The organism is Methylobacterium sp. SD274, assembly GCF_017355285.1.
Classification (GTDB): Bacteria; Pseudomonadota; Alphaproteobacteria; order Rhizobiales; family Beijerinckiaceae; genus Methylobacterium.
Genome location: NZ_JADIJP010000025.1, coordinates 1 through 57,671 on the forward strand (window position 1 = coordinate 1; position 57,671 = coordinate 57,671).

The following is a 57,671-nucleotide window of genomic DNA, read 5'->3' on the forward strand; positions in this document are numbered from 1 at the left end:
AAAGGGGGCCTCCTCGCGGGGGGGCGTGCCATGTAGGCGACCGCCTTGCGCCCTCCCACCATGAAGCTGTCGGCCTTGTAGACGGACCAACGGTAGGCGGCCGTCTTCTTGGCCCTCTGCCCCTGGATCTCGCGATTGAGGCGCGCCACGACCCCGCCCGCGAGGTTGCCGTAGGCGTTCGGGCGGATGCCCTGGGTGAGCGCCAGGTTCTCCCAGTTGGGCACGAGGATGTGCTCGCCGGCGAGCCCGACGTCGCCGGGCAAGCGAACGTTCTCGCCTTCGCCAACGTGGTACTTCAGGACCGCGGACTGCTTCTCGGCGACGTAGACCTCGGCCTGGATGACCCCCGCCTTTCGGTTCTTCGCCAGGCTGCGGCGGTACTGATAGGCCTTGCGCATCCACGGCGTGGGATCGTCGAGGACGCGATCCAGGCCGGCGGTGGCGCACTTGGACAACGTCTTGACCGTCTCGTCCGTGACCCACGCGCAGGCTCGCCGGTAGCGGTCGAGCGAGGTCTCGGAGAGGAACACATCCATGTACGATCCCAGGACGTCGCCGAGGTCGGACTGGATGCGGACGAGGTCGAAGGGGCTGGGCATGGCCCGAGGCTACGGGAGGCCGGGCCGCCCGTTCCAGGGACCTGAAACGAAGAACCCCCCGCCAATCGGTGGCGAGGGGTTCCCTAGACGTGGTGCATCTAGACCCGTGGAGCGAGTGCCGGGACTATACCGGACGGGGCAGACACCCACAAGGACAGAGGCAAGAAAGCGTCGGTCCGAGAGCAGGATAGCTGCGACCAAACCTTGAAGGGAGGCGGGACACCCTACCCCCTGAGACCCATCCTGAGAGGGCGGCGGGACACCCTACCCCCTGAGACCCATCCTGAGAGGGCGGCGGGACACCCGACCCCCTGAGACCCATCCTGAGAGGGCGGCGGGAGAGAGAAGGAGAGAGGAGAGGCGGGCCCGCCGGGCACGAAAAGGCCCATATGTGGAACCAACTACCCGATTATTGAGGCGGGAGAACGGGTTACAGCGCCGAGAACGCCCGTCAGGATTTCCTCCATCTTAGCCTCCATCCACGAGCCCTTGGAAGCCGGTACGATGAAGCTGTCGTGGACTGGCAGACAGGGTACGGACGCCTTCCCGCAGGCCTTGAGGACGTCCACTGCCATTGCGCTGTCCACGGCCATGCAGCGGATCCCACGGTCGGCTCCGATGTCTGCGGCGATGGGAGCGTTCCGCGCTACGACGGCCTTGAGCAGGCCGCGGGTGTAGTCCCAGCCGTGCCCCCAGGTGTCCTTGTCCATGAGGGCCGCCGCGGCCGCGTTCATGGTCTTGGCGTTCAGGGCGACGTTCAAGGCGAGCTTGCCCTCGGCACGGGGGAACGTCCCTGTCTCGTAGGGATCGTGACGCAGGACGTGCCCCCGTGCCGCGTAGAGGATCCTTGGGTGGAGCGTGGCGAAGTCCGGCTCGACGCAGACCTCACCGTTGATGAGGAGGTCCTTGCGGGCGCCCTTGGGGAGGCTCTGCCACCAGCCGTAGAGCCGGCCGTGGCGATCCCAGCGCCCCCGCCCGAACACGCGGTAGGCCTCGGGCAATGGGGTCGGCACCACGCAGGCCCAGGTCCCCCGCTTGTCGTTGCGGGCGCGGACGACGCGCGTGGCGTGTTCCCATCCGTCGCCCGTCGGCATCGTTACCGAGACGGTGCCGAGGTAGGCGTTGATGCGGTCGAGCTCCGCTTCGAGGCGCCGGGTCTGACGGGTCGGATCGTAGCCGATGACGTCGCCGGCCTCGTCCTTCAGGATGAGGCGGGAGCGTTTCGTCTCGTACTCGAAGGGCGCGTCGCGGTAGGCGTGGATCAAGTCCGGCGTCGCGCGGATCCTGGACTGACGCGCGTTGGGGAGCAGATGGGCGCCGGGGGAGGCGCGCATCTCCTCAATGAGACCAAGGTCGAGGAGCTCGTCGACGACGCGCAGGACCCGGTCGTAGCTGTAGGCGAGACCCTGGTAGCGGCTTTGGTTCGCGTAGAACGCGCGGCGGCGCGAGTAGCTGATCCAGGCCCCCTCCCCGGGCGCAGTGTCAGCCGCGATGCAGACGGCGGCCAGGATCGAGCGCCGGGCGGCGTCATGCTTTCGGTCGGGGCAGGCGGGGACGCCAGCGGAGGCGAGGATGCCTTCAGGCACTCGCCAGTGGAAATCGAGGGCGCGATCCCGCTCCCCAGTCCAGTCGTTACTCATGTCTGCCAGCTCACTCACAGGGGGTCGAGCCGGGCACCACACCGACACGAATACCAAAGGGTGCTTGCGAGTCTGGCCTACGTCTAGGGCAATATACGGTGCGCCACCGCGTCAACTCTGAGAACTACTTGGAAGAATACATCACCGCTGGGGAAGCTGTGCTGATGGGGCTAGGGGGCATAATTTCGGGGGCTACGCCGGCCGAATGGAGGTCACTGGAAGAATCCCCCAACTCCATCTCAAAAAGGGCCACAGGGCATTGTCTGGCCTCGGAAGTGAAATGCGGATTGACAAAATGCCGCAGGGGGTATGGAGGCTTAGGGGCGCGGCGGGCCCGGACCCGGGAACCGGGGGGCCGCTCTGCGGAGGTTCCCGACCCGAACGGAACGACCTTTCGCCCTCTTCGCCAAATCGGCAGGCCGCTCTGAACTGACTGCTCCCTTTTTCCGGTCGCAGTGACGGGCTAGGCCTTACGGCACGCTGCCCCTGGTCACCGGCGACGCATCCCTCCGGCCCTTTGTTGCAGTTGGCCAACGCAACAGATTACGGGGGGGGACTCGAAGGCAGTCCAGCTGTGTCAATATCGGAGTACAAACCAACGACTGGGTATCATCCTCCAGTATGGGGTTTCAATAATACAGTCTAACAAAATGATCTTAGACAGGCTCTCAAACCTTGGAAGGAGTCGCGCGGCGGCCCTGCACGCGGAACAGCACGATGACGTGCTCCGAGGTACCCCATCGCGGCACAAGGTGATGCACGGAGACGCGTTCCGATACGACGGGCTGCCCGCCGCCGATCTCGCGTAGATCCAGGACCATCAGGATGCCGTAGCGGACGTTCGTGACGTCGTACGATGCTTTCTGAAGGCCGAAGCGACGGACAACACCGTCGTTGGTGAGCTTCTGACGGGTGCGCTTGATCTCCGCCACCATCTTCGTGCGCATGAACGAGAACAGGATGTCGACGCGCCCGCCGCCTATGTCCCTCGCCTCGGCTTGGCAAACCGAAGCGAGGGACGAGCCCATCAGGAATTCGAAGTAATCTGCGTGGAGTTCCGCCTCCAAGGGGGTTTTCGCCAAGTCGCGCTCGAACATGTACCGGGTCCGCCCGAGGGAGCTCACGCCGACGTTGCTGCGCATCACGACGAACAGCACGGTCGTCCAGAGGACGATGTCGAAGAGGGTTCGGCCGTCGGGGTCCCGTAGGTAATCCGCGTTCCGTTGCAGATCCCGGATCACAGTGTCGAAGAGGTCTCCGATCACGGTCGCCGTGGTCGCGTCGGTGAGATACGCCATGGCCGCGGCGATGCGTCCAAGGGCCGATCCGCGGAGATCCTCGGGGATTAGCTCAATGAGGGCGGCGGTCGGAGAGCACCCGGCCGCCGCCGACGTAGGGCGGTGGAGGACCGCGTCCTCCCTTGCCTCCGCGACGCGCGCCCTGAGATCGGTGGCGGTCGGAAGCTGGCCCGAGGAGGCGTTTTCCACGATCCATTCGTCGAGGAGCGCCAGTGAATGGGTTTCCCGCTGGAGGGCGCCCACAATGCGCGGGCGGAGGACGACCTCCAGCCCGCCGTCGGCCGCCCGGCCGACGAGGCTTCGGCTCGCCGCGTAGACGGTCAGCAATTCCTCCTGGATCACCGCGGCGGCGTTCAGCCATGCCTGCTTCGACAGGCTCAGGTCGAGGGACGCAAGCCGGTGTCCTAGAAGCGACCAATGCACCCGCTCCTCGTTCCTCAGGCCAAGCCAGGAAACGATCTCCTCCGGCCGGTCCGAAACGGTGAGGTATGCTGTATAGGCGAAGGCCGACGCCTTGATGCCGTCGATGCGGGCTGCGAGATCCGCCGGCGTCCGACCGGATTGAAACGCCACGAGCGTATCGACGCATTGGCCGTAAAGCCGGGCGTCCTCGCGGTCCCCGCCGACCTCCTCGGCCCTCGCGAACCATGAACGGGCCCGTTCGAAGGCACCCAGGGCCGCTTCCGGTCCCGACGCGTCCAATCCATTCCGCAGGGCATCGAGCCCTAGCTCCATGGACGCCTCGTCCTCGGCTTCCCCGACCTGCAGCAACCGTTCGAGCGCAGCCCGAAGGTCGTCGTCGGGTTCCTGTGCGAGTATCGCCCCCGCGACCCGCGCGGCATGGCGAAGGAAATCGCCGTCGTCCTCGACGTCGAGGTCGATGAGTTCGGCCTGGAGGCGCTTGAGCAGGGCACGGTCGGACTGACCGAGGACCATGGCCCCCTTGAGGGCATGCGAACGGACGCCGTAGTCCTGACCTGCCTCAACCGCGCGCGCCAGGAAGGCGCGTCCGAGCAGCGAACGCGCCGTTGCTTGCAGGCGACCGCCTCGGCCGAGCCATGCGGAGATCTCGATCATCGCGGTGACGTCGGCCGAACGGCGGACGATTTCCTCGGCAGCGCGCTGGGTCAGGTCGACCCGTGGATGTGTGACGAGCGCGACGAAAAGGTCCGCGCCCTCCACCTCGGTCGACCTGTCCCGGACGGCGTCGCGTAGCGCATCGGCCGTCGTCCCCGACAGGTCGACGTCCGCGGGATCGGCGGCGTCCAGCAGGCATTGCACCACGTCCAGGGCCACGGATTGTCCCGTTAGAAAAGGAATCGATCGTCCCCAGGGTGCAAGGTTCTGCTGCCTTCCACAACGTCGAGGAGCTCGGGTCGGGCGACGGCGCCGATGATGACCTGCACGTCGTCGGCCTGGGACACCACCTCCCGCACACTCAGCATCAGGGCCGCGAAATGTTCGGGTGACATTTCCTGGGCGGCCGGGCTGTCGAGCACAAGCAAGCCCGGGTGCCTGCCGAAATGCCGGCGCCTGGCGACCTCGATCACCGCGAGCGCCGCCGCGATGCGAACCCGAAGCTTCTCGCCGGCGGCGAGGCTTGAGAAGTTCGTGTCGGCGTCGCCCTGACGGATCCTGAGGACGTTATTCGCGGACCACTCCATCCGCTCCACGTTCTTCATGCCGAAGCGGCGGCAAAGGTCCGTCAGCTCCTGGGACACCTCCCCGAGGAGGTCACGCTGCAGGTCGTCGTAAAGCTCCTTCGTCGCCTTGACGACGCGGCGCAGGATCTCCGCATCCCCGATACCCGTCGCAACCGGTGCCGCCACCGGGGCCTCGGCTAGGATCTCCCTCAACTGCGAGACCTGCGCTTCCAATGTCCGGACCTTGATCTCTGCATCGGCCACCTCGGTGGATGCGAGCTCTTCGGAGATCTCGTCGATCTCGTTACGAACACCGTCCCGCGCTGTCTCCGTCGACCTCTGATGCTGGGACGCGGCCTCGGCTTGGGCTCGCAGGCTGGCGAGCGTGGCCTCCGCATCGGCCACGTCGGCCTTGAGGTCCTCGATGCGGATGTCCTCGTCGGATCCGTCGACGTGCTCCGTCCCGCAAAGGGCGCAGCTGCCGCTCAACTCCGCGGCCACGAAGGCCCGGGCATCAAGGCCGGCGTCGCAGGACGGGCAGCACACGGGACGGAGCGTGCGAAAGACGAGGCCCGCCGCCTTCTCGTCGAGGAGCTGCTGGAGCATCCCGCGCGAAGACCCCAGCGACGAGCTGGCCATGGAGACCTGGCGCGTCAGCGCGGCCTCGGCGTCGCGCCCGTCGGATACCCGGGTTTGCAAGGTGACGAGTCTTACGTCCGCATCGACGAGCCTCCGCCGGAGCTCGACCCGGTCGATCCGCCGGTCGTTCGTCTTCCTCGCCTCGACCAGCTCGGCTTCCAATCTGGCCAGGCGCGCCGAAAGGCGGTCCGCGCCGGGAGCCGCGGCCTTTTCGGGCGCGCGGTCCGCCGTCACCTTTTTCAAGGCCGTCGTCGCAGCCGTGTAGGTGGTGACCCACGGAAGGCCCATGAACAGCTGCAGCAGGCGCAGGCTGACGCCGTCGTGGTGGACTTCCGCGAAGACCGCCTTGCCGGGGCCGTTCACGAACATGGAGGCCGCGATGGAATTCCAGCCATGGGTGTGGGAACCCTGATCCTTGTTGAAGGCATGGAACTTCGCGAAACCGAACTCCTCCATCATGTTGTCGGCGACGGCATCCTCGAAGCCCTTGTCGGCCGGTCCCGTCCGGATCCGGAACCATTCGTCGCCGTCGAGACGCGCGAGCGTCGCCTGGGCGAGCCGTGGGTCCTTCTCTCCCGCGGCTTTCTCAAGCGTTATGCGGTAGGACGAGGCGTCCACCCGGAAGTCGAGCTGAACGAGACTGAGCCAGCCCCAGACGTCCGGCTTGACCTCGGTCGAGAAACTGCCGCGCAACGCCGCCTGGGCGATGTTGAGCAAACTCGACTTTCCCCTGAAGTTGTCCTCGGACAGGACCGCCCACAGGCCGGAGGACAAGGGTCCCCAATGGAAATCGATGGGCCGATCGTCGTCGGTCCCGCGCTTCATGCCCTTAAGGTGCAGGTTGGTCAGGCAGAGCCGGCGCCGGCGTGGAAGCGACGCCTGCGGCTCGATGCCGTGCCGCTCCAGGACCTCGCGTACCTCGTCCGTTGAGACGCCGGCGCGGCCCGCGATGGTCGCAACCCAATCCCCGACGGTCGCCGCAGTGTCGGTCATGGCGTTCCCCTCAGCCGTTTCAGCCGATCCAGCACCCGATCGCGGATCGACGGGATCTCGGTTCCAAGCGGGGCGTCCCGGTACTCCTCGTGGAGGTACTGGTCGTCCTTCAGGCTCGACCCGCTGCGGAAGCCGGCGAGGCTCATGACGAGGGCGGCCCGGTCCCGATACCAGGCCAGGGCGGGCTGCCTCCGGATGGCGTCGTCCATGAACGCGAAGGCAGCGGGCTCGACGACGAAATCATGCCGGCGCTGCCCGCCGGACTTACGCAGGGCCCTGACCAAGCCATGGAAGCGCAGGATGGCAAGGGGCGTCTCGATGTTCTGGAAGGCCCCGCGATGCCACCTGATCATCTTCACTAAGCGAACGTCCGGCTCGTCGGCGGCAAAGATGGTCTCGACCTCCGCCAGCTGCTCGGGCCGACGCTCGTGCTCGTAACGGTTCAGGAGTTCGTGCGCGAGGTAGTCGGGGTATCGAACGAGGAAGTCGATCGCCATCGCGCGCTTCTCGCCCCTGAATATCCGTACGGGTCCGGCGTCTCCAACGGTCTCGTCCGCCTCGCTGCCCAGCGCCAGTATGAAGAGGAGCCGCACGGCGTCCCGGTGATGGAGGCCCGTGTCTGCGGAGGACCGCTTGGCCCGCAAAATGGCTGGGGCCTCATCGGCCGCAATGCCAGACGTCATATGGTCCGCCCGTTCGTGCCTGAAACGCGCATGTGGACGATCGGATAAACCGCCTGCATCCCGTTAAGGTTCTTTGTTCGGTTCGAACCTTATCCGCCCTGCCGGAAAGCGCCTACAAGTCTTAGCCAAGCCCCGCGCGGAGACGCGGAACGCCGTCTTTCCCAGGTGCAACGGTTCCTCATGAGTCAGCTCGCCTGACAGGGCCGGACTACCGGGATAATTTGCATTATGATGTAAGAAGAATTTGGATAACTTGTAAATGCGCAGCTGCTAAAATTAGGTAAGTTATCACTATGTAGCGGATAGGCCATGGATTTATAAATATATTTTAGTAATTCGTAATCTACTTAATACTACTCTCCCTCTGAAGATGAGCAACAAGTGATCTTATGTCAAGATTGCTATCCGACATATTTGCATCAAACCAGCGAGTTTGTATTTCATCAACTCGATGCAACAAATGTTCTACAGCATTGCGTGCGATGACGTTTAAAACGGGAACCAGAGCAATCGGCACTGGCCTTTCGCCACTTTGCCACTGAGCAACTTGAGACACCGAGATACGGCGACCAGTTTTTTCAGACAAGGCAGCAGCCATTGGTGAGAGCCAACGCTCTCCAAAAGCTTGCTTCCCAAGATTGAGTACGTGCTCTCGAAGTACGCACTGCTCGTCGCTAAGATTTGATGTATTAACTTTAGGAGTTCGGCGGGTCTTTGCTTCGGCACTGCCGGGTAAAGGGCGATTTGATTTCATTTATATTAGTATCCAATTCATGCAGCTAGCTTTTGAGCTTTTATATCGCATACCTAGTGTATAAACTGTTAAATGTTATCTAATGATATAATATTCTACGGGTAATCTGATCGGTTATATACAGTAAGACGTTTTTCAGTGGCAGGCCTATTTAGGATGCTTTGGGTGAGTGTTGTAGCTTCTCCAAGGTCTTAATCGCATGCGACTGGCATGGACAGGCAGACACGCAAGCCTGTGGATATATTTTTTTGGCCCCTATCGCGAGCCGGCATTTGTGCTAAAAACTTTTTTAGCATCAGCTTTGACTCAGCCTCCCACGGACCCAATGGCCAATAAGATCGAAGATTTCACCTTAGACATGATAGAAAAGGCTCGTGAGAACGAGGTAGCTTTGTCTGCTTTGGGTCCTGCTCAGCAAGTTAAGTTTATCAATAGTAAGATTAGACACAACGATGCTGTTTTTGCGATCGTTCCTTCTGATGATGCACCACATCAAGGCGCTCTGTATGTCATTACAGGAGCTCCTGTCCTTGATGGATCGGGGTTTGATTTGAAGGTTGTGGAGACGGATGGCAGCTCCAAAAATGAGAAGCCGGTGGTACTGCAGAGAACACTAAGATTAACTGCTTTCTTCGTTGCTTCATACATGGATGCGCGCTTCTTAGATATCGCTTTCGGGGACTCGGCCGCATCCCGACATCACAGGAGGGAACAGCAGAATGATGGTGGGAAACAAGCTGTCGAAAACATGCGGCAGGCAGCAACTCCTTATGGACGAGCGTACATTGCCGCGAATCCGCAGCATGTTCGTTCCGTAGTGCACTGAATGATGCGATATTCATGATTAAACGCGCGCCTGCACTTCGACCTATTAATTATAGAAAATACAGAGTTGAGCAGACAGACCTGGAAGACCCTGATCAAATCACTGGTATCCCACTCCCAAAAGTCTGCATTGAGTCTGGCCATCTGATCTACAACGTTGAACCCAGGCTAGGCGGTAGATTGTCGTATTGGCAGCACGGGGTCGAGCGAGTCGAGCGCCATCCGCTCTTTATCAATTCTAGATTTTCGATCGATTCAAAGCGATTCATATTGAAAAAAATCGAAATGGCATGGGATTGTCGAATTCCCGGAGTGACGCCCGAGGGAGAGAGCGTTGGCTTAGTTTTGACGGTCGGCGGTGTTTATTTGCCAACGTTAAAGTGGCGAGGTGGTGACTGGGCTTGTGCTCAACAAGTTTCAATCCTAGCTGGAAATAAAGGCTGCTTTTTTGAGAAAAAGCCGTCTCTATTTAAGGCTCTTCGAGAAATGGTTGTGGGCGTCGGTTTTCGCGTCGAACCAGTGCGTGACGACGATGCTGAGGCCCTGCAATCGCTCATGTTCTAGATCTTAAGCCGTACTTTTGTATTCTATGCGAGATGTCGCCCTCGAACGAGACCCACGCCGGGCCCAGGGGCATGCCCACGCACCACTCGGTTCAAATAGAGTTCGTCAAAATGGTTCGGTGCCTGACATGCTCATTCGTCATCCAGTTGGCCTCTCGCAATGGCTCTCCTTCCTCAACTGTAAGTTGACCATACGGCCGTAAGTTCGCCTTCTCCTAGTTCCGGGCGTCCTCTCGGGCAAAGCGATCAAGAATTTACTACGACTGCCGAGCCTGCTTTGCTTGTCTCACCAATCGAACGCCTCACAAAGCCGCGGACTGCTTGAGGACGCCTGTTCGCCTGAAGCCACTTGAATCCTCGAAAGCATGGCTCTGCTTAGGACCCCACCGTCTGGCTTCGTTAAGAACCTCCACGCTGTTGAGGACGACCTTGTGTCCATGCCCTGCAGGACGGGCTCGATCGCCCCGCCGCTATGTTCTCGATGCGCGCTCGATGTCGAGCATTCTGCGCGGCTTAGCCATCTGGACAGCGTACGGCATTCCGACGCTCGCAAGCGTCGTCCCCACCGTCGCTCTGTCCCAACCCAAGGCCCGAGGCTGCTATGGCACGCAGGCGCATCAACAGTGACGAGGCAATCGAGATCTTCGAGTACGGGTGGACGAAGATCGAGCCCCGCCTGACGTCGCCGTTTCTAATCGAACTCGACGTGCGCGAGATCTTCGGAGGCCAAGGACGCCGGCAGGGGCAGATGGACATCCCCGAATTTATAGACGGGTGGATGTCCTGGCGGGCCTTGCGGAGCGTGGGCTACAGCGTCCGAGACGCCAGCAAGGCTCTCCAGGCAGCCTGTCATGCGCGCGGTGCTCTTTTGTACGGATGTCTCGGCACGGCCGGCAGGGGAAAAGATCGGCGCTTCTGGATCCCCACGACAGACAGGATCTACGAGGAGCACAACAATGGCCGCCTGATGCTGCCGATCCCGGCAAAGGGCGCGCGGCGCCGGCTCGTGCTTGAACAGCACGCTGAAGCTGCCCGGCCTGTAATCCAGGGTATCCTGCGGGCGATTTGTAAGCACCCCGGCTGCCCCGATCGCATCCCGCCCATGTGGATGCGCTCGGGCTGCATCCCGGAATCCCTGAGGGACCGGACGATCCAGGAGTCGTTCGACATCATCGCCTCGGGGCACGAGCGCATGCCCGTTATCGAGGGGCACATCATGTGGATGGTTCTGCTGCGAGATACCCTTTTGAGCCTTGGCAATCCTGTCTTAGAGGCAGTGCCCCTCGACAACGATGAAGCCATCCTTGTGAGCTTAGCCCCGTAAGTGTGCAGGATTTGTCCCCGGTAGTGGACGCGCTGGGCACCTCAAAGGTTGTTAGTAGGCGATGGATATGTGGCAGCACAGAAGGTGATATATGGTAACTCCCCGTCGCTCCGGGGGGGCTGTTCCCACGGTCCGTTACCCGGTTCGACCTTTTGGGTTCGGTCCCTACGAGCCAGCATAGCTCGAAGCAATTTACAAGAAAAACCCCTTGTGGCATCTAAACCATAGTCTCATTCTGGCGCTGCCATCACGAGGTTACGCAATGAAGCTTCGTTATTCTGTCCTTGGGTGTCTCATCGCAATTGGCTTCATGGGTCCCGCCCTTTCCAGCGAGTTTGGAAGGACTGATTTCCGAACGCACGGAGCAGGAAATCAGAAGCAAATGATGCCGGGATTGACTCTGATCCAGCATCATCACCATCACGTTCATCGAAGGTACCTCGGATGTGTTCGGTCCGACGCCGAATGCGACCACATCGCGCACGAGGACAATCACCTCGACCATCACTCGATCCGCCACAGCCATGATTGCGAGCACCATGGTCACGGCCGAGGGCACTTCGCTTGCTACGGTTGGAACGACTGATATCCGCATCGGCCGACCAGCCTTCCCGGGGGGCGGAGCAGAGCGCGCCTTCCCGGCGAGGCCAAGACCGCGAAGTTTTATCGAGGCTCGCTATGTCCTCCGGCAGATCCTGCGCCTAAGCAGGCTCCGCCGGACGACCGAGAGTACGGGCCTTAGTAATGGCCACCGCGGTGACCGCCATGGCCACCACCGTGCCCGTAGCCGCCGTGACCACGACGGTGCCCCCCACCGTGGCCGTAGCCATGCCCGCCGCCGTGGCTTCTCCGGTAACCACCGCCGTGGCCGTAGCCATGCCCGCCGCCATGGCCCTCACGGTAGCCGCCGCCATGGCCATACCCTCCGCGGCTGCCACCGTGGCCGCCGTCGTGATGCTGGGCGATAGCAGAACCCGCGCCTAGGATGAGGCTGGCGGCAAGTGCGACGGCCCCGAGGGCCGCCTTGATCCCGGTCGAATTGATCATTGTCGGTATCCTTTGTGACATGGCGGTTTGGTCCCGCCGGTTACGGCCCCCTAGAGGAGGCCGACAGCCTGGGCTCGGCCGGACCGCATCAAGGTCCGACCCCCGGCTATTTCTCGAACCGTGCCTGGATGTTGTGACCGTGCATCTTTGTGGACAGGACCACCTTCGCACCGGCGGCGAGCGGAGCCGGCAGCGTTCCCGAGAGCTTGTTCGGCGCGGCGCCTTTCAGCGCCACCGTCTCGGTCTTGCCGCCCACCTGCACGAAGGCCTTGGCCGTCATGCCCGCGGTGTCCACGGGCTTGCCGTCCTCGCCGATGACGAAGAACGTCAGGTCCTTATCGGTGCTGACCAGCTCAATGGGATGACCGTCCGCGACGGTGGTCAAGCCCCCGTTCGGCCCGGCGGCCTGCGCGGGATGGGAGACGGCCAGGAACGCGGCGAGGACTATGGCGGGAATCGTACGCATCGGAAAAATCCTTTCCTTCGGGTTGAGGGTTCGGGCTCAGAAAGCTTCCACCGGGGTGGTGCGGCGGATGCCTTCGGAGGGAGGAGCTGCGATGGCCTCGGCGCGCAGGCGCTCCAGGGGCTTGTGGCCGAAGGTCAGGAACAGGATCGGCGTAAGGACCGTATCGAGCAGGGTGGCGCTGATCAGGCCGCCGAAGATCGTCACCGCGACCGGGTGCAGGATCTCCTTGCCCGGCGCGTCCGCGCCGATCAGCAGCGGTGCGAGCGCGACCCCGGCTGAAAGTGCGGTCATCAGGACCGGTGTCAGCCGCTCAAGGCTGCCGCGGATGACAAGTTCGGGTCCGAAGGGCAGCCCTTCCTGGATGGCGAGGTTGAGCCAGTGGCTGATCTTTAGGATGCCGTTGCGCGTCGCGATGCCGGTCAGGGTGATGAACCCGATCATCGAGGCGACCGAAAGGGGCTGCCCGGCGATCCAGAGCGCCGCCACGGAGCCGATCAGGGCGAGCGGGATGCTGCCCAGGATGATCAGGGTGAGGACCACCGAGCGGTAGCGGCTGAACAGGAGCGTGAACACCAGCGCCAGCGACAGCAGCGAGAGCAACCCGATGGTGCGGCCGGCCTCGGCCTGGGCCTGGAACGAGCCTTCCAGGCTCGCGACGTAGCCGTTTGGCAGGTTGGCGGCAGCGAGTTGCTCCCTGATGCCGGCCACGACCTTGCCCATGTCGGCGCCCGCCGCGGTGTTGGCCTGCACAACGATCCGGCGCCGCGCGTTCTCGCGCAGGATTTGGTTCGGTCCGTCCGTCTCCCGGATGTCGGCGATCTGCCGCGCCGGAACCCAGCCGGACGGTGTCTCGATGAGAAGGTCGCCAAGGCGCTGGGTGGTTCGCTGCGCATCGGACAGTCGCATGACGACGTCGAAGCGACGATAGCCGTCGACGACCCGAGAGACGACCTGGCCGTTCGAGAGGCGGCTCAGCTGCTCCACCAAGGCCGCGGGCTGCACCCCGTAAAGGGCGGCCCGGGCGTAGTCGACCCGGATCTCCAGCTGCGGGATCAGCACCTGCTTCTCGACCTGCAGGTCGGCGATCCCGGGGATGCCGGCCATGCGCCGGCGCAGGTCCTCGGCAATGGTGCGCAGGGTGTCGAGGTCCTCCCCGAAGACCTTGAGGGCGATCTCGGCCCGAACGCCCGAGAGCATGTGGTCGAGGCGGTGCGAGATCGGCTGGCCCACGTTGACGTTGACAGGCAGCACCGCCAGCCGGCTCCGGATATCGGCGACGAGCTCAGCCTTCGAACGAGCACCCGCCTTCAGGTCGATCTCCAGGTCCGAGGAATGGACGCCCTCGGCATGCTCGTCGAGCTCGGCCCGGCCGGTGCGGCGTCCGATGGAGAGCACGTCGGGGATGTCCAGCAGCATCCGCTCCGCCGCCAGCCCGACCCGGTTGCTTTCGCTGAGCGAGATGCCCGGATTGAAGGTCATGTTGACCGTGAACGAGCCCTCGTTGAACGGGGGCAGGAACGCCCGCGGGAGGAACGTCGCCGCCAGGCCGGCGCAGGCCACTGCCAGGGCGGCCAGAAACATGATCGGGCGACCGTGGCGTAGGGCCGGGCGCAGCATCGCGGCCACGCCCCGCTTGAGCACCCGGATCAGGCCGCTCTCGTGCTCGTCGAGGCGCTTGAGGCCCGGGAGGAGATAGTAGGCCATCACGGGGGTCAGGGTGATCGAGACGACGAGGCTCGCCAGGATCGAGATGATGTAGGCTTGGCCGAGCGGCGCGAAGAGGCGCCCCTCGATGCCCGACAGGGCGAACAGCGGCACGAACACCAGAACGATGACCATGGTCGCGTAGACGATGCCCGAGCGCACCTCCTGGGAGGCCGCGACCACCACGTCGAAGACCGAGCGCGGGTTGCCCTCGGCCCGGTTCTCCCGAAGCCGCCGGAAGATGTTCTCGACGTCGACCACGGCATCGTCGACGAGCTCGCCGATGGCGATGGCGAGGCCGCCCAGGGTCATCGTGTTGATTGACAGCCCGGCGAAGTGGAAGATTACGGCGGTGGCAAGGATCGAGACGGGGATCGCGGTGAGCGATATGGCGGTGGTCCGGACGTTGAGCAGGAAGGCGAACAGCACCACCGCCACCACGACGATAGCCTCCATCAGGACCGTCTCCACGTTGCGGATCGAGGTCTCGATGAAGTTCGCCTGCCGGAAGATCAGCCGGTCGGCCCGTACGCCCTTCGGCAGGGAGGCGGTGATGTCCTTGAGCGCGCTCTCCACCGCGGCGGTGAGCTGCACGGTGTCGACGCCCGGCTGCTTCTCGACCGAGACCACGACGGCGGGCGCGCCCATGTAACCGGCGTCGCCGCGCTTGACCTTGGCCGCGAACGACACCTCGGCGACCTGGCGGAGGAAGACCGGCTTCTTCTCGACCGTCGCCACGACCATGTTGCGTAAATCGTCGAGGTTCATCGTCCGGCTGAGGTTCCGGATGAGGTACTCCCGGGCGTACTGGTCCGTGAAGCCGCCGCCGGTGTTGACGCCGAACTGCGCCAACGCCGTCTCCAGCTGGCCATGGGTGACCCCAAGTGCACGCAGGGCCGTCGGCTGGGGCGCCACCCGGAACTGGCGCACCTCGCCGCCCATGGGGATGACCTGGGCGACGCCGGGGATGGAGAGGATGCGCGGCCGGATCGTGAAGTCCGCGATCTCGCGCAGTTGCATGGCCGACACGGTGTCGCCAGTCACCGCCACCATCACGATCTGCCCCATGATTGAGGAGATCGGGCCCATCATCGGGCTGACCGTGGGGGGCAGCTGCGAGCGGGCCATCGCGAGGCGTTCGGAGACCTGCTGGCGGTTGCGGTAGATCTCCGTGTTCCAATCGAACTCGACGTAGATGACCGACAAGCCGACCCCGGAGACGGAGCGGACACGGGCCACGCCCGGCAGCCCGTTCATCTGCGTCTCCAGCGGGAAGGTGACGAGCTGCTCGACTTCCTGCGGGGCGAGGCCTTCCGCCTCGGTCATGATGGTGACGGTGGGCCGGTTTAGGTCCGGGAAGACGTCGACAGGTAGCCGGACCGCGGTGAACGCTCCGTAGACGACAAGCACGGCGGCGATGGCGAGGACGACGAGGCGGTTCCGCAGGGATTGCGTGACGAGGAAGGTGAACATGGCGCCGGTTCCCTCAGCGGACCTGGTTGAGGAGTTCGGCGCCCTGGGTCACGATGCGCTTGCCTGGGCCAACCCCCGACACGACCAGCACGCGGGCGGCATCGAGGGGCTCGACCTGCACCTCGCGCGGTTCGAAGCGCTCGGGCTGCGTGTGCTCGTAGACGATGTTCTGCCCGTTCGAGCCGCGGACCACGCTGACGCGCGGCAGGGCCAAGCCCTTCTGCTGGGTGTCGGTCGCCGCCAGCACCGTGACGAACTGACCCGTGCGCAGTTCGGCCGGTGCGTTCTGCACGGCGAAGTGCATCGGAACCGCCTGGCTTCGGTCGGCGAGGCCCGCACCCATGTACTTCAGCGTCAGCATCCGGCCGTCGGCGAGGCGGGCCGTGGCGTCCTGGGTGCTCGCGAGTGCGTCGAAGCTCAGCGCCTCGATCCAGAGCCGGGCGGGGTCGACGATGTGGAAGACCATCGCACCCGGGTTCGCCATCTGCCCGGCCACCGCGTTGGCCTCGGCGACGACGCCGGAGACGGGCGCGACCAGGGCCTCGGGCTGCTGGCGGACGCCATCCAGGGCGGCACGACGGTCCATCAGACCCTTCAGCTCGGCCTGCGCGTCGTCCAGCTGGACCTGCGAGACCGAGCCGCCCGGCGCCAGCTTCCGGAAGCGTTCGACGCGGCGTTCCATGATGGTGATCTGCTGGTCCAGCTCCCCCTGGCGCTGTCGCATGTCGGAGACGTCCACCGCCTGGACGGGCGGGGTTACGGTCGCTAGCACCTCACCCTTCTTCACCCGCGTCCCAAGACGCGGAAATGCGTTGGACGGCGGCGGCGAGAGGCGCCCGCCGACGGAGGACTGGACCACTCCGCTTCCGTTGGGGTCGGCGATGATCCGGCCCGGCAACTCCGTGGTGCGGGCCAGCACGTCGGACGCCGTGACGATGGTCCGGACGGTCAGAATGCGTTGGGTCGGCTTAGGCACGAACACCGAGCCATCCGGCATGCGCTGGGCCAAATCCTGGGCGCCCATTGTCGCCATCGGCGTGCCCGCTCCCTTCTGTGAGCCCTCGCCGCCGTGGTCGTGCCCTTCATGGGCGAAGGCGGGCGGCCCGAACAGCAGCGCGGCGGCGAGGACCAGGATTCCGAGGGCGGGAACGAGCCGCCGACCTCGGATCAGCAGCGTCACCGCCACTCCCAGCAGGAAGCCGACGCCGCCGATGATCATCGGGAGCGGGTCGGCCTGTCCGAGGTGCTGCCGGAAGTCATGGGCGACGGCCAGCCCGGTCGCCCATGCCGAGGCCCCTCCGCTGGCCTCGGGCGCGGGCAGGTCGGGAACGTTCAGTGTGACTGGGAAAACGTCGGAGGTTCCGCCCGTCTTGACGGTGAACAGGACGTCGTACTCGCCCGGCTTCTCGCTCCAATGGGCGTCGAGACGGTAGCTGCCGTCGGGCGCCACCGCGACCTCCGTGGTCCCCTCTGGCGTTTCCGCGGTCACGGCCGCGTCCGTCACCGGTTCATTGGTGCCAACCCGGTCGACGAACACCGACACGGTGCCGTTGCGGGCGACGGCGACCAATTCGAGCGTATCCGTCGACGACGTGCCTCTTGGGGCGTTGGCGGCGGGGGCGGACTTGGCCTCGTCGCCATGGTCGTGGCCTTCGTGCGCCCGGGGCGCCACCGACCACAAACCGAACGTAAGGACCGCCGCCGCAAGGGCAGCCGGAAGCCGGGTCTTCATCGCGATGCAAGCCTTCTCGTATGGGACATTCGCCGCATCCGAGTGGGAGGCGGCGTCAGGCGCGTCGGCGCGCGCGTCTCATGCGAAGGATCGAGGAGGCTCGGGTAGCGTCTCCGGGACCACGCTCGGAAGGGCCAGATCCGGTCCCGACGCCACGCACCCGGCTTTTCCCCAGACGCCGCGCGCAGTGTCGGAGGCTTGCGTCACGAAGGCTTGGCAGGAGCCGCAGCCCGAACATGCATCCGTAGCGGCGGCTTGGTCGTCGTGCGCCTTACCGGCCGGCATCTCGGTCGCAGCGTGGTCCGGAACCGCGGCGTATTCCGCGGGAGCGCTTCGCTCGGTTGAGTGGTCGTGCCCGGAGTGCCCGAGGCCCACGACCGGCGCCAAGGCGACGAGAACCATGATCCGGAGGATCATGGTGAGCAGCCGCGAAGGAAGCGAGGTGAAGGCCATGGCTTGAAGTCGATACCACATCTTGGGTTCGGGCGCAGCGTGTCATCGCCTCCTCGGGATCCGGCCGGCATCCGAAGGTTGGCGGTGCCCGCCCCGACGGTTCCATCGGGACGGGCGCTTCACGGTACGAGAGGGGGCACTATCGCACCGCGAAGGTTGTGGGCGGGAACGGATCGGCCGTTCGCCGCAAGGGCACAGCCGATACCGGTGGCCAACAACGCGAACACGACCAGGAGGGGTAACATTCGCATTGGCGCGTCCTCACGGTCGCTCTGGCTTGCCGCCGTTGTTATTTCTTGTCGTGGGAATGACCGTGGGCGTGCCCGTCCTTGTCGGAGTGGACCGGCTTGCCGTCCTTGCCGATCTCGCGGGCCTCGCTCACGCGCGGATCGTCCCGATGGGCGGGCCCTCCTGAGACGCCGCCGGTGTTCGGAACGGCGCGTTCGGGATTGGACGCATTCCCATGTCCGTCCTCGGCGGCAAAGGCGGGAGCCGAGAGGCCTGCCAGCAGGCCAGCGGTGAGAATGGCGACGACGGTACGCTTCATGGTGCTTGTCTCCGGGGTCCGACGGCCGAACGGGCCGCTTCGAGACTTGAGATAGCGACCCCGTTTGTCTGCCGGTCGCCTGGTTCGTGACGAAGTGTGTCAGCGATTGCTGCGCGGTAGGGAGATCTGCACCCGTAGCCCGCCCTCCGCCCGGTTACCCAGAACGATGCGACCTCCCTCCGCCTCGACGATCCGGCGGGCGATGGTGAGGCCGAGCCCCGTGCCGCCGGTATTGCGGTTCCTGGACGCCTCAAGCCGTGTGAACGGCTCGAAGGCTTTCGCAACCTCGTCGGGCGCGATGCCAGGACCGTCGTCCTCGACGGTCAGCAGGAGTTCCCCCACGTCCACCGCGAGCGAGACGCAGGCACGGGTACCGTAACGCACCGCGTTGTCGACGACGTTGTCGAGTGCGCGCCGCAAGGCGACTGGGCGCACGGTCGCGAGGGCGCGACCAGGCCCGGTATAGGAAACGTCGCGTCCGGCATCCGAGGACGCGTCGGCGATGCTCATCAGGATGCTCGCGACGTTGGTGACCTGGCGCGGCTCGGGATCTGCGTCGCCCCGGAGGTACGCCAAGGTCGAATCGACCATGGCCTGCATCTCGTCGAGGTCCGAGCCCATCCCCCGGAATTCCTGTCCCTCAGGCAGTCCGTCGAGGCGCAGGCGAAGCCGAGCGATCGGCGTGCGAAGGTCATGGGAGACGGCCGCCAGGGCCTGGGTCCGTTCCGTCACCAAGCGATGGATGCGCTCCTGCATCGCGTTGAGGGCCCGGGCGATCTCGCGGGTCTCGTCGGGGCCGGCCTCCCGGACGGGGACGACTTTGCCATGTCCGATCTCCCCCGTGGCGCGGGTTAGGTCGCGCAGTGGTCCTGCGATCCGGTGGATCAGGACGACGGCGGCGACGCCGACGAGGATGGCCATCGCCGTCGCGAGATAGGCCCACGATCCAAGCCTGGCGAGGCTCGGTGCATGGGCCGAGTGGAAGGTCAGGAAGCTTCCGTCAACGAGCGCCAGCGCACCAGCGAGATCCTCCTCGTGGATGGCCTCGCCGCCGCCGCCCATGGCCAGGGCGAGCCCGGGTCCGAGGCTCGGCTCCGATGCGACCATCCGGGATCTCAGCGACCACATCGCCGGGTCTCCGGCTTGGTCCTGGCGCAGCGGCGAGGTTTTGGACCAGCCCAGCTCGAAATGTGGGGACGAGAGAGCCTTCGCTTCGGCGTCACGTTCGGACGAAGGACGCCTCAGCACCGCCTCGCGCGCCAGGGTGAGTTGGTTGGCGACCTGGCGCGCGAACGCATCGTCCGCCGCGGCCGCCGCGGACTGGCGGTAGAGCAGCAAGGCCCCGCCGTGGACGGTGAGTATGGCCAGGAGCAGGACGGCGACCGTTCGGGCTTCGAGGCTACGGGCCAGCAGAGCGAGGCGGCTCACGCGCGCTCTACCTTGGAGGCGAGCATGTAGCCGGCACCGCGGATGGTCTTGATGACCGCGGGCAGCCCCTCGGGCGGTTCGAGCTTGCGTCGCAGGCGGCTGACAAGGGTATCGACGCTGCGGTCCGAGGGCGATCCGAGCCGGGCGCGGGAGAGTTCGAGGATCATCTCGCGGCCCAGCACACGTCCCGGGTGCTCCAGGAAGACCAAGAGGAGGTCGTACTCCGCGCCGGACAGGTCGACGGCCGCCCCCTCGGGATCCAGGAGCGATCGGCTGCGCAGGTCGAGCCTCCAGCCAGCGAAGGCGAGGGTCTCCGATGTCGGGGCCGAGGGCGATGTCGCCGCGATTGCCGCGCGGCGAAGCACGGCCCGGACACGGGCCAACAGTTCCGGGCGGCCGAAGGGTTTGGCCACGTAGTCGTCGGCGCCGAGTTCCAGTCCGAGCACCCGGTCGGCCTCCTCGTTTCGGGCGCTGACCATGATCACCGGAACCGTGTTTTTGGCCCGCAACGCCCGGAGCAGGTCGAGGCCGGAGGCGCCCGGAAGCATCACGTCGAGCAGGACAAGGTCGATGCCACCGGCTGGAAGGACGCGCCAGAACTCAATGGCGCTCCTGCAGCCGGTGACGCGATAGCCGGCCTCCCGGAGAAGGCGGGTCACGAGCATGCGCAGGCCGTCATCGTCCTCGACGAGCACGATGTGGCCGGTATCACCGCCAAGCGGGCTTTCGCCGGGTTGGAGAACCATCGATTCCTCAGGTCAGCCCATGGTCTGGTCGAGCAGGAGCAGGAGCAGGAAGCCCGCGAAGAACATCGCCGTGACCCAGGGGCGATCCTCGACCTCATGTGCCTCGACCAGGAGTTCCTCGGTGACAAGGTAGAGCAGTGCGATCAGCCCGAAGGCGAGGAAGCCGGCCTGGACAGTGGCCGACAGGGTGGCGACGGGGCCACCGAGCAAGGCCCCCAGCGGAAGCAGGACCACCATGCCCGCGGTCAAGCCGACCACCTTGCCCTTCGAGGAGCCGGAGGCGCCGAGCTCGTTGGCGACAGTCAGGCCGAGGAAGAGCACCTCGATGGTCAACGCCACCGTAAGGAGGAGGCCCGCCTTGGCTCCCGCCGCGAAGGCGATGCCGAGGACGAGGCCGTCCACCAGGATGTCGATGGCCATGACGGACATCAACCCGACGGGCCCCTTCGCGCGTCTGCCCAGGCTCTTGACGAGCAGCATGGCGGCGACGCCCAGGGCCCCGCCGGCCAGGGTCGCCCATGGCGCGCCGGCGTGCTTGAGGTCCGGCAGGATCTCGCCGGCGGCGGCCGCGAAGACGACGCCCGCCGCGAAGTGCTGGATGGCGCTGACCAGGACGGGGCCGGGCCGGAAGTTGACCGCGACGGCGGCGCCGACGATGGCCGCCGCAGCCGGGATCAGGGTGTAGGTCCATGCCTGCATGGCCGGCCTAGACGACCGCGTCGGAGGCGAGCGCGCAGGCGGTGTCCGTGCTGGTCTCGACCTGGAGCGTGGTGTGCCCGATCCCGAATTCGTCCTTCATTTCACTGGCGGCCTGCATCAGGAACCCGTCGCCGGGATGTCCCGCGGGGATGACGAGGTGGGAGGTCAGCGCGGTCTCTGTGGTGCTCATCGGCCAGATATGAAGGTCGTGCAGGGCGACGACGCCGGGCAGGGACAGGAGATGGCGGCGCACCGCTTCGGGGTCGATGCCCGGCGGCACCGCGGCGAGGGACATGACGAGGCTGTCTTTCAGGAGCCCCCAGGTGCTCCAGACGATGACGGCCACGATGCACAGGCTCACCACCGGGTCGATCCATGTCCACCCCGTATAAAGGATCACCAAGCCGGCGATGACCACGCCGGCGGAGACGGCGGCGTCCGCGGCCATGTGAAGGAAGGCGCCCTTGATGTTGATGTCTCCCTTTGCACCGGAGGCGAATAGCCAGGCGGTGATGCCGTTCACGGCGATGCCGATGGTCGCAACGACCATCACAGTCGTTCCGGCGACCGGCACGGGCTGCCCGAAGCGCTGGACCGCCTCCCAGGCGATGGCCCCGGCCGCGACGAGCAGGAAGACGCCGTTGAACAACGCCGCCAGGATCGACGAGCCCTTCATCCCGTAAGTGTAGCGGGAGGTCGGCGCACGCTTGGCCAGGACCGTGGCGGCCCAGGCGACCAGAAGGCCGAGCACGTCGGACAGGTTGTGTCCCGCATCGGCGAGTAGGGCCACGGAGTTGGCAAGGACGCCATAGGTCGCCTCGATGGCGACGAAGCCGACGTTGAGGGCGATGCCGATGGCGAAGGCTCGTCCGAAGCTTGCCGGGGCGTGCGCATGGCCGGGGCCATGCCGGTGTCCCGCATGGGAATGCCCGCCCTGGTGCCCGTCGCCGTGGTCATGTCCGTCGTGGTCGTGCTCGCTTGCCATGTGGTCGGATCCGGTACGGGGGTTCGGTTGTATGTCGGCCGTCGGGAAAAAAACCTCCGGCCCACGTCGCGGGAGAGGTCGGCTCGTGCGTCCGCCAAGTCAGGTCATGAGGTCACCCGTCCAAGGCCTGCGTCCGCTCGGCGGGACGAAATTGGAAAGGTTCGGCAACCACGGAACGTCTTCCTTATCGACCGGCGATGCCGTAAATCCTCTAGTGGCTGGAGGAGCAAGCGGAAAATATGAAACCCCTGCCGATTGGCGCCCTTTCCGAACTGGCCGGCGTGAAGATCCCGACCATCCGCTATTATGAGGGCATCGGGTTGCTTCCGGTCGCGGAACGCACGGGCACCAACCGCCGGACCTACGACGATGCGACTGTGCGACGTCTCAGGTTCATCCGTCATGCGAGGGAGTTGGGCTTCGAGGTGGACGCCATACGGACGCTCCTCGATCTGGCGGACCAGCCGGACCGCCCCTGCGGCGATGCCGATGTCATCGCCCGGCGGCACCTCGCCGACATCGATAACCGCCTATCCCGCCTGACCGCCCTCCGCACCGAGGTGCAGGCCATGGTCGACCAATGCGCGAGAGGCAGCATCGCCCAATGCCGGGTCATCGAGGTCCTCGCCGACCACGAGGAATGCCTTCACGAGGCTCACTGAGCACGCAAACGGATTGGGGTGGGCATCTGCCTTGAACAAGCCGGGGACGCTTGACGCCGCCCGGAGGCGTGTCGGACTGTCCCGCTCGGAAGCTTCGCCCAGGACACGCGGCCGGAGTAGCGCTCCCGGGCAATGACCAAGCAAGTGACGCTAGATCCCGCCGGCGAACGGCTTCACGGCCTGCTGGGCTACGTCGAGCAGGTTGTCAGGCTCGACGAACGGGCGACCATGCGACTCGGCGAGCATCGTCTCCCGACCGGCCAGGCTTTCACCCTCCATCAGCATGAGCTCCACGCCTTGCCGGGCGTCAGGCACGACCTCGTCGACGAGGAGGGTCCGATCTGGCTGGCGGTCGAGCGGCTGCGGCGGAGCGGGCCGCCGGCACCGCCCGAGACGGCCGCGGAATGGCTTGAACTGGCTCCCGATCCGGAGAGACGGCCGCAGCTTCGCCCGTTCCTGATCCGGACGGTCCCGGCCGGCGAGAAGGATGCCCTCGTCTCCGATGGGTTGGCACGAGCCGAGGATTGCGCCGAGGCACTCGCCCAACCCGACAAGGACGTCCGCCTCTGGGACGTGCGGCTCCGGCTCGAAGACAGGGATGACCTGAGGACGGCCGCGGAGGCCTGGATCACCGAGCGGTGGTTACCCTGGTCGCTGGCGGAGGGGCCCGTCCGTCGCTCCCTTGCCTTGTACCAACGCCTGTTCGAGGTGGCGCAGCTGTCCGAACTCGGCGGCGGGGAGCGCCCGTTCGAGCTCGTCTGGGGCATCGGCCTCGCGCGCTGGCGAAAGGACGCGCAGGAGATCGACCTGCCCCTGGTGGAACGCCTGGTCGAGATCGAGGTCGACGATGCCGGCGGCGCCGAGATCCGGGTTCGTCCCCGTGCCGCCGCGGCCGCCGTGAACCTCCGGGCCTACGAGGAGCTGGGCGTCGAGGGCGTGACGCTGGCCCACGACGCGGCCCGGCGCGCCATCGCCATCCTCGATCCGGACGAAGGCATCTCGCCCTACCGGCGCGACAGCTTCGAGCCGATCCTCCGGTCCTGCCAGGCCAGGCTGGACGTCGAGGGTGGATACCTGCCCGACCGTCTGACGCTCGCACCCGGCGAACCCGTTCCGGCTGCAGGGGAGAACCTGTCGGTGTCCGACCGCTGGGTGCTTTTCGCCCGCCGCAGGTCGGACAGCTTCCTGCTCGCGGACATCGAGAACCTGAAGCGCTCCGTCGAACGTGCTGCGCAGGAGCACGGTCTGCCGGGTCCGGCGCGGACGCTGGTCATGGGGCCGGCCGACGAGCCGTCGCGGGACTTCTGGAGACCCTTGAGCGACCGGGTAGGCGGGACGGCCGAGCGCGCGCCCGAGCCGGAAGGCGCATCCGAGGCAGGCGACCTCTTCTTCCCCAAGCCGTTCAACGACGAGCAGATGGAAATCGTGCGGCGGCTCGAAGCCACCGACGGAATCGTGGTTCAGGGCCCGCCCGGAACGGGCAAGACCCACACCATCTCGAACATCATCTGCCACTACATGGCGACCGGTCGGCGCATCCTGGTCGTCTCCCATGGGGAGCCGGCCCTGGCCGTTCTACGGGACCAACTACCCGACGGGGTCCGCGACCTGGCGATCAGCATTACCGCGACCGAGCGCGAGGGCTTTCGGCAACTAGAAACTGCGGTTCGCCTCCTGCAGTCGGTGGTCGAGAGCATCAAGCCGTCGGAGCAGGCACGGCTGATCCGTGACCTGGAAGCGTCGGTCGTGGGGCTCCGGGGCCGGCTGGAAGCTGTCGACGCCGAGATCGAGCGGTTCGCACTCCGCCAACTCTCCCCCGCCTTTGGTGACGAGCGTCCCGCCGAGCTCGCGCGGCGGGTTGCGCACTCGGCCACGCGGCATGGCTGGTTCGAGGACCGTCCGGGCGACGCCTCCTCCGAGGCGACACCGCGGGACGAAGACGTCGCCGCCCTGCGCACGGCCCGCCTCGCCTTGGGAACCCGCCTCGAACACATCGACTGCGTCCTTCCCTCCGTCCACGACCTGCCGGACGGCGATGTCCTCGCGAGGCTCCACGACGATCTGGTCCGGTCCGTCCACCTTGCCGAGGCTGCGGCGAGCGAACCCTCGATCCGAGTGCGGATCGCGTCCCTGCAGGACGTGGCCCGAGCGCTTGAGGCAGCTTTCGAGCTGGGGGCCCTGCGCCGCGCCAAGCACCTCTCCGATGGCGCTCCCTGGCTGCAGCCGTTGGCTGAGGATATGCTGTTCGCGACCGGCGAGAACCGCCTCGTCGACCTTGTCAGGCGCTTCGCCGAGGATGCCCGACCTGTCGCTCGCGAGCGGGAGCGGTACCTCGGCCTTCCCGTTGAGCTTCCCGAGGGCTTTGGCCCCGCATCCCAAGAGGTCGCCGGCATCGTCCGCCGCCTCGCTGCCGACGAACCGGTGTTCGGCTTCTTCGCATTCCGCGAGAGGTCGCTGCGTCCCACCGTCGACGCCATCCGGGTGCAGGGGCACCCTCCGGCCGGACCCGGGGAATGGGCACATGTTCGTGACCATCTGGCTTGGCGGGATGCGGTCGCATCGCTCGCGATCCGCTGGCGGGCGTTGGCGGAGGAGATCGGCGCTCCCTCCGTCGCCACGGCTCGCGAGCTCGACCAGCTCGTTGCCACGCTCGATGCCGTTCTGTTTGAGGCGGAACGCGCGACGAAGGTTCTCAGCGCTACGTTCGCCGCCCTTGTTTCGGGTGGCGGGTCCGTCCGCGACCTTTGGCTGGATCGCCGTCGGCTCGATCTCGTCGAGGCAGCCTTTCGAAATGCCGCGGCCGCGGCGCAACTCTCGGCCTCCCGGAGCGAGATCGGCCGGCTTCAGACCTTTTTCCCGGAGACGGCAGGAAAGATCGGTCAGCTCGCCCGCAACTTCCTGTCGGAGGCAGTCGGGCGTCAGGGGGTGGAAGGGGAGCAGGTCTCGCATCTTTGGTCGGCCCTGCGTCGCCAGATCGAGGACCTGGGGCAGAGCCGAGCCCACTTCGATGTCGTTCGAGAGGTCACCGAAGCCGTCCACGCGTGCGGCGCGCCGATCTGGGCTTCGCGCCTTCGACGGGAACCGGCCAAGGACCTGGCCGACCCGCTGCTGCCGAAGGAGTGGCGCGAGGCCTGGGAATGGGGCGCGATGGCCGCCTACCTGGGGCGGATCGATGACCGGGACAGGCTGAGGTCGCTTGCGGACGAACGCGTCCGGCTGGATGCCGAGGTGCGGAAAACCTTTGAAGGGCTCGTCCGCGAGCGCACCTTCTACGAGCTCGGTCGCTCGATGACCGGTACGGTGCGTGCGGCCTTGATGATGTTCGCCACGGCCCTGCGCAAGACGGGCAAGGGCACCGGCAAGGGCGCCGTGCGCCACCGACGTGACGCCCGCCTGGCCATGGCGCAATGCTACGCCGCCATTCCATGCTGGATCATGCCGGCTTGGCGCGTCGCCGAGCAGCTGCCCGGCGAGGTCGGTTCCTTCGACCTCGTGATCATGGACGAGGCCTCGCAGTCGGACATCCGCGAGCTTCCGGCCCTGCTCCGCGGCAGGAAGATCCTCGTGGTCGGCGACGACAAGCAGGTGAGCCCGAGCGCGGCGTTCATCGAGAACGCGAAGATCGACCGGCTCGAACACGGCTTCCTCAAGGGCCAGCCCTTCCGAACCCTCCTCCTGCCGGGAGCCTCGCTCTACGACCTCGCCAAGGTGATGTTCCCGGACAAGCTGGTCATGCTGCGGGAGCACTTCCGCTGCGTCGAACCCATTATCCGGTTCTCGATGCAGTTCTATCCCGAACCCCTGGTCCCCCTTCGCGTGCCCACCGCGCACGAGCGGCTCGACCCTCCCCTCGTCGACATCTACGTGCCGGACGGACGCCGCAAGGGCGACAAGCAGAACCCCCGCGAGGCCGAGGTGATCGTCGACGAGATCCGCAAGCTCGTCGACGACCCGAGCCTTGCGCGCGTGGAGGCCCTGGACCGCTGGCGAACCATCGGCGTCGTGTCCCTGATCGGGGCGAAGCAGGCCGCCCTCATCAACCGCATGCTCCTGGACGAACTCGGCGAGGAACTCGTGAGGCGACACCGCATCGCCTGCGGAGACAGCGCCACCTTCCAGGGTAACGAGCGCGACGTGGTCTTCCTGTCGATGATCGCCGATCCGGACAGCAAGCAGGCCCAGACCGCCACCCAGTTCGAGCAACGCTTCAACGTGGCACTGTCCCGGGCCCGGGACAGGCTGGTCCTGGTGCGCTCCGTCCGGGAGGACGAGCTCAAGCCCGACGACCTCAAGGCGCGCGTGATCCGGCACTTCCGCGAGCCCATGGCCGGCGCCGAGGCCCGCTCGGGAGACCTGGAGGCACACTGCGATTCCGATTTCGAGCGCGACGTTCTTCGGCGTCTCGTCGAGCGCGGATACCGCGTGACCCCGCAGGTGGGCGCGCTCGGGTACCGGATCGATCTCGTCGTGGAGGGCGTGAACGGGCGTCGTCTCGCGGTCGAATGCGACGGCGACAGGTACCATGGGCCGGAGCGCTGGGCGGACGACATGCGCCGCCAGCGCATTCTGGAACGGGTCGGTTGGCGCTTCTGGCGTTGCTGGTCGTCGAGCTTCACCCTCGACCCGGATGGATGCATGCTGGACCTGTTCGAGACGCTCGAACGGTCCGGCATCGAGCCAGGAGGAGCTGCAGAGAGCCAGCCATCCTATACCGCGCACCGGACGGCTCCGACGTCGCGGGAGCGAGCGGAAGGACGGCCGGAGGCCGGTGCTTCACAGGACCTCCTCGAACCACGCGCCGAATGCGACCCGCTGGAGCGCGCCGGAACCCCGAAAAGCGTACCTTCGAAAGAAGGGATACGTGCCGGCGACCGGGTCGTGGTGCGCTACCTCGATGACAATAGGACGGCGACCTTCACGCTTGGGCATGGATCCCACGACGAGGTGAACGGACAGCTTCCCATCAGCTCACCCCTGGGGTCGAAGCTTCTCGGGGTATCGGAGGAGGACGAGATCGAGTTCGACGCGGGCGGGCGCATCCGTCGCGTACTGGTATTAAGAACTGAGCGGCCGCGTGCAGCCCTTTGATCGAGCGTGTCGTCGCTCGGTTGGTTGAGCGGCTTTGCGAACTACCTCGTGTCCGGAAATCCTTGCGGCCTGCTGGAACGTGCGCTTAAAGGCACATGTTGATGCGGTGGAGCCGTTGGCACCCCATATCACCGTTGCAGACGGCCGGCGGAGGTGTACCATTCACCCGCTGGTAACCGCATCCATTCCAGCGTGAGGCCGAACCCCTTTGATGGCCAGTCCCGTCGACATGACCGAGTATCGCACAATGGCGGAAAACGCCCTTCGTGCCAGTCGGGCAACCGGCAGTCGCCGGGTCGTGAGCAATCGCGGGCCCGAGCATGCGCGCGCCGTGACCGACGTGCTCGTTACCAGCGCGGAGCGACATCTCGCGTTCCTGTGCGGGTACTTCTCGTCGGATATCTTCGATGCCTCGAAGACCCGCGAGTTCCTCGACGGTCCCGGCGCCCAGATGTCGGTCCTGCTGGACCACATGCCGGATGCTGCCCATCGTTCCGCGCTGTCCGAACTCGGCGCATACATGGTCGGCGACGACCCAAAGCTGAGGGTCCGTCGTCTCGAACATCCGGCCACGGTGCATTTCGGCATCGCCGACGAACGCGACGTTCGGATCGAGACCGACACCCAGTCCCGAAAGGCCACGGTCGTCTTCGGCGACCCCGTCGTCGCGCGTTCCGCAACCCGCAAGTTCAAGTCGCTCTGGGATGCCGCGGTACCGGTCACCGCCCAGGAACTCGGCGCCTCCGCGACCCGCTAGGCGAACGGTCCCGCCCCATGCGTGCGTTCGGATTGCTCGCCCTCGGCGTCCTGGTCGGGCTTGCTGTCTATCACGTGCTCGGGGTGACCGGGGTCTCCGCTATGGTGGAGCACTTCCACCCGAAGTTCGACACCCCAGACCTGAGGCGCCTTGCGGCCGATGAGAACCGCAAGGCGCTTGAGGTCATTTTCGGCACCATCATCACCCTCGGGGGCATCACCCTCACCTGCACCGTGGGGTATCTCTCCCTACCACAGGAACGCTTTAGCGAGGCCGCGCAACGACTGGCACAGCAGGCATTCGGGGAGATGTACCAGAACCGGGAGGAATCCTCCGAGCAGTTGAAGCGGGCGCAAGCCGCCATTGAGAAGAACGAAAAATCCCGTCCCTCACTCATCGCCCTCTACACGCTGATTAGCATCCACTCCATTGCGCCCTGGACCTTTCGGCCCTGCCACAAGCAGCTGCAGGCCCTAGGGAACGGTCTGCGGAACGTCTGGCGGGGAACCCGCATCGCGGTGTTCGTACGCGCAGGCGACGTTTCCTGCGTCGCCTGGCTCGCGGGGCTCACTGCCCTGACTGTGCTGTTCGCCGCCCTTTTCATGGTCCGGCTTGTAGCCCTCGATGCCGTCGTGGACGGGCCCTGGCCGATGATCACCGACCTCGCCCAGCTCGGCGCCCTCTTCACGCTCGTCGCACTCGTCCTCGTCATGGGCATCGCCATCGCTCGGGCGGTCACGGCCCAGTCGGTCAGGCGTGCCATCGAGGAAGCCCGTGAGCAGGAGGAAGGCCGTTTGGCGGACGAGGCCACCCGCCTGATCGATCAGACCGGCGAGGTCCTCGGCGCCTAGCTCTGGACCGGGGCCTGTGCTGGATGCCGTCCGCGAAGCTTGCCCCTTCACGCCCCTCCACGATGACGCACCGCTTCCGGAAGGATGTACCGCCACGGCGTCTTCTAAAGCCGCACCGCCCGCAGCCGCAGGGCGTTCCCGATGACGCTGACCGAGGAGAGCGCCATCGCCGCGGCCGCGATGACCGGGGACAACAGGATGCCAAGAAACGGATAGAGCACCCCGGCCGCCACCGGCACGCCCGCGGCATTGTAGATGAAGGCGAAGAACAGGTTCTGGCGGATGTTGCCCATCACCGCCCGCGACAGGCGCCGTGCCCGCACGATGCCCATGAGGTCGCCCTTGAGCAGCGTCAGCCCAGCGCTTTCGATGGCCACGTCGGTCCCCGTTCCCATGGCGATGCCGACGTCGGCCGCGGCGAGCGCCGGGGCGTCGTTGACGCCGTCGCCCGCCATGGCGACCACCTGCCCCGCCGACTTGTGCCTCTCGACCACGGCGGCCTTCTGGTCGGGCAGCACCTCCGCCTCGACCTCCTCGATGCCGAGCCGACGCGCCACCGCCTCGGCGGTGGTCCGGTTGTCGCCCGTGAGCATGACGACACGGATGCCTTCGACCCGGAGCGCGGCCAGTGCCTCTGCCGTCGTCGCCTTGACCGGGTCGGCGATGGCGAGGACGCCGCCCACGCGTCCGTCGACGCCGACGAAGATGGCCGTCGCCCCGTCCCGCCTCAGGTCATCGGCCTGGACCGCGTAGGCGGAGACGTCCACGCCCTGCTCGCGCAGGAAGCTCGCGTTGCCGAGCGCCACACGCCGTCCCTCGACGGTGCCGAGCGCGCCCTTGCCCGTCGGGCTGTCGAAGCCGGTGACCGGGGCGAAGGCCAGCCCCCGCTTCTCGGCGGCCGCCACGACCGCGACCGCCAAGGGGTGTTCGCTCGCGCGCTCCACGCTTGCCGAAAGCCGCAGGACCTCCGCCTCGTCGAAGCCCGCCGCGGGCACGATCCGGGTGACCGTGGGCTTGCCCTCCGTCAAGGTACCGGTTTTGTCGACCACGAGGGTCGTGACCCGCTCCATCCGCTCCAGCGCCTCGGCGTTCTTCACGAGCACCCCGGCCCCGGCGCCCCTGCCGACGCCGACCATGATGGACATCGGGGTGGCGAGCCCGAGCGCGCAGGGGCAGGCGATGATGAGAACGGCCACGGCGGCCAGGAGGGCGAAGGTGAAGCGCGGCTCGGGGCCGAACGCCATCCAGGCGACGAAGGCCAGCAGCGCCACGCCGATGACGGCGGGCACGAACCAGCCCGCCACCCGGTCCGCGAGGCGCTGGATGGGGGCCCGGCTGCGCTGCGCCTCGGCCACCATCTGGACGATGCGGGCCAGCATGGTGTCCCGACCAACCTTGGTCGCCTCGATGACGAGCGAGCCGGACTGGTTGAGGCTGCCGCCGATGACCGTGGCGCCGGCCTCCTTCGTGACCGGCATCGATTCCCCGGTCACGAGGCTCTCGTCGACCGAGCTTCGACCTTCGCTCACGGTTCCGTCGACCGGCACCTTCTCGCCCGGGCGCACCCGCAGGCGGTCGCCGACGCGGATGTCCTCCAGGCGAACCTCGTCGTCGGTGCCGTCCGGATGAAGGCGCCGGGCGGTCTTCGGCGCCAGGTCGAGGAGCGCCCTGAGGGCCCCGCTGGTGCTCTCGCGCGCCCGCAGTTCCAGGACCTGGCCGAGAAGCACCAGCACGGTGATGACGGCCGCCGCCTCGAAGTAGGCCGGCACCGCCCCGCCGTGACCGCGCAGCGCCTCGGGGAACAAGCCGGGAGCGACGGTGGCGACGACGCTGTAGGCCCAGGCCACCCCGGTCCCGAGGGCGACGAGGGTGAACATGTTGAGGTTGCGCGAGCGCACGGAGTGAAGGGCCCGCACGAAAAAGGGCCAGCCGGCCCAGAGCACGACCGGCGTCGCGAGCGCGAACTGTATCCAGTTCGAGGCCTGCTGGCCGAGCCGCTCGGTCAGGCCGAAAAGATGGCCGCCCATCTCCAGCACGAAGACCGGAAGCGTCAGGACGAGCCCGACCCGGAACCGGCGCGTCATGTCGACGAGCTCCTCGCTCGGGCCAGCGTCCGCGCCGACCATGGCCGGCTCCAACCCCATGCCGCAGATCGGGCAGGCGCCGGGGCCGACCTGGCGCACCTCCGGATGCATCGGGCAGGTGTAGATCGTGCCTTCGGGCACGGGATCGGACTTCGCGGCGGCTTGGGCCGGGTCGATGTACCGGACCGGATCGGCCTCGAACTTCGTTCCGCAGCCTGTCGAGCAGAAGTAGTACGGGTGCCCGGCATGCTCGGCCCGATGCTTCGCCCTGTGAGGGTCGACCGTCATCCCACAGACGGGATCCTTGACCGTCCCGGCGCCGGCGGGCGGCTCGACCTGATGGCCATGCGCGTGGTCATGCCCGGCATGGGCACCGTGGGGGTCTGCATGGTCGTTCGCTGCGGTGCCGTGGATCATGATCGTGTTCCCGTTCGTCGATGTTGCCTATCGGTGTGCGCCTTCCCATCATGGGAAGGTCAACCATGGGGATCGTCATGAACATCGGGCAGGCGGCGGACGCATCGGGGGTCTCAGCCAAGATGATCCGCCATTACGAGAGCATCGGCTTGGTGCCCCAGGCCGACCGCCGGGACAGCGGCTACCGCGACTACGACCCGGAGGACGTGCACCGGCTCAGCTTCGTCCGCCGGGCTCGGGACCTCGGCTTCCCGTTGGAACGCATCCGGGTCCTTCTGGGATTGTGGGGCGATCCCACACGCAGCAGCGCCGAGGTGAAGGCCCTCGCTTTGACCCACATCGAGGAACTCGAAGAGAAGGCCCGCCACCTTCAGGAAATGGCGGACGTCCTTCGTGGTCTGGCCGACGCCTGCGACGGGGACGGACGACCCCACTGCCCGATCATCGAGGGACTGGAGGCCGGATCCGTGCCGGCCTCCAGCCCCTCGGGTGAACGGCTTATTTCGCGTTCTTCTTCAACCAGCCTTCCATCTCGCCGATCTCCTTCTCCTGGTCGTCGATGATCTTCTGGGCCATCGCCTTGGTCTCGGGGTCCTTGGCGTGCTTCAGGGCCACCTTGGCCATGGCCACCGCGCCCTTGTGGTGCGGGATCATGTGGGTGCGGAAATCCACGTCCGGGTTGCCGGTGTAGGGCACGTGCATGTCGTGCATCATCGCCATGTCGGCGGCCTTGAAGTCCTTGGTCGAGGCCGGGTCCTTCGGGTCCGGCTTCATGTCGTTTATCATCTTCATCATGTCTTCGTCATGCGACGCCTTCGGGTCGCCGGGCATCTCGTGCCCGCCGTGGGAATGGGTCGACTGGGCGAGGCTCGGCCCAGCCGTTCCGAGGCCGAGCAGCGCGGCCAGTGCAATCGTGCCGATGGTCTTCATGGTCGTTTCCATTCCTACGTGACGTAACTTGGTGGTGGGGCAGTGGGAGCCCTGCGCCCTGGACGGACGCATGAGGGTTCCCGGTCCGGGCGGCCGATCAGCGGTTCCGGGACGGCTTGGAGGCCGATCCATCGGGATGGGCGTGGTCCATGCGTTCACCCGACCCCGTCGAACCCGTCTCGCCGGGGCGCGCGTCGTGGGCCGGCCCACCCGAGGTGCCACCACGGTTCGGCGTCGGCTGGGTCTGCTGCTCGGCGTTGGCATTGCCCTGGTCGTCGGCGAGGGCCGGGGTTGCCGCCGAGAGGGCGATCAGCAGGGCGGCGGCGGTCATGGTCTTCATGGCTTCGGTCTCCTTGGTTCGTCGTGTTGGACAGGCCGGCAAAGCGTTTTCCGGCCGGTGGCTCGAACAGGAGGGACAGCCTTCGGCGGTCCTCCTGCATCCCTGCACGGGATCGGTCGGTCCCCTCCGGCCCGCGTCCGGGGCCGGAGGGCCGTTGGTCAGTTGAACTTGCCGCTCGTCGTCGCGCCGTCCGGGGCGGTGAGCTGGACGGCGCCCTTCGGGCTCTCACCGAGCGCCACGGACGCCTTGCCCGAGAGGCGGTTGCCGTCGGCCGGTTCGAGGGGCACCCGAGCCGGCTTGCCGCCGACGACGAGGATGGCGGTGCCCTTGAAGCCGGTCGCCGGAACCGGTTTCTGGCTGCCGTCCGTGACGAACACGTCGACGCTTTCGCCCTTGGCAACGAGCTCGACGTGGTACTTGCCGGCATCCGTCACCCGGCCGCCGTGCTGGCCGGACACCTCGTGCGCGTGGACCGGCAGGGCGAGCAGCACGCCCGCCATCAGGGCCATTCTCCAGGGAATCATCGGGTTTCTCCTTTTTGGGTGGGGGCTCAGAACGCCTCGACCGGACGCGGCTTGGCGCCGTCCGGACGCGGTGCATCGGGTGTCTCGGACTGCACGGCGCGCAAGCGCTCCAGCGGGGCCTTGCCGAACCGCAGGAACAGGACGGGCGTCAGGACCGTGTCGAGCAGGGTCGCGCTGATCAGGCCGCCGAAGATGGTCACCGCGACCGGGTGCAGGATCTCCTTGCCCGGGTTCGCGGCGTCGTAGAGCAGCGGCACCAGGGCGACGCCCGCCGACAGGGCGGTCATCAGCACCGGCGTCAGGCGCTCCAGGCTGCCGCGCACCACGAGGTCGCGCCCGAACGGCATGCCCTCGTGCAGCGACAGGTTCAGGTAGTGGCTGATCTTCAGGATGCCGTTGCGGGCGCTGATGCCGGTCAGCGTGATGAACCCGATCATCGACGCCACCGAGAGCGGCTGGCCCACCAGCCACAGCGCGATCACGCTGCCGATGAGGGCGAGCGGCACGTTGCCCATGATGATCAGCGCCAGCACGGCCGAGCGGTAGCGGCTGTAGAGGATGGCGAAGACCAGGGCGAGGGAAAGGGTCGAAAGGGCCGCGATGGTCCGGCTCGCCTCCTCCTGCGCCTGGAAGGTCCCCTCCAGGCTGGCGAAGAAGCCCGGCGGGAGCTTGGCTTCCGCCACCTCCTTGCGGATGGCCGCCACGATGGTGGCCATGTCGCTTTGCCCGTTGGTGTTGGCCTGGACGACGAGACGGCGCCGGCTGTTCTCGCGCAGGATCTGGTTGGGGCCGTCCGTCTCGCGGATGTCGGCGACCTGGCGCGCCGGCACCCAGCCGGACGGCGTCTCGATCAGGAGGTCCTTGAGCCCCTGGGTCGTGCGCTGGCGCTCGGGCAGGCGCAAGAGCACGTCGAAGCGCTTGTAGCCATCGGCCACCGTCGAAACGACGCGCCCGTTGGACAGCCGGCTGAGCTGCTCGACTACGGCCGAGGGCTGGACCCCGTAGAGGGCGGCCCGGGTGTAATCGACCCGGATCTCCAGCTGCGGGATGCGGACCTGCTTCTCCACCTGCAGGTCGGCCAGGCCGGGGATTTTTGCCATGCGGTCGCGCAGGTCGTTGGCCACGCTGCGCAGGGCGTCGAGATCCTCGCCGAAGATCTTCAGGGCAAGCTCGGCCCGGACGCCGGACAGCATGTGGTCGAGGCGGTGCGAGATCGGCTGGCCGACGTTCACCGAGAGCGGCAGCCGGGACAGGCGCTGCCGGATGTCCGCCACGACCGCGTCCTTCGGCCGGCCGCCGCCCTTGAGCTCGACCTCGATCTCGGAGGAGTGGACGCCCTCAGCATGCTCGTCGAGCTCGGCCCGGCCGGTGCGGCGACCCACCGAGGCGACCTCCGGAATGTCCAGGAGCAGCTTCTCGGCGATGAGGCCGACGCGGTTGCTCTCGGAGAGCGAAATCCCCGGGTTGAACGTCGTGTTGACGGTGAACGAGCCCTCGTTGAAGGGCGGGAGGAAGGCGCGCGGCAGGTTCCAGGCGGCGATCCCGGCCGCCACGACGGACAGCGCCACCGTGGCGACGAGCAGGCGCTGGTGCCGGAAGGCGACGCCGAGCAACCGGGCGTTACCCCGCTTGAGCCAGCGCAGCAGGGCGCTGTCGTGCTCGGCCAGGCTCTTGAGGCCGGGCAGCAGGTAGTAGGCCAGCACCGGCGTCAGGGTCACGGACACCAGCAGGCTCGCCAGGATGGAGATGATGTAGGCCTGGCCCAGGGGCGCGAAGAGGCGGCCCTCGATGCCCGACAGGGCGAACAGGGGCACGAACACGAGGACGATGATCATCGTTGCGTAGACGATGCCGGAGCGCACCTCCGAGGAGGCGGCAACCACCACCTCGAAGGTCGAGCGCGGCGAGCCGGCCGCCCGGTTCTCGCCGAGCCTTCGAAAGATGTTCTCGACGTCGACCACCGCGTCGTCGACGAGCTCGCCGATGGCGATGGCGAGCCCGCCCAGGGTCATGGTGTTGATCGACAGGCCGGCGAGGTGGAAGGCCACCGCGGTCGCCAGGATCGAGACCGGGATGGCGGTCAGCGAGATGGCCGTGGTGCGCACGTTCAGGAGGAACGCGAAGAGCACGATGGCCACAACCACGATGGCCTCGACGAGCACGCGCTCGACGTTGGCGATGGAGGTCTCGATGAAGTTCGCCTGCCGGAACAGGATCTGGTCGGCCTTGATCCCGTTCGGCAGGGTCGCGGTGACCTCCTTCAGCGCCGCCTCGATCTCGCGGGTGAGCTTGACCGTGTCGACGTCGGGCTGCTTCTCGACGGAGACGATGACGCCGGGCTTGCCCATGTAGCCGCCGTCGCCGCGCTTCACCCTCGGGGCGAAGGAGACTTCCGCCACCTGGCGCAGGTAGACCGGCGCGTCCGCGACGTTGGCGACGACGACGCTGCGCAGGTCGTCGAGGCTCATGGTCCGGCCGATGTTCCGGATGAGGTACTCGCGGGCGTACTGGTCGGTGAAGCCGCCGCCGGCATTGGTGCCGAACTGGGTCAGGGACGCCTCAAGCTGGGCGTTGGTGACGCCGAGCGCCCGCATGGCCGCCACGTTCGGGCTTACCCGGAACTGGCGCACCTCGCCGCCGATGGGAATGACCTGGGCGACGCCCGGGATGGTGAGCAGGCGAGGCCGCAGGATGAAGTCGGCGGCCTCGCGCACCTCCATCGGGGTCGCGTTGTCTCCGGTCACCGCGACCAGCAGGATCTGCCCCATGATGGAGGAGATCGGCCCCATCTGGGGCGTGACGTTCGGCGGGAGCTGGTCGCGGACCAGGGTCAGACGCTCGGCGATCTGCTGCCGATTCCGGTAGATGTCGGTGCCCCAGTCGAACTCGACGTAGACGATGGAGAGCCCGACGCCGGAGACCGAGCGCACCCGGCTGACCCCGGGCAGGCCGTTCATCCGGGTCTCGATGGGATAGGTGACGAGCTGCTCCACCTCGGGCGGCGCGAGCCCCTCGGCCTCGGTCATGATGGTGACCGTCGGCTTGTTGAGGTCGGGAAACACGTCCACCGGCAGCTTGGTGGCGGTGAAGGCGCCGTACAGGATCAGGACGGCGGCGACCGCGAGGACGAGCAGGCGGTTGCGCAGTGACTGCGTGACGAGGAAATTGAACATGGGCGTGCCTCCTCAGCGGACCTGATCGAGGAGCTCGGCGCCCTCGGTGACGACGCGCTTGCCCGCGCCTACCCCCTCGGCGACGAGCACGTTGGTCCCGTCGAGGGGCTCGACCCGGACCTGGCGGGCCTCGAAGCGCTCGGCGGCGACGTGCTCGTAGACGATGGCCTGCCCGTTGCCGGAGCGGACCACCGCCGCACGCGGCAGGGCGAGGCCGGACTGCTCGGCGTCCGTGCCGGCGAGCACCGTGAGGAACTGCCCGACCCGCAGGCCGGCGGTGTTGCCCTTGATCGCGAACTGGACCGGGATGGCCTGGTTGCGGTCGGCGAGGCCGGCGCCCTGGTAGACGAGGGATAGGGTGCGCCCGTCGGCGAAGCGGGCCGTGGCGTTCCCAGCCGGCGTGAGGGCGTCGAAGCTCAGGGCCTCGACCCAGAGACGGGTCGGGTCGACGATCTGGAACACCATGGCGCCGGCCGCCGCCATCTGGCCCGCCACCGCGGAGGCCTGCGCGATAACGCCGTCGACGGGCGCGACCAGGGCTTCCGGCTGCTGTCGTGCCTTGTCGAGGGCCGTGCGGCGGTCCTGCAGGCCCTTCAGCTCGGAGAGGGCGTCGTCGAGCTGTGTCTGGGCGACGGCGCCGGTGGTCGCGAGCTTGCGATAGCGCTCCACGCGGCGCTCGACGACGTCGATCTGCTGGTCGAGCTCGCCCTGGCGCTGGCGCATGTCCGAGACGTCGATGGCCTGGACCGGGGGCGTCACGTAGGCCAGCACGTCGCCCTTCCTCACCGTCGTCCCGAGGCGCGGGAACAGGCCTGAGGACGGCGGCGAGAGCCGGCCGCCGACCGAGGATTGCACGACGCCGCTGGCGTTCGGGTCCGGGATCACGCGTCCCGGCAGTTCGACCGTCCGGTGGAACGTCGCCTGCTCCGTCATGGTGGTGCGCAGGACCAGGAGGCGCTGGGTCGGCTTGGGCACGAACACGGAGCCGTCAGGCAGGCGCTGGGCAAGGTCGGACGACGGCTGCGCGGGGTCGAGCAGGGCCGCGCCTTGAACCGGGTCGCCCTTGGACGGGGTGCCGTGGTCCTCGTCGCCATGGGCGAAGGCCACGGTCCCGAGCGCCAGGGTCACGAAGACCGCCATGACGGCCACGGCGGGAAGGCTGCGCCGGCCCCGCATGAGCACGGTGAGCAGCATGCCGAGGAGGAAGGCGGCCGCCGCGGTCAGCATCAGGACGGGGTCCTTGGCCGCGAGGCGGGCCTTCAGGTCGGCGACGGCGGCGGACGCCTTGGCCATGGCGGTGCCGGCCGGCGCTGCGGCCGGGGCGGCGACGGGCGCCTGGGTCTGCGGGATGGACAGCGGGACGGTGAGGACGTCGACCGCCTCCCCGGCGGTGACGGTCACCAGGAGGTCGTGCGATCCCGCCTGCGCGAGCCAGGGCGCGGGAAGCACGTAGGCCGCCTCGGCGGTCTCGGTGGCGGTCCTCTGCCCCTCGGGCGTCTCCACCTCCAGGACTGCGCCGCGGACGGGTTCGTTGGTCCGGAAGCGGTCGAGGTAGAACGTGACCTTCCCGTCCCGTGGGATGGCGGTCAGCTCGAACGCGTCCGACGCGGCCTCGCCGCGCGGGGCGATGGACTTCGAGACGGGCGGGGGCGGTGCGCCGTGGTCGTGCCCCTCATGGGCACGTGCGGGACCCGCCAGCGAAGCGACGGCCAGCCACGCCGCGCCAAGGGCGGCGGCAATACGAAAAGACATGGAAGAGGCATCCTCGCGTTCGAACACCGGACGCACATCCGCGGCTTGCGGACGGAATCCGACCGTTGCGCGCCCTTGGCGCGCCGTTCGTTACGCGAGGGTTCGTGGGGGCCTGGGCAGGGCCTCGGGGCCGAGGCCGGAGCGGCCGTCGATGTCGTGCGTGACCAGAACGACATGCCCGAAGGCGAGCGTCGGCATTGTCATCGGAGCCGAGAGGATGCCAGGAACGCAGCAGGACATCGTCCCGCAGCATGCGCCCTTGCAGGGACCGGGGCAGCAACCCCGACCCGCGTCCTCGGACTGGAGGACGGCGACCCGGGCGGGAACCGCGGCCTTGAGCAGCACGGGCGTTGCATCGACGGCAGCCGCCGACCGACCGACGTCGCGCGGTGCGGGGGCCGCCAGCGGCGCGACGGACGCCTTGGGCGCCCGCGTCATGGCGGCATGGTCATGGCCACCGTGATGATGGCCTTCGTGAGCCTGGACGGCAGACGGCGCGACGTAGGCGATGATCATCACGATCATCGCCGCCATCAGGCGCACGAGTTGCCGGTCGGGTCTCATCGGGATTGCTTACACCGTTTCGATGGGCCGAGGAATACTCGCCCCGGGACACAAATGGCCGAGCGCCGATATTGTTTCCGCTTGCCGGTCGGTCAAGCCGCGGCGGTCAGCGGTTCGACGCCATAGCCCGCGGAACTGACCGCGTCGGTGAACCGCGCCGCATCCGAGGACGACGCGATGGAGACGATGCCTTCGCCCAGGTCGATGTCGACGGTGGCATTCGGATCGACGCCCAGGACCGCGCGCGTAACGGACTTGGCGCAGCCGCCGCAGTTCATTCGAGTGACCTTGAGCCGGATCATGACGGTTCTCCTCTTAGAAGTGACGTCACGGCGATATGGGGCTTCCCATGATGGGAAGGTCAAGAGCTTCTTGTCCGGCGGCAGACGGATACCTCGGAGCGGCTTGTCTTGGCGTGATCTCAAGCTTGGTGCAGGCCCCCGCCCGGCCTATCCCTTGCTCTCAACGTAAGGGGCTGACCATGGGCGTCAATTTCCGTCCACGTGCAGGCCATGAACCGATATGACCTTGACGACCCGGCATGCTCCGATCCGTCCATGCCTGTAAGCCCCGACCATGCGTGGAAGCTCGTCCTTCGGGGCCAATAGCCATCTCCGGCTGACGACCGCCCCTTTTCGCCGTGCCGAGGCGTGCGTATCCGGCGCACGTCGACCAGTCCGGACCAATGACGATCCTAGACCTCGCCAGCGAAAGGACCAACGAGGCGCCTTCGCGTCCGCTGAACCCCGAACAATACACGCGATTATCTCGTGCGCTTCTCATCTTTGGCTAAGCGATACGTCTGAAACACCAAAATAATCTCGGATCGGTTTCCGAACGAAATGCGTTGCTGGCCATACAATGTTTCTAGGAGCGCCACGATGAAGCGCAACCTTCTCGCTTACGCCGCCGCCACGACCCTGGCCCTGGCGCCGGTCGGGGCCCTCGCCCAGCACATCGACGTCGGCCCGGGCGGCGTCGGCGTCCATGGCGACAGTCATGGCGAGCGCCACGGCGACCGTCACCATGACGACCACCATGAGGTCGTCCGCGAGCATCACCACCACGACGACCATCACGATGACAACCATGGCAGCGAGCGCCGAACCACGGTCATCGAGCGCCACTGAGCGGTTCGCCGCTCCCAGGTCCGGCAAGATGAACGCGGGTTTCAGACCCCGTTCAAGTCGCCGGACCCATGCTCACGGCATCAATCCTTGAGGAAAGAGCCATGCGAGTCCGCATCCCAGCCCTTCTCGCCGCGACCCTGATCCTCGTCCCTGCCGCCGCATCGGCGCAGTATTACGGGGGCGACTTCGAGAGGCGCGGTCGCGACGTCCATGTCGACCGCTACCATCACGGCGACCACGACGACATCGTCGTGCATCGTCATCGCCGCCACTACGAGGAGCGGCCGGTCTACTACGAGCGTCGCCACCACCATCATCACCATCACGACTATTGAGGCTTGCCTCCCGTCGGGGGCCATCCGGCATGTACGAGTGGCCCGGAATCGTTCATAAGGCAGCCATGAGCGCGGGATCCCCAATTAGGGCCTACGAGGCAATGCGCGGTTGGTGGGCGATCGCCGTCCGCGCGCTCTCGCTCGTGCTCGCCCTGGCGCTTGTCGCTCCCGGAACCATCCATTCCGCAGAGGTCCATCGCTTCGCCGGTGCCGAAGTGTCGATGTCGGCTTATTCCGACGCGGCTCCGGCAAGCCATGCTGATGGCTGCCTGACCTGTCACGCAAACTGCGGATGCCACCAAGCCATCAATCCCGAGGGACCGGCTTTGGCGCTGAGCGCCATGACCAAGCGGCCGACCTACGCCCTCGTGGACGCGACTATGGTTTCGGTCTCGCCGGACCGCCTTCCGAGGCCTCCCCGCGCCTGAGATGGCGTCGTCACGTCCGTGGCGCGCGTCCTCCGACCATCCCAGCGGATGATCGGCCCCCACAGAGCGTGAACAGTACGGAGCACCGAAGCCCAGAGAACGGGCCTTCGTGTTCCAGGCAAACGGCCTCCTTCCATGCGTGCACTTCTGTCCGTGGCCTTCCTGGCCATAGGCATCGCCATCGGCGGTGCCTTCCCGCGTGTGTCCGAAATCGTGCAGGGCGCCCTCGCGACCGCCGGTCTTTCAACGGCCCCGAAGCCTCCACCGACGAACGCCGCCGTATCGAGGCCGGCGTCCGGGAAGGGCGACGAGGGACACGGCGAGCCGGATCACGAGCATGCTTCCAACGAGCGCCCGGATTCGGCGGGCGAGCCGGCGCATGGAGAGGCCGCACATCGGCATTCGGATAACGAGGCCAAGCCCAAGCCGAAGGCCCCCGGCCACGCGCATGCCGAGGGCGAGGCGCACGGCGAGGAGGGCGAGGGCAAGATCAAGATGACGGCCGAACAGGCCGCGGAGCAGGACATCAAGCTGGCTCGCGTCGACGCCGGCATACTCTCGCGCCATCTCCTCGTTCCCGGTTCCATCGTCCAGGATGCCGACCGGATCGCCCGCGTGCCCGCCCGGGTTGCCGGGACGGTGGCGGAAATGCGCAAGCGTCTCGGCGAGGACGTAGCCAAGGGCGAGGTCGTAGCGGTCCTCGATAGCCGCGAGGTTGCAGAGGCCAAGAGCGAGTTCCTGACGGCGACCGTCAAGGCGGACCTGGAGAAGACCAACTTCGACCGCCAGCAAGCGCTCTGGGACAAGCGAATCTCGGCGGAATCGGCCTTTCTCAACGCGAAGGCGGCCTATTCGGAAGCGACCCTTCGCGTCGACCTCGCCCGCCAGAAGCTTTCGGCCCTGGGGCTGAACGCGGCCGAGGTCGCAGTCTCGGCCAAGAAGGACGAGACAACCCCGAACCTGTCGACCCTTCGACGATACGAGCTCAGGTCCCCCCTCGCCGGACGGGTCGTCGAGCGAAAGGTCGACGTCGGCACGAAGGTCGGCAGCGAGGGCGACCCCGCGGACGTCTACACCGTGGCCGACCTGTCCTCCGTGTGGATCGAGCTCTCGGTCCCGACAACCGAGCTGGCGAAGGTGCGAGAGGGCGCCCGGGTGGCCATCGTCGCGGGGGACGACCGCCCTCGCGCAGAGGGCAAGGTCGTCTTCGTGAGCCCGATCCTCAACCCGGAGACGCGCTCGGCCCGTGTCATCGTCTCTTTGCCCAACAAGGACATGGCCTGGCGGCCGGGGACCTTCGTGACGACGGAAGTCGAGATCGCCCAGGATCCCGTCAAGGTCCGACTGCCGAAATCCGCAATCCAGACCATCGGCGGCGAGAAGGTGGTGTTCGTGCGGACCCCGGCGGGGTTCGAGAGAAGGGACGTGACCATCGGCAAGGCCGACGACCAGGCCTACGAGATCCTTTCGGGTCTGAACCCAGGCGACGAGGTCGCGGTGGCCAACTCCTTCGTCCTGAAGGCCGAGCTCGGCAAGGCCGAAGCCGACCACGACCACTGAAGGCGGGCGCGGACATGATCTCGAAGATCCTCGACTTCTCGGTCCACCAGCGCTGGCTCGTGGTGCTCCTGTCGCTTCTCGCCGCCGGCTTCGGCGTCTTCTCGCTGACCAAGCTCCCCATCGACGCGGTGCCCGACATCACCAACAACCAGGTGCAGATTAACACCACGGCGCCGTCGCTCTCGCCGGTCGATATCGAGAAGCAGGTGACCTATCCGGTCGAGACCGCCCTCGCCGGGATCAAGGGCCTGGAATACACCCGCTCGCTCTCGCGGAACGGGTTCTCCCAGGTCACCGCGGTCTTTTCCGAGAAGTTAGACATCTACTTCGCCCGGCAGCAGGTGGCGGAGCGCATCAACGAGGCGAAGTCGACCCTGCCGCCCGGGGCAGAGCCCCACATGGGCCCGATCTCGACCGGCCTGGGCGAGATCTACATGTGGTCCATCCACTACGCCAAGCCCGAGGAGCGCAAGGTCTCCCCGGACGGCAAGGGCGGGTGGCAGTCGGACGGAAGCTACCTGACCCCCGAGGGCCAGCGGCTCACGACCGAGCTGGAGCGCACGGCCTACCTGCGCACCGTTCAGGACTGGATCATCCGCCCCCAGGTGAAGACCGTGCCGGGGGTCGCCGGCGTCGACAGCATCGGCGGCTTCGACAAGCAGTACCACGTCCAGCCCGACCCGATGAAGCTCACCGCCCTCGACCTGTCCTTCGCCGACATCGCCCGGGCGCTGGAGGCCAACAACGCCAACCAAGGCGCACGTTACCTTGAGGACAACGGCGAGGGCTACGTAGTGCGCGCCGCCGGCCGCCTTGAGACCATGGAGGACATCGGCTCCGTCGTAGTGACGACGCGCGGCGGCGTGCCGGTCCGCATCTCCGACATCGCAGAGGTTCGGATCGGGCGCGACCTGCGCACCGGCTCCGGCAGCGAGGACGGGCGCGAGGTGGTGATCGGCACCGCCCTGATGCTCATCGGCGAGAACAGCCGGACCGTGGCGGCCGGCGTCGACGCTCGCATGACCGAGGTCCGGCGCACGCTACCGCCCGGCATCCAGGTCCAGACCGTGCTCAACCGTACGGTCCTCGTCGAGGCCACCATCAGGACCGTCGCGAAGAACCTGGCCGAGGGCGCGGCCCTCGTCGTCGTCATCCTGTTCCTGTTGCTGGGCAACATCCGCGCGGCCATCGTCGCTGCCCTCGTCATCCCGGTGGCGATGCTGATGACCATGACCGGCATGGTCCAGGGCCGCATCAGCGCCAACCTGATGAGCCTCGGCGCCCTCGACTTCGGCTTAATCGTCGACGGGGCCGTCATCATCACCGAGAACGCCCTGCGCCACCTGGCGGAGCGGCAGGGGGAGCTCGGGCGCAAGCTCGAACTGGAGGAGCGCCTCGTCACGGTGAGGGCCTCGGCCGAGGAGATGATCAAGCCCTCCCTCTACGGGCAAGCTATCATCATCCTCGTCTACGTGCCGCTCCTCACCTTCACTGGTGTCGAGGGCAAGATGTTCGAGCCGATGGCACTCACCGTCATCATCGCCCTTCTCTCGGCCTTCGTCCTGTCGCTGACCTTCGTGCCGGCGATGATCGCCATCGTCATCACCGGCAAGGTGACGGAGAAGGACAACGTCCTCATCCGCGGGATCAAAGCCGCCTACCGTCCGGTCCTCGGTGCCGCCCTGCGGGTCCCGATGACTTTCGTCGCGGTTGCCCTGGTGCTGCTCGTCGGGGCCGGGTTCCTGTTCACCAAGCTCGGGCAGGAGTTCATCCCGCAGCTCGACGAGAAGAGCATCGCGCTGAACGCCCAGCGCATCCCGTCGACCTCGCTCACCCAGTCGCAGGCGATGCAGCTGAAGGTCGAGCAGGCCGTTAGTCGGTTCCCCCAGGTCGCCTACGTCTTCTCGAAGACCGGCACCGCCGAGGTCGCCTCGGACCCCATGCCACCGAGCTCGTCCGACACCTTCGTCATTCTGAAACCGCAGGAGGAATGGCCCGACCCCGACCTGTCCAAGGCGGACTTGCAGGAGCAGATCGAGAAGGCCCTGGGGTCGCTTGCCGGCAATGTCTACGAGTTCTCCCAGCCCATCCAGCTTCGCTTCAACGAGCTCCTGGCCGGCACCCGCGGCGACCTTGCCGTAAAGGTGTTCGGTGAGGAGTTCGAGCCGATGCTCAAGACCGCCAACCAAGTCGCCGCGATCCTGCGCGGGACGGAGGGGGCCGACGACGTCAAGGTCGAGCAGACGGCCGGCCTGCCGTTCCTGGAGATCAAGATCAACAAGACCGAGGCCGCGCGCCTCGGCCTGAGCACGTCCGCAATCCAAGACGTCATCGGGGCGGCCATCGGCGGCCGCGAGGCCGGCATGGTGTTCGAGGGGGATCGCCGCTTCCCCATCGTCGTGCGGCTGAACGACAAGGTTCGCGAGGACCGCGAGGCCCTGGAGAACATCCCTGTTCCGTTGCCCCCGGGCGCCAATGGGCGGGCCTCCTCCGTGCTCCTGAAGCAGGTGGCGAGCTTCTCTGTCACCGAGGGCCCGAACCAGATCTCGCGGGAAAATGGTCGGCGCCGCGTCGTGGTCACCGCCAACGTCCGGGGCCGCGACATCGGCTCGCTCGTCGCCGAGGCGCAGGCCAAGGTCGCGTCCGGGGTGCAGCTTCCGGCCGGCTACTACGTGACCTGGGGCGGACAATTCGAGAACCTGGCCTCGGCCCGCCAGCGACTGATGGTGGTCGTGCCGGTCTGCTTCTTCCTGATCTTCCTGCTTCTGTTCTCGGCCCTGAACTCGGCCAAGGACGCCTTACTCGTGTTCAGCGCGGTGCCGCTGGCGCTCACCGGCGGCATCGCCGCCCTGTGGCTGCGGGGAATGCCGTTCTCCGTGCCCGCGGCGGTGGGTTTCATCGCCCTGTCGGGGGTGGCGGTCCTCAACGGCTTGGTGATGCTGACGTACATCAAGCAGCTCATCGCGGAGGGGAAGCCCCGGCGCGAGGCGATCCTCGAAGGCGCGATGACCCGGCTCCGACCGGTGGCGATGACCGCCTTGGTGGCGTCCCTCGGGTTCGTACCGATGGCGTTGGCGACCGAGACGGGGGCCGAGGTCCAACGGCCGCTCGCCACCGTGGTGATCGGAGGCCTCATCAGCGCGACCCTGCTGACGTTGGTCGTCCTGCCGGCCCTGTACGCACGCTTTGCCGGAGCGGTCCTGCCGTCGGGGGGCGCCCGGCCGGTTGGTGCCGGCCAAGCGAGGCACCAGGTCGAGGTCGCGGCGGAGTGAGGCAGCCCCCACCGGACGGAGCCCTGCCATGAACGTCGCCGCGCTGCTCCTCGCCTGCTTCCTTGGAATGGGCGGAACCTCCGCGGCGAGCGACCAAAGCTGCGTGATCCCCGGCCGTTTTCCCTTGCGAAGCGGCTTCATGCCGTCCCCGACGGTCTCCGTGCCCGAACCCTGCGGCTATTCCCTAGGGCACGCCGGTCCTTGCCAGGTCGGACAGCCGGGCACCATGGCGATGGATACCCCCGAGCCGGCCAAGCCGGAAGAAGCGCCGTTCGGGCTCTCGTGGGGGCCGCTGACGGAGGTACCAAAACCCTCGATGGTGGACCGGGAAGGCAACATCACCGCCCTGATCTACTTCCATGACCGTCCCCCCTCGGCCGGACGGGACACCGACCGGGTCGTCCTGGAGGTCTGCAAGGACGAGGGCCTGCAGCAAGTCATCTGGCTCAGCCGCCCCTTCTCCGACGTGGAACTCCCGGCCCGTTACGCCGCCATCCTCCAGGAAGGCGTTCAACGCCATGGAACGCCGCGGGAGGGTGACGCTCCGGGAACCGTCGCATGGCCTGCGGCTCGGACTTTCCTGGCGGTCCGGACATCGGCTTCGGGGGACCGGCGCCTCTTGATGGTTTCCCAGGGCGGGCGCTACGCGGGATGCTCGGCCACCCACGAGGCCATGACCGGCCATCCGGCCGGCGTGCACGCTTCCAGGCTCCTCGATCCCGATGGTAACGGACGATGATGGCGATGCCGGCTGTGCTTTCGGGCGTCTTCGTGATCCTGGCGCAGGCGCCGGCCACGAAGATCGTGGGCATCGGCGCATCCACCTGCGCGCGCTTCATCCATGACATCGGGGAAGCGCCGGAGAGGGAGCGGGATTACCTCGCCTGGGCCCAGGGGTTCATGAGCGGGGCGCTGATACGGGCACCCGAAGGCATCGACGAGGGCCTCGACTTGGCGCCGGCCTCGATGCCACTGAGCGCGCAGGCGAACTTCCTCCGGGCGTTTTGCCGGAAAAGTCCCTCCCTCGACTACATGGACGCCGTGCATGCCCTTTACCGGCACCTGAGGACGCAACAGACCCTCTAGCAAGGCTCCGGAATCGACACGGTGGGGAGACAACAGGGGGCGGGGCGGTACGGCCGCCCTCGAAGTGCCAGGTAGGTCCCCGGACTTAGGAATGCCCAATGGCCGGCAAGAAGGCTGCGCGAAATGAGAATGTTTGGGGGCGAGGCAATCCACGGCGTCGGCGGCGGGTGCGGCCGCACGTTCGCAAGGCGGCTTTACGCTCCTTCGCCTGGGTGCTGCTCCTCGTTCCTGGCGTTTGGATCCTGCTCTATCTCCTTGGCTCCATGACGTGAGCGCCGCTGGACCGATGGGCGATCACCCCCATCGGGCTGACGCCGGCTCGGCCGTCTCCATCCGCCGGTGCCCCGATTTGGTCGGTCCCCCGCTCAGGCCAGGTCGCCGTGAGGCGACAAGGCCTCGATGATGCGGCAGTCTGCGACCGAGCCGCATTTGCACTGACCGATGACGTCGCTCAGCTCACGGGCGAGCCTGGTGAGGTCCGAGAGTTTCCGCTCGACCTCCGCCAAGTGCGCACGCGCGATCGTGTCGACTTCGGCGCAGGACCGGCCGCGTTCGTCGGCCAAAGCCAGAAGCTCGCGGATCTGGTCCACGGTGAAGCCGAGGTCCCGGCCACGCCGTATGAAGCTCAGACGACGCAGGTGCTCCGGGCCGTACAGGCGATAGTTGCCCGCCGACCGCGCGGGTTTCGGCAGGAGCTTCACCTTCTCGTACCACCGGACCGTCTCGACACGGGTGTTCGTCGCCGCCGCCAAGTCGCCGATGGTCATGGAGGATGCGTTCGCCACGGTCTTGACCCTGTAGTTGCTACAGGGTGCACATAGGGGGTCCCACCGCCCGGCGCGACGCCCGGGCCGACGGAGCATGCCATGCCGGGGACAGGAACCATGGGGAAGATCCCCGCAGCCGCCGTACTGCGCTACCGCGTGAAGGGCATGGATTGCCCGAGTTGCGCGGCCAAGATCGAGACGGCGGTGACCCGCCTCCCCGGCGTCGGCGACGTGCGCGTGAACTACACGGCCCAGGTCCTCGACCTCGTGCTTGATGAGGGCGCGACGCCCCGGGCTGCGCTTGAGGAGCGGATCGCCGGCCTCGGCTACGGCGTCGCCTCCCTGCCCACGGCAGCCGACCTCGCCCATGCCCATTCGTCCGGGACCGATATCCTTTCGGTCGAGGACGAGAAGGCGGAGCCCCCCGCCTGGCGCAGCCGCAAGGGGCTCCTAGCCATTGCCATCGCAGCCTTGTTCGCCGTGGGCTTCCTACTGGATCAAGCCCAGCCTGCGCTGGTCGGCGAGTACGCCTACTGGCCCGGGGCGCTCCTTGGGCTTGCCTTCTACGGACGCCGGGCCATCGCTGCGGCGCGCAATGGCTCGCCCTTCTCCATCGAGATGCTGATGTCGGTTGCGACGGTCGGCGCGCTCGCCATCCATGCCGCCGAGGAAGCCGCGGTCGTGGTCCTGCTGTTTACGGTCGGCGAGATGCTCGAAGGCTTCGCGGCAGGCCGATCCCGGGCCGGCATCAAGGCGCTCGTAGGCCTCGTGCCGAAGACGGCGCGCCTGATCGAGGAGGACGGTATCGTGCGCGAGGTGCCGGCTGCCGCCCTTCGGATCGGGCAGACCGTGCTGGTCCGCCCCGGCGACCGCGTGCCCGCCGACGGTGAGATCACGGACGGGTCGTCGAGCCTCGACGAGTCCCCCATCACGGGGGAATCCGTCCCCCGGCCAAAGGAAATCGGGGACGCGGTCTACGCTGGCAGCGTGAACGCGGACGGCGCCCTGCAGGTCAGGGTGACCCGGATGCCCTCCGACAACACCGTCGCCCGCATCCTGCATATGGTGGAGGAGGCGCAGGCGTCGAAGTCGCCGACCGCGCGCTTCATCGACCGCTTCAGCGCCGTCTACACCCCGGTGGCGTTCGCCTTCGCCGCGCTGGCCGCGCTTGGGCCGCCCCTCCTGCTCGGTGCCGACTGGAGCACCTGGATCTATCGTGGATTGGCTCTGCTCCTCATCGCCTGCCCCTGCGCACTCGTCCTCTCGACTCCCGCCGCCATCGCCTCCGGGCTGGCCGCCGGGGCTCGTCGCGGACTTCTGGTGAAGGGTGGCGCCGCCCTTGAGACCATCGGGCGGGTTCGAACCGTCGCCTTCGACAAGACCGGGACGCTCACGGTCGGTCGGCCGCTCGTCACGGACGTGTTGCCGTTCGCCACGGGCATGACGGACCGGGCCCTTCTCGGGCTGGCAGCGGCGGTGGAGGCGGGGTCAAGCCACCCCATCGCCCGAGCTCTTATCGAACGCGCGGGGGTGGACGGCATCCCGTTACGGCCGGTGCGTGACGCCAGGGCGGTGCCCGGTAAGGCCGTCCAGGCCACCGTAGCAGGACGGCTCGTCGTGGTGGCTTCCCCCCGCCACGCGGCGACGCTGGCCCCCCTCGGAGACGAGGCCGAGCGGACCGTGGCGGCGCTGGAGGAAGCAGGCAAGACCGCGGTCATCGTGGTCCGGGACGGCGAGGCCCTCGGCGCCATAGCGGTCCGGGACGAGCCCAGACAGGATGCGACCGCCGCCATCGCGTCCTTGCGCAGGCTCGGCGTCGAGTGCGTGATGCTGACGGGCGACAACCGCCGTACCGGCGAGGCCATCGCAAGGGGCCTCGGGCTCACCGCCCGGGCCGATCTTCTACCTGCGGACAAGCTCGCCGAGGTTAATGCCCTGAAGGAATTGGGGATTGTGGCAATGGTCGGCGACGGCATCAACGACGCCCCCGCGCTTGCCGCAGCCAACGTCGGCATAGCCATGGGCGGCGGTACCGATGCCGCGCTGGAGACTGCCGATGCCGCCGTTCTCAACGACCGGGTGTCCGACGTCGCCGCCCTCGTGGCGCTGTCCCGGGCCACGCTCGGCAACATCCATCAGAACGTGGCCATCTCACTCGGACTGAAGGCGGTGTTCCTCGTGACCACGCTCGCCGGCATCACCGGGCTGTGGCCGGCCATCCTGGCGGATACCGGTGCGACCGTCCTGGTGACGGCCAACGCGCTCCGCCTTCTGAGGGCATGATGACCACCCCATCCGAGGGACTGGCCCGCCGGGTCGCGACGGTGGGCGCCATCCTGGTGGCCGCCGCGGCCATCGACCTCGCCGCGAAGGCGGCGGCCGAGAGTTGGCTGGCCGAGGGTGGGGTCCAGGGCTTCCTGCCCTTCGTCGACCTGAGCCTGTCGTTCAACCACGGCATCAGCTTCAGCCTGTTCCCGGCACGCGATCCGTCTTCCCTGACCCTTCTTCTTGGCATCCAGGGCACGCTTACCTGCCTCATCGCCGGCTGTGCCGTGGCAGCGGGAAGCGGGCTCGAACGCCTCGGGCTCGCCTCGATGGCAGGCGGCGCCGCGGGCAATCTCATCGACCGGTTCATGGATGGGACCGTGACCGACTACCTCGACCTGCACATGGGCGGCATGCGCTGGTTCACCTTCAACCTGGCGGATGCCTGGATCTCCCTGGGCGTCGTCCTGCTGCTCATCGACGGCTTCCGAACGCGCCGGCGGCATCCCGATGCCGGGGAATTGACCTCATGATAGCCCCGATCCCGCCGAACCGTGGCCACGGCAACCCGTCATGCCCCTCCCGGGCCCAGGCTCGGACACAGATACCGTCGAGGCCGACATGCTGAAGAAGATCACGCTCGGGTTGGCTCTCCTGTCGGCGCTGTCCGCCTGCCAGGACGGACGGTACGCTGGCTCGACCCGCCACCTCGCGCCCATCCCGCCTGAGACCCTGGCCTTGATGTCCACCAAGGGTGTGTCTTCCGCCGACCCGATCCTGATGCGGGCCTACAAGAAGGAGTCCGAGATCGAGCTTTGGAAGCGCGGAGCGGACGGCAGGTACGCCTTGCTGAAGACGTATCCGATGTGCCGGTGGTCGGGTCAGCTCGGGCCCAAGACCCGGGAGGGCGACCGACAGGCCCCCGAGGGCTTCTACGCGATCACGCCGGAGTCCATGAACGCGAATTCCAGCCTCTACCTGTCGTTCAACCTCGGCTACCCGAACGCGTACGACCGCTCCCTGGGGCGCACGGGGACGCACCTGATGGTCCATGGCTCGTGCTCGTCCCAGGGCTGCTTCGCGATGACGGACGAGGCGATCTCGGAGCTTTACGCCGTCGTCCGCGAGGCGTTCGCGGGCGGGCAGCGAGCCGTCCAGTTCCAGTCCTACCCGTTCCGCATGACCCCGGAGAACCTCGCCCGGCACCGGCAGGACCCGAACATGGCCTTCTGGAGGAACCTCAAGGAAGGGTCGGACCGGTTCGAGGTCACGGGGGCGGAACCGGCCGTCGACGTGGCGGGCGGACGCTACGCGTTCGATGCGGGCGTTGACGCCCCCGCCGCCGACGCGGTCGCCCGGAAGCAGGCGGACGACGAGCGGCAGGTCGCCGCCCTCGTGGCGAGCGGAACGTCGGCGGTCCGGCTGGTGTACGAGGACGGCGGTCAGCACCGGGCGTTCCGCGAGACCATGATGGCTGCCGGCAACGGACTAGGCGAGGTAAGCCGACCCGAAGCCCTGGCATCAGGCCCGCGAGAGGTGGACATGCCAGCGCAGGGGCCGGTCGCGCTCGTCGGAAGGCGGGAGCCGGTACGGAGCACGGCAGCGCCCAAGCCGCCGGGGACTAGCATTCTCGTGGCTGAGCGTCGGCGCCTGCTTGAGACCTTCGCCGCGGCGGGGGACGGGCGGAGGTGATGGGCCTGTCGGCCATCAGCGCCCCCATGACCGAGGCGGCCTGACCGATGCCCCGCGCACTCAGGCGGCGGCGACCTCGTCCGCCCATCCCAAACGTGCCTTCAGGTCGTTCAGGTGGCTGAATGCGAGGACGCGTCGGTGTTGCAGCATGCCGACCACGATGCCCGGATGAAGCCCGACCTCGTCGGCGAAGGTCACGACCTCCTGCTTCGTCCGTGGGCATGTGGTGGCGAAGGCATCGATCCGCTCGCGCCCGACCAGCATCTCCTCGGCCCAGGCATCCGCCTCGGCCTCGACGTCGTTGTCCTCGCCGTTCTTGTCGTCGACGAAATTCATTCCGCGATGCAGGCTGATGTGCGCCGCCTCGTGGAAGAAGGTCCACCAGAAATGGTCGTTGCTCTTCATGCGCAGCGACATCTGGATCATGGGACGGTCGTCGTTCAGCCACCGCGCCGATCCGAAGACGCAGGTCTTGCTTAGGGGCTTCTGGAACACTAGGGCGACGCCGGACGCATGGCAGATTTCGAGCATGCGCGGCTCGAAGGTCTCAGGCATTTCCACGGTCAGCGAACGGATCTCTGCGCATCCCTGCTTGAACCGCCCCGGATCGTAGGCCGGCAGGCTGAGCCGGCGCGCCTTCTCCTCGCCCAGCATCAGCCAGCACAGCATGTGGTGGGGCGAGGTGGTGCCGGTCCTCGCCTTGCGGTGGTGCACGGCCAGGGAACCGAGCTTCGCCTCGTAGGCGTGCGGTCCCCCGATCCCGAGGAGGCCCAGCAGACCGTCCATGATCCTGCCGGGGTCGTTGGTCTGGGGAAGGCGACCACAGGCCTTCAGTTCCCTGATAGGGAACCCCTTGAGCCATTCGGCCTCCCGCACGGCCGCCTCCTGCTCCCGCTGCCGAGCCTGGAACAGGTCCCAGTTCGCCTGGAGGCCGGTCCAGATGTAGGCCTTGAGGCCGAGCACGTGCTCCAGCTTCAGTGCGGTCTCGGGCGTGACCGGGTTGGAGCCGTTGATGATCGTGCTGACTAGCTTGGGCGTCATGTCGGCGATGCGGGCGAACTCGGCCTGGGACCAGCCGCGCTCCTGGATGTACTCTTCGAGGTGTTCGCCGGGATGGGTCGCCCATTGCGGCGTCCAGGCTTCCTGCGTCGTCATCCCCTTGGTCTCCGCCGTTCAGTTGCCATGGTAGTCGACGATTTCGATGATCTCGACCGCCGTGACCTTACCCGTGTCGAGCCCGCCGTCAGGCAGGCAGGGCACCGGGTCGTGGTCGGGCACGAAGACGATACGCCAGTTGTCCTTGATCGTGACCGAGAGTTGGCCGTCCCGGTTACCGCCGAGTTGATGCCGGCGGACGGGTGGCTCCGTCGGAACGTCCGAGAGGCAGGCCGCCTGCCCCAACACGTCCAGCCGCTTCCGTATCGGTTTCGCCCTGTCCCCGTAGGCCTTCGCCATCTCCTTCGGGTCCGACAGCGCCTTCCCCAGGCGCCTAGACCGGAAACGGATCTGCATCGCACCAATCCGTTACCCGCAAGGTAATGCTCCGCACTACGTTACCCAATAGGTAACACGGTCGCAGACGCATGGCCACTCCGTTCGAACCCGGGATCCGCCTCGCGGACGAACAACGCCGACATCGCGGTAAGTCAGGGACAAGCCTTCCTTATCCATGACCATCGGGAGACTGCGCATCCGCGGAACCCTCCTCGAAGCGAAGCCGTTCCTCGTCGCTCCCGATGGGCCGTTCGCCGGTCCGGCCCGGGGCCAAGACGATCCAGCAACAACCAACGAGGAAGCTCCCATGAGGAAGTCCCTGTTCGCCGTCGCCGCCCTGGCCGCGCTCGGTGCCATCGGCATCGCCGCACCTGCCTCCGCCGCTCCCGGTATGGTCGGCGCCGTCGATGCCCCGACCAGCATCGTCGATGTTCGCATGCACGACAGCCACGGCCACCGCGGCCATGGCATGCGCCATCACCACCATCGTGGGCACGGCATGCGCCATCACCACCATCGCCGTGGCCACATGATGCGCCACGGTCACGGCCATCGCCACCACCGCATGTGATCGTCCAGGGGCCCTTCGGGGCCCCTTTCCGTCGCCATTACCGTTGGCTCAGGACCGGGGGCGGGATTAAGGAGACCTCGCCGGGCGTTCGTTCCTCATTGAGGAGGAAAGCCCATGACGCGCACCTTTTCCTTGATCGCTCTGTCGATCCTCGCCGTCCTGACGTTCGGCACCGCCGCTTCCGCCGCTCCGGTGACACCGAGCGGGGTCATCGCGATGCAGGATGGCCCTGGCCTGATGCGTCACGTTCAGCATCACCATCACCATCGCCGGCATCACCATCACCACGGCGGGGGCTACTACGGCAGAGGTCACCATCACGGCTGGGGACACCATCATCACTTCCGGCCACATCACCACCATGGCTGGGGCCACCACCATCATCATCATCGGCGGCATCACCACCATTTCTAGGATCGCGCGCCACGCATGAGGGGCGCCCACCCTTTAGGGTGGCGCGGTCGTAATGCCCAGCGCGAGCCTAGCCGCCTCCGTCCGCTGGTATCCGTCGCGGCGCGCCCGCCCGAGGGGGTCGGCGTGCGCGCGTCGGATCCATCCGCGCCGGACGAGGACCTCCAGCGAGCGTGCGTCGAGGCGAGTGCCCTCGATCCATCCCTCATCCGGGACCTTGAGAAGCTGCGTGCGGTGCCTCTCGGTGAGGCGCCACGGCGCGGCGGCGATACCCAAGGCCGGAGTCAGCGGATAAGGGTCGTCATCCAGGAGCGGATGACCCAATGCCTGCAGGATGGCGTCGAGGCCGTCCGTCAGTGCTGCAGGACCGGGCTGCAGGATCAGGGGCGACTTGATCTCCACGATGCGTCCGTTCACGACGGCGGGGATGGCCGACCAGCCCGACCGCCCGGCGATGCGCGAGGGCACAACCTTCTTCCCGCACCAAGATGCCAGGATGACCTCGGGAGCGGCTTCCAGCACCGCCTCCGGCGCCACGATACGGTCCTTAGCGGCCGGCTGCCGGGCGAGGTTCGGGAAGACATCGTTGCCGCCAGCGATGTCTATCAGGTCAGAAACCCACCCGATGCCCGAAATGAGGGGCTCGTCCCATTCCTCGAAGTACACGCGCAATCGCGCCTGTCCCCGGGCCTGGGCAGCCACCCGCGCGAGCCGGTTCTCGTAGCCGAGCGCCAGCGCCTCCGCCTTGTCTCGGGCATCGACCAAGGCGCCGACGGTGCGGATCATGGCAAGGATACCGGCGACGTCCCGATGATTGAACGCATGCACGGCAATGCCTGCCCGTATGAGGTCTGAGACGATACCGGCTTGAAGATCCGAAAAGGTCAGCACCAAGTCGGGCGCGAGTGCCAAGATCTTCGGAATGTCCGCACTGGTGAAAGCGGAGACCCGCGGCTTCTCGCGGCGGACCTGTGGAGGACGGACCGCATAGCCGGAGACGCCGACGATGCGGTCCTGCTCCCCGAGCAAATACAGGGTCTCGACTGTTTCCTCGGTCAGGCAGACGATGCGTTCGGGCGGGAAGCGGCGCATGGGCCTCCATAGCATGAGGTGCATCGGGCGCGCCCTGGCCTCACGCTTACCCTCCCCTCCCGGAGGTCACGGCTTCGTCTCAGATAATTGCGCCGCCTCGATAGCGCGCAAAGGTGCTCCGCCCGGTCGGCCCGAATAGGACGACGTCGTAGGTGTCCGGCTCCATGCCTTCGACCTCCATCCCGGGGGAACCCGTCGGCATGCCAGGGACAGCCAGTCCGGTGCCCTTGGGCTTCTCGGCCAGCAGCCGCTTGATCGCCCCGGCCGGGACATGCCCCTCCACGACGTAGCCGCCAACCTGGGCGGTATGGCAGGCTGAAAGGTCACGCGGCACCCCGAGGCGGACCTTAAGCGGGTTCACCGCTCCTTCGGTGACGGTCACCGGGAAACCGCTTTCCCGCAGGTGGGCGACCCACCTCTCGCAGCAGCCGCAGGTTGGGTCCTTGGTCACGGACAGGGTCGGCAGGTCCTGTGCCAGAGCGCGGTGCCCGGGGACGACCAAAGCCGCTAGTCCCAGGATCGCGGCACGCCGGGTCGTCATGATCGTCTCGTTCATGGTCGGTCTCCCGTTCTCACTCTGCCGCTAAGGGCAATTCGGCGACTTCAACGGATTCGGTCGGCATCTCGGGTTCGGGCAGGCTCCATCCCTTCACGAGACCGTAGACCGCCGGGATGACGACCAGGGTCAGCATGGTCGACGAGACCATGCCGCCGATCATGGGAACCGCGATCCGCTGCATAACCTCGGAGCCAGAGCCGGTGCTCCACAGGATGGGCAGTAGCCCGGCCATGATGGCGACAACCGTCATCATCTTCGGACGCACCCGCTCGACCGCGCCCACCATGATCGCCCGCCGCAGGCCCTCGCGGGTGAAGGCCCTGCCAGCGCGACCGCATTCAGCCCGCGCCTCGATCAACGCATGATCGAGGTAGACCAGCATGATCACGCCGGTCTCGGCCGCGACGCCGGCGAGCGCGATGAAGCCGACGGCCACCGCCACCGACACATTGAAGCCCATCCACCACATCAGCCAGACCCCGCCGACGAGAGCGAAGGGCAGCGACAGCATGACGATGAACGTCTCGGTGAGCCGCCGGAAGTTCAGGTAAAGGAGCAGAAACACGATCAGCAGCGTCAGCGGGACCACGACCTTCAGCCGGGCCGTCGCCCGGTCGAGGTACTCGACCTGCCCGCTCCACTGCACGAGTGTGCCCTGCGGCAGACTGACCTCGTTGGTCACCGCCGCCCTGGCTTCGGCGACGTAGCCCCCGAGATCGCGACCGGCGACGTCGACGTAGATGAAGACCGCGAGCCGGCCGTTCTCCGTCCGGATCTGGGTCGGACCACGGTTCAACTGCACCTTGGCCACCTCGCCGAGCGGCACCGTACCCCCGCCTGCGATGGGCACCTGGACCTCGGAGCCGATGGATCGTGGGTCGGAGCGAAAGGCGCGTGGGTAGCGCACGTTGACGGTGTAGCGCTCGCGGCCCTCGACCGTGTTGGTGACACTCTCGCCGCCGAGCGCCATGGCGATGACGTCCTGCACGTCCCCGACCGTCAGCCCGTACCGACCCAGCACCTCGCGGTCGGGGGTGATGTCGAGGAAGTAGCCGCCCTGGACGCGCTCGGCATAGGCGCTCGACGTGCCCGGCACCGCCTTCACCACCGCCTCGACCTGGCGGGCGACCTTCTCCATCTCGGTGAGGTCGGTCCCCATCACCTTGATCCCGACAGGGGTGCGGATGCCGGTCGAGAGCATGTCGATCCGCGCGCGGATCGGTTGGGTCCAAGCGTTCGAGACCCCGGGAAACTGGAGTGCAGCGTCCATCTCGGCCTTCAGGCTCGCCGTCGTGACCCCGGGGCGCCACTCCGCCTTCGGCTTCAGGTTGACGATGGTCTCGAACATCTCGCTCGGCGCCGGATCGGTCGCGGTGTTGGCGCGACCGGCCTTGCCGTAGACCGATGCCACCTCGGGGAAGGACTTGATGATCCTGTCCTGGGTCGCCAGCAGGTCCCCCGCCTTAGTCACCGAGATGCCCGGCAGGGTCGTCGGCATGTACATCAGCGTGCCCTCGTCGAGGTCGGGCATGAACTCCGAGCCGAGCCGGCTCGCCGGCCATGCCGTCGCCGCCAGGACGACCATGGCCAGCAGGACCGTCAACACGCGCGCCCGGAGCACGCCGG

General features: G+C 67.0%; 48 protein-coding genes and 2 pseudogenes (1 of these 50 running past the window's edge). 20 read left to right on the forward strand and 30 right to left on the reverse strand.

Going from position 1 to position 57,671, the window contains the following annotated elements:
- The 6 genes and pseudogenes from IPV08_RS18805 to IPV08_RS18830 all read right to left on the reverse strand — a co-directional run.
- Positions 1-599 (reverse strand): annotated as a pseudogene (locus IPV08_RS18805) (hypothetical protein); the annotation flags it as partial.
- 401 nt (positions 600-1,000) lie between these two features.
- The gene (locus tag IPV08_RS18810) at positions 1,001-2,239 is read right to left on the reverse strand and encodes a hypothetical protein (protein ID WP_207413028.1); all 1,239 of its coding nucleotides are present in this window, start codon (positions 2,237-2,239) and stop codon (positions 1,001-1,003) included.
- 668 nt (positions 2,240-2,907) lie between these two features.
- On the reverse strand, positions 2,908-4,833 hold the full coding sequence (locus IPV08_RS18815; protein ID WP_091972172.1) for a hypothetical protein: 1,926 nt from the start codon (positions 4,831-4,833) through the stop codon (positions 2,908-2,910).
- 11 nt (positions 4,834-4,844) lie between these two features.
- Positions 4,845-6,812, reverse strand: coding sequence for a hypothetical protein (locus tag IPV08_RS18820; protein WP_091972174.1), 1,968 nt, complete (start codon positions 6,810-6,812; stop codon positions 4,845-4,847).
- The gene (locus IPV08_RS18825; RefSeq protein ID WP_246748039.1) at positions 6,809-7,309 is read right to left on the reverse strand and encodes a hypothetical protein; all 501 of its coding nucleotides are present in this window, start codon (positions 7,307-7,309) and stop codon (positions 6,809-6,811) included. The genes IPV08_RS18820 and IPV08_RS18825 overlap by 4 nt, the downstream gene beginning before the upstream one ends.
- A gap of 529 nt (positions 7,310-7,838) precedes the next feature.
- Positions 7,839-8,249 (reverse strand): hypothetical protein, encoded by a 411-nt coding sequence (locus IPV08_RS18830; protein WP_143103751.1) that lies wholly within the window; start codon positions 8,247-8,249, stop codon positions 7,839-7,841.
- Positions 8,250-8,574: 325 nt separating this feature from the next.
- Between IPV08_RS18830 and IPV08_RS18835 the strand changes: the two genes are divergently transcribed.
- The 3 genes from IPV08_RS18835 to IPV08_RS18845 all read left to right on the forward strand — a co-directional run bounded on the left by IPV08_RS18835 (position 8,575) and on the right by IPV08_RS18845 (position 10,961).
- Positions 8,575-9,075 (forward strand): hypothetical protein, encoded by a 501-nt coding sequence (locus IPV08_RS18835; protein ID WP_143103752.1) that lies wholly within the window; start codon positions 8,575-8,577, stop codon positions 9,073-9,075.
- Positions 9,076-9,089: 14 nt separating this feature from the next.
- The gene (locus IPV08_RS18840; RefSeq protein WP_143103753.1) at positions 9,090-9,638 is read left to right on the forward strand and encodes a hypothetical protein; all 549 of its coding nucleotides are present in this window, start codon (positions 9,090-9,092) and stop codon (positions 9,636-9,638) included.
- A gap of 600 nt (positions 9,639-10,238) precedes the next feature.
- A complete protein-coding gene (locus IPV08_RS18845; RefSeq protein WP_056355145.1) occupies positions 10,239-10,961 on the forward strand; it encodes a hypothetical protein in 723 nt (240 codons plus the stop codon).
- Positions 10,962-11,208: 247 nt separating this feature from the next.
- On the opposite strand, the gene IPV08_RS18850 is transcribed toward IPV08_RS18845, so the two are convergent.
- The 10 genes from IPV08_RS18850 to IPV08_RS18895 all read right to left on the reverse strand — a co-directional run bounded on the left by IPV08_RS18850 (position 11,209) and on the right by IPV08_RS18895 (position 22,241).
- On the reverse strand, positions 11,209-11,508 hold the full coding sequence (locus IPV08_RS18850) for a hypothetical protein (protein ID WP_143103754.1): 300 nt from the start codon (positions 11,506-11,508) through the stop codon (positions 11,209-11,211).
- Between the two features lie 191 nt (positions 11,509-11,699).
- Complete coding sequence (locus IPV08_RS18855; RefSeq protein ID WP_207413029.1) at positions 11,700-12,008, reverse strand: hypothetical protein; 309 nt, start codon at positions 12,006-12,008, stop codon at positions 11,700-11,702.
- Between the two features lie 106 nt (positions 12,009-12,114).
- The gene (locus IPV08_RS18860) at positions 12,115-12,474 is read right to left on the reverse strand and encodes a hypothetical protein (protein WP_056355141.1); all 360 of its coding nucleotides are present in this window, start codon (positions 12,472-12,474) and stop codon (positions 12,115-12,117) included.
- 36 nt (positions 12,475-12,510) lie between these two features.
- The gene (locus IPV08_RS18865) at positions 12,511-15,651 is read right to left on the reverse strand and encodes an efflux RND transporter permease subunit (RefSeq protein WP_056355137.1); all 3,141 of its coding nucleotides are present in this window, start codon (positions 15,649-15,651) and stop codon (positions 12,511-12,513) included.
- A 13-nt stretch (positions 15,652-15,664) separates the two neighbouring features.
- The gene (locus IPV08_RS18870) at positions 15,665-17,383 is read right to left on the reverse strand and encodes an HlyD family efflux transporter periplasmic adaptor subunit (RefSeq protein ID WP_056355134.1); all 1,719 of its coding nucleotides are present in this window, start codon (positions 17,381-17,383) and stop codon (positions 15,665-15,667) included.
- A gap of 742 nt (positions 17,384-18,125) precedes the next feature.
- Complete coding sequence (locus IPV08_RS18875; protein WP_056355125.1) at positions 18,126-18,383, reverse strand: hypothetical protein; 258 nt, start codon at positions 18,381-18,383, stop codon at positions 18,126-18,128.
- A 99-nt stretch (positions 18,384-18,482) separates the two neighbouring features.
- On the reverse strand, positions 18,483-19,811 hold the full coding sequence (locus IPV08_RS18880; protein WP_056355122.1) for an ATP-binding protein: 1,329 nt from the start codon (positions 19,809-19,811) through the stop codon (positions 18,483-18,485).
- Positions 19,808-20,557, reverse strand: a complete 750-nt coding sequence (locus tag IPV08_RS18885) for a response regulator transcription factor (RefSeq protein ID WP_056355119.1) — start codon at positions 20,555-20,557, stop codon at positions 19,808-19,810. Before IPV08_RS18885 ends, IPV08_RS18880 begins: the two co-directional genes overlap by 4 nt.
- A 12-nt stretch (positions 20,558-20,569) precedes the next feature.
- A complete protein-coding gene (locus tag IPV08_RS18890; RefSeq protein ID WP_056355116.1) occupies positions 20,570-21,256 on the reverse strand; it encodes a hypothetical protein in 687 nt (228 codons plus the stop codon).
- A gap of 7 nt (positions 21,257-21,263) precedes the next feature.
- Entirely contained in the window at positions 21,264-22,241 is a 978-nt protein-coding gene (locus IPV08_RS18895) for a cation diffusion facilitator family transporter (RefSeq protein WP_056355113.1), read from the reverse strand.
- Between the two features lie 239 nt (positions 22,242-22,480).
- Between IPV08_RS18895 and IPV08_RS18900 the strand changes: the two genes are divergently transcribed.
- From IPV08_RS18900 to IPV08_RS18915, 4 genes are all read left to right on the forward strand, one after another.
- Entirely contained in the window at positions 22,481-22,903 is a 423-nt protein-coding gene (locus IPV08_RS18900; RefSeq protein ID WP_056355111.1) for a helix-turn-helix domain-containing protein, read from the forward strand.
- A gap of 132 nt (positions 22,904-23,035) precedes the next feature.
- Positions 23,036-27,991: an AAA domain-containing protein gene (locus IPV08_RS18905; protein ID WP_207413030.1), complete on the forward strand. Its 4,956-nt coding sequence runs from the start codon at positions 23,036-23,038 to the stop codon at positions 27,989-27,991.
- A gap of 211 nt (positions 27,992-28,202) precedes the next feature.
- Complete coding sequence (locus IPV08_RS18910) at positions 28,203-28,748, forward strand: hypothetical protein (protein ID WP_056355105.1); 546 nt, start codon at positions 28,203-28,205, stop codon at positions 28,746-28,748.
- 17 nt (positions 28,749-28,765) lie between these two features.
- On the forward strand, positions 28,766-29,599 hold the full coding sequence (locus IPV08_RS18915) for a hypothetical protein (RefSeq protein WP_056355102.1): 834 nt from the start codon (positions 28,766-28,768) through the stop codon (positions 29,597-29,599).
- Positions 29,600-29,703: 104 nt separating this feature from the next.
- On the opposite strand, the gene IPV08_RS18920 is transcribed toward IPV08_RS18915, so the two are convergent.
- Positions 29,704-32,100 carry a heavy metal translocating P-type ATPase gene (locus tag IPV08_RS18920; RefSeq protein WP_056355099.1) on the reverse strand — a complete coding sequence of 799 codons (2,397 nt, stop codon included), beginning with the start codon at positions 32,098-32,100 and terminating at the stop codon, positions 29,704-29,706.
- A gap of 77 nt (positions 32,101-32,177) precedes the next feature.
- Here IPV08_RS18920 and cueR point away from each other — a divergent pair, with 77 nt between their 5' ends.
- The gene (cueR, locus tag IPV08_RS18925) at positions 32,178-32,663 is read left to right on the forward strand and encodes a Cu(I)-responsive transcriptional regulator (RefSeq protein WP_082487872.1); all 486 of its coding nucleotides are present in this window, start codon (positions 32,178-32,180) and stop codon (positions 32,661-32,663) included.
- Here the strand turns inward: cueR and IPV08_RS18930 are convergent.
- The 7 genes from IPV08_RS18930 to IPV08_RS18960 all read right to left on the reverse strand — a co-directional run bounded on the left by IPV08_RS18930 (position 32,599) and on the right by IPV08_RS18960 (position 39,685).
- Complete coding sequence (locus IPV08_RS18930; RefSeq protein ID WP_056355092.1) at positions 32,599-33,030, reverse strand: DUF305 domain-containing protein; 432 nt, start codon at positions 33,028-33,030, stop codon at positions 32,599-32,601. The genes cueR and IPV08_RS18930 overlap by 65 nt on opposite strands.
- A 97-nt stretch (positions 33,031-33,127) precedes the next feature.
- Positions 33,128-33,370, reverse strand: coding sequence for a hypothetical protein (locus IPV08_RS18935; RefSeq protein ID WP_056355088.1), 243 nt, complete (start codon positions 33,368-33,370; stop codon positions 33,128-33,130).
- Between the two features lie 158 nt (positions 33,371-33,528).
- The gene (locus IPV08_RS18940) at positions 33,529-33,894 is read right to left on the reverse strand and encodes a hypothetical protein (RefSeq protein ID WP_056355086.1); all 366 of its coding nucleotides are present in this window, start codon (positions 33,892-33,894) and stop codon (positions 33,529-33,531) included.
- A gap of 26 nt (positions 33,895-33,920) precedes the next feature.
- Positions 33,921-37,067: an efflux RND transporter permease subunit gene (locus tag IPV08_RS18945; RefSeq protein WP_056355082.1), complete on the reverse strand. Its 3,147-nt coding sequence runs from the start codon at positions 37,065-37,067 to the stop codon at positions 33,921-33,923.
- 12 nt (positions 37,068-37,079) lie between these two features.
- Positions 37,080-38,819, reverse strand: a complete 1,740-nt coding sequence (locus tag IPV08_RS18950) for an HlyD family efflux transporter periplasmic adaptor subunit (RefSeq protein WP_091972256.1) — start codon at positions 38,817-38,819, stop codon at positions 37,080-37,082.
- 90 nt (positions 38,820-38,909) lie between these two features.
- Positions 38,910-39,383, reverse strand: a complete 474-nt coding sequence (locus IPV08_RS18955; RefSeq protein WP_056355079.1) for a hypothetical protein — start codon at positions 39,381-39,383, stop codon at positions 38,910-38,912.
- A 92-nt stretch (positions 39,384-39,475) separates the two neighbouring features.
- A complete protein-coding gene (locus IPV08_RS18960; RefSeq protein WP_056355076.1) occupies positions 39,476-39,685 on the reverse strand; it encodes a heavy-metal-associated domain-containing protein in 210 nt (69 codons plus the stop codon).
- Positions 39,686-40,264: 579 nt separating this feature from the next.
- Here IPV08_RS18960 and IPV08_RS18965 point away from each other — a divergent pair.
- The 7 genes from IPV08_RS18965 (at position 40,265) to IPV08_RS18995 (ending at position 47,194) form a co-directional block, all read left to right on the forward strand.
- Complete coding sequence (locus tag IPV08_RS18965) at positions 40,265-40,513, forward strand: hypothetical protein (RefSeq protein ID WP_056355073.1); 249 nt, start codon at positions 40,265-40,267, stop codon at positions 40,511-40,513.
- Between the two features lie 101 nt (positions 40,514-40,614).
- Positions 40,615-40,848, forward strand: a complete 234-nt coding sequence (locus IPV08_RS18970; RefSeq protein ID WP_082487856.1) for a hypothetical protein — start codon at positions 40,615-40,617, stop codon at positions 40,846-40,848.
- Between the two features lie 65 nt (positions 40,849-40,913).
- Entirely contained in the window at positions 40,914-41,276 is a 363-nt protein-coding gene (locus IPV08_RS18975) for a hypothetical protein (protein WP_244472794.1), read from the forward strand.
- A 135-nt stretch (positions 41,277-41,411) separates the two neighbouring features.
- Positions 41,412-42,836, forward strand: coding sequence for an efflux RND transporter periplasmic adaptor subunit (locus IPV08_RS18980; protein WP_056355068.1), 1,425 nt, complete (start codon positions 41,412-41,414; stop codon positions 42,834-42,836).
- A gap of 14 nt (positions 42,837-42,850) precedes the next feature.
- Complete coding sequence (locus tag IPV08_RS18985; RefSeq protein WP_056355065.1) at positions 42,851-46,108, forward strand: CusA/CzcA family heavy metal efflux RND transporter; 3,258 nt, start codon at positions 42,851-42,853, stop codon at positions 46,106-46,108.
- A gap of 28 nt (positions 46,109-46,136) precedes the next feature.
- On the forward strand, positions 46,137-46,847 hold the full coding sequence (locus tag IPV08_RS18990; RefSeq protein ID WP_056355062.1) for a hypothetical protein: 711 nt from the start codon (positions 46,137-46,139) through the stop codon (positions 46,845-46,847).
- A gap of 5 nt (positions 46,848-46,852) precedes the next feature.
- Positions 46,853-47,194 (forward strand): hypothetical protein, encoded by a 342-nt coding sequence (locus tag IPV08_RS18995; protein WP_056355304.1) that lies wholly within the window; start codon positions 46,853-46,855, stop codon positions 47,192-47,194.
- Between the two features lie 365 nt (positions 47,195-47,559).
- Here IPV08_RS18995 and IPV08_RS19000 read toward each other — a convergent pair whose 3' ends face one another.
- Positions 47,560-47,961 carry a helix-turn-helix domain-containing protein gene (locus IPV08_RS19000; protein ID WP_056355059.1) on the reverse strand — a complete coding sequence of 134 codons (402 nt, stop codon included), beginning with the start codon at positions 47,959-47,961 and terminating at the stop codon, positions 47,560-47,562.
- 117 nt (positions 47,962-48,078) lie between these two features.
- On the opposite strand from IPV08_RS19000, the gene IPV08_RS19005 reads away from it, so the two are divergent.
- From IPV08_RS19005 to IPV08_RS19015, 3 genes are all read left to right on the forward strand, one after another.
- A complete protein-coding gene (locus tag IPV08_RS19005) occupies positions 48,079-50,244 on the forward strand; it encodes a heavy metal translocating P-type ATPase (RefSeq protein ID WP_207413031.1) in 2,166 nt (721 codons plus the stop codon).
- Positions 50,241-50,759 (forward strand): signal peptidase II, encoded by a 519-nt coding sequence (gene lspA / locus IPV08_RS19010; RefSeq protein ID WP_177232401.1) that lies wholly within the window; start codon positions 50,241-50,243, stop codon positions 50,757-50,759. Before IPV08_RS19005 ends, lspA begins: the two co-directional genes overlap by 4 nt.
- Before the next feature lie 88 nt (positions 50,760-50,847).
- A complete protein-coding gene (locus IPV08_RS19015) occupies positions 50,848-51,918 on the forward strand; it encodes a murein L,D-transpeptidase family protein (protein WP_056355301.1) in 1,071 nt (356 codons plus the stop codon).
- Between the two features lie 60 nt (positions 51,919-51,978).
- Here the strand turns inward: IPV08_RS19015 and IPV08_RS19020 are convergent, their stop codons facing one another.
- Both IPV08_RS19020 and IPV08_RS19025 read right to left on the reverse strand, forming a co-directional pair.
- A complete protein-coding gene (locus IPV08_RS19020) occupies positions 51,979-53,073 on the reverse strand; it encodes a HigA family addiction module antitoxin (protein ID WP_056355050.1) in 1,095 nt (364 codons plus the stop codon).
- Positions 53,074-53,091: 18 nt separating this feature from the next.
- On the reverse strand, positions 53,092-53,373 hold the full coding sequence (locus IPV08_RS19025) for a system killer suppression protein (RefSeq protein WP_246748041.1): 282 nt from the start codon (positions 53,371-53,373) through the stop codon (positions 53,092-53,094).
- A 214-nt stretch (positions 53,374-53,587) separates the two neighbouring features.
- Between IPV08_RS19025 and IPV08_RS19030 the strand changes: the two genes are divergently transcribed.
- A complete protein-coding gene (locus IPV08_RS19030; RefSeq protein WP_207413033.1) occupies positions 53,588-53,983 on the forward strand; it encodes a hypothetical protein in 396 nt (131 codons plus the stop codon).
- A 114-nt stretch (positions 53,984-54,097) separates the two neighbouring features.
- Positions 54,098-54,397, forward strand: a complete 300-nt coding sequence (locus tag IPV08_RS19035; protein WP_082487852.1) for a hypothetical protein — start codon at positions 54,098-54,100, stop codon at positions 54,395-54,397.
- Positions 54,398-54,715: 318 nt separating this feature from the next.
- Here the strand turns inward: IPV08_RS19035 and IPV08_RS19040 are convergent.
- The 3 genes and pseudogenes from IPV08_RS19040 to IPV08_RS19050 form a co-directional block, all read right to left on the reverse strand.
- Positions 54,716-55,486: pseudogene (locus tag IPV08_RS19040) on the reverse strand (cobalamin-binding protein); the annotation flags it as partial.
- 79 nt (positions 55,487-55,565) lie between these two features.
- On the reverse strand, positions 55,566-56,042 hold the full coding sequence (locus IPV08_RS19045) for a DUF411 domain-containing protein (protein ID WP_056355038.1): 477 nt from the start codon (positions 56,040-56,042) through the stop codon (positions 55,566-55,568).
- Positions 56,043-56,058: 16 nt separating this feature from the next.
- A protein-coding gene (locus tag IPV08_RS19050; protein WP_056355035.1) for a CusA/CzcA family heavy metal efflux RND transporter crosses the window boundary here: on the reverse strand, positions 56,059-57,671 show its 3' portion. It continues 1,555 nt past the right edge of the window; only the last 1,613 of its 3,168 coding nucleotides appear in the window; the start codon falls outside the window, past its right edge — the gene reads right to left on this strand; it ends in the stop codon at positions 56,059-56,061.

Coding starts and splice junctions, on each gene's coding strand:
- IPV08_RS18810 (WP_207413028.1), bottom strand. CDS start 2,239: ATGAGTAACGACTGGACTGGGGAGCGGGATCGCGCCCTCGATTTCCAC.
- IPV08_RS18820 (WP_091972174.1), bottom strand. CDS start 6,812: ATGACCGACACTGCGGCGACCGTCGGGGATTGGGTTGCGACCATCGCG.
- IPV08_RS18825 (WP_246748039.1), bottom strand. CDS start 7,309: ATGGCGATCGACTTCCTCGTTCGATACCCCGACTACCTCGCGCACGAA.
- IPV08_RS18830 (WP_143103751.1), bottom strand. CDS start 8,249: ATGAAATCAAATCGCCCTTTACCCGGCAGTGCCGAAGCAAAGACCCGC.
- IPV08_RS18835 (WP_143103752.1), top strand. CDS start 8,575: ATGGCCAATAAGATCGAAGATTTCACCTTAGACATGATAGAAAAGGCT.
- IPV08_RS18840 (WP_143103753.1), top strand. CDS start 9,090: ATGATTAAACGCGCGCCTGCACTTCGACCTATTAATTATAGAAAATAC.
- IPV08_RS18845 (WP_056355145.1), top strand. CDS start 10,239: ATGGCACGCAGGCGCATCAACAGTGACGAGGCAATCGAGATCTTCGAG.
- IPV08_RS18855 (WP_207413029.1), bottom strand. CDS start 12,008: ATGATCAATTCGACCGGGATCAAGGCGGCCCTCGGGGCCGTCGCACTT.
- IPV08_RS18860 (WP_056355141.1), bottom strand. CDS start 12,474: ATGCGTACGATTCCCGCCATAGTCCTCGCCGCGTTCCTGGCCGTCTCC.
- IPV08_RS18865 (WP_056355137.1), bottom strand. CDS start 15,651: ATGTTCACCTTCCTCGTCACGCAATCCCTGCGGAACCGCCTCGTCGTC.
- IPV08_RS18870 (WP_056355134.1), bottom strand. CDS start 17,383: ATGAAGACCCGGCTTCCGGCTGCCCTTGCGGCGGCGGTCCTTACGTTC.
- IPV08_RS18875 (WP_056355125.1), bottom strand. CDS start 18,383: ATGAAGCGTACCGTCGTCGCCATTCTCACCGCTGGCCTGCTGGCAGGC.
- IPV08_RS18885 (WP_056355119.1), bottom strand. CDS start 20,557: ATGGTTCTCCAACCCGGCGAAAGCCCGCTTGGCGGTGATACCGGCCAC.
- IPV08_RS18890 (WP_056355116.1), bottom strand. CDS start 21,256: ATGCAGGCATGGACCTACACCCTGATCCCGGCTGCGGCGGCCATCGTC.
- IPV08_RS18895 (WP_056355113.1), bottom strand. CDS start 22,241: ATGGCAAGCGAGCACGACCACGACGGACATGACCACGGCGACGGGCAC.
- IPV08_RS18900 (WP_056355111.1), top strand. CDS start 22,481: ATGAAACCCCTGCCGATTGGCGCCCTTTCCGAACTGGCCGGCGTGAAG.
- IPV08_RS18905 (WP_207413030.1), top strand. CDS start 23,036: ATGACCAAGCAAGTGACGCTAGATCCCGCCGGCGAACGGCTTCACGGC.
- IPV08_RS18910 (WP_056355105.1), top strand. CDS start 28,203: ATGGCCAGTCCCGTCGACATGACCGAGTATCGCACAATGGCGGAAAAC.
- IPV08_RS18915 (WP_056355102.1), top strand. CDS start 28,766: ATGCGTGCGTTCGGATTGCTCGCCCTCGGCGTCCTGGTCGGGCTTGCT.
- IPV08_RS18920 (WP_056355099.1), bottom strand. CDS start 32,100: ATGATCCACGGCACCGCAGCGAACGACCATGCAGACCCCCACGGTGCC.
- cueR (WP_082487872.1), top strand. CDS start 32,178: ATGAACATCGGGCAGGCGGCGGACGCATCGGGGGTCTCAGCCAAGATG.
- IPV08_RS18930 (WP_056355092.1), bottom strand. CDS start 33,030: ATGAAGACCATCGGCACGATTGCACTGGCCGCGCTGCTCGGCCTCGGA.
- IPV08_RS18935 (WP_056355088.1), bottom strand. CDS start 33,370: ATGAAGACCATGACCGCCGCCGCCCTGCTGATCGCCCTCTCGGCGGCA.
- IPV08_RS18940 (WP_056355086.1), bottom strand. CDS start 33,894: ATGATTCCCTGGAGAATGGCCCTGATGGCGGGCGTGCTGCTCGCCCTG.
- IPV08_RS18945 (WP_056355082.1), bottom strand. CDS start 37,067: ATGTTCAATTTCCTCGTCACGCAGTCACTGCGCAACCGCCTGCTCGTC.
- IPV08_RS18950 (WP_091972256.1), bottom strand. CDS start 38,819: ATGTCTTTTCGTATTGCCGCCGCCCTTGGCGCGGCGTGGCTGGCCGTC.
- IPV08_RS18955 (WP_056355079.1), bottom strand. CDS start 39,383: ATGAGACCCGACCGGCAACTCGTGCGCCTGATGGCGGCGATGATCGTG.
- IPV08_RS18960 (WP_056355076.1), bottom strand. CDS start 39,685: ATGATCCGGCTCAAGGTCACTCGAATGAACTGCGGCGGCTGCGCCAAG.
- IPV08_RS18965 (WP_056355073.1), top strand. CDS start 40,265: ATGAAGCGCAACCTTCTCGCTTACGCCGCCGCCACGACCCTGGCCCTG.
- IPV08_RS18970 (WP_082487856.1), top strand. CDS start 40,615: ATGCGAGTCCGCATCCCAGCCCTTCTCGCCGCGACCCTGATCCTCGTC.
- IPV08_RS18975 (WP_244472794.1), top strand. CDS start 40,914: ATGAGCGCGGGATCCCCAATTAGGGCCTACGAGGCAATGCGCGGTTGG.
- IPV08_RS18980 (WP_056355068.1), top strand. CDS start 41,412: ATGCGTGCACTTCTGTCCGTGGCCTTCCTGGCCATAGGCATCGCCATC.
- IPV08_RS18985 (WP_056355065.1), top strand. CDS start 42,851: ATGATCTCGAAGATCCTCGACTTCTCGGTCCACCAGCGCTGGCTCGTG.
- IPV08_RS18990 (WP_056355062.1), top strand. CDS start 46,137: ATGAACGTCGCCGCGCTGCTCCTCGCCTGCTTCCTTGGAATGGGCGGA.
- IPV08_RS18995 (WP_056355304.1), top strand. CDS start 46,853: ATGCCGGCTGTGCTTTCGGGCGTCTTCGTGATCCTGGCGCAGGCGCCG.
- IPV08_RS19000 (WP_056355059.1), bottom strand. CDS start 47,961: ATGACCATCGGCGACTTGGCGGCGGCGACGAACACCCGTGTCGAGACG.
- IPV08_RS19005 (WP_207413031.1), top strand. CDS start 48,079: ATGGGGAAGATCCCCGCAGCCGCCGTACTGCGCTACCGCGTGAAGGGC.
- lspA (WP_177232401.1), top strand. CDS start 50,241: ATGATGACCACCCCATCCGAGGGACTGGCCCGCCGGGTCGCGACGGTG.
- IPV08_RS19015 (WP_056355301.1), top strand. CDS start 50,848: ATGCTGAAGAAGATCACGCTCGGGTTGGCTCTCCTGTCGGCGCTGTCC.
- IPV08_RS19020 (WP_056355050.1), bottom strand. CDS start 53,073: ATGACGACGCAGGAAGCCTGGACGCCGCAATGGGCGACCCATCCCGGC.
- IPV08_RS19025 (WP_246748041.1), bottom strand. CDS start 53,373: ATGGCGAAGGCCTACGGGGACAGGGCGAAACCGATACGGAAGCGGCTG.
- IPV08_RS19030 (WP_207413033.1), top strand. CDS start 53,588: ATGACCATCGGGAGACTGCGCATCCGCGGAACCCTCCTCGAAGCGAAG.
- IPV08_RS19035 (WP_082487852.1), top strand. CDS start 54,098: ATGACGCGCACCTTTTCCTTGATCGCTCTGTCGATCCTCGCCGTCCTG.
- IPV08_RS19045 (WP_056355038.1), bottom strand. CDS start 56,042: ATGAACGAGACGATCATGACGACCCGGCGTGCCGCGATCCTGGGACTA.